Origin of the sequence: Pseudomonas sp. NPDC089428 (genome assembly GCF_044749325.1) — a bacterium.
In the GTDB taxonomy this organism is placed as follows: domain Bacteria; phylum Pseudomonadota; class Gammaproteobacteria; order Pseudomonadales; family Pseudomonadaceae; genus Aquipseudomonas.
The window spans coordinates 63,034-120,390 of sequence record NZ_JBIVHT010000017.1 but is presented as its reverse complement, the minus strand read 5'-3'; the positions used below and the strand labels follow the sequence as shown (position 1 = coordinate 120,390).

Here is a 57,357-nt window from a genome sequence, read left to right as displayed (position 1 = left end):
CCATGGCCTCACAGGCATGGCCACGTTGCAACAAATGTAGGAGCGGATTTATCCGCGATGCGCCGCGCGGGCGGCGCTCGATCTCATAGGCGCTGCAAATCCATCGCCATACGACCCCAGCCCCCACTCACTTCCCGCGAATCAGCTTGCGCAGCATGAACCGGTTCGGATGGCAGGCCTCCGCCACCGCCCGCGGCAACGGCAACGGCTCACCACTGGCCCAGGCGGCTATCAGCTCGCCACTCAACGGTGCCGTGATCAACCCCCGCGAGCCATGCCCACTGTTCACATACAACCCGTCCAGCCACGGGCACGCCACCTCCGGCACCTGCCGCGCATCCTTGCCGAGCATGGCATAAGCCTCGGCAAACATCGCAGGGTCGGCCAGCGGCCCGACAATCGGCAGGTAGTCGGGGCTGGTGCATCGAAACGCCGCACGGCCCTGCAACAGCGAGGCGTCGAGTGCCTCTGCACCCAGGCGCGAGGCCAGGTCGGTGGAGATCTCGTCCAGCAACGCCAGGTTGCCCTGGTGCTCGGCTACTGTCGGGCTCAGGTCGTCATTGTGGAAGTCGAAGCTGGCCCCCAAGGTATGTTCACCTTGTCGAGGCGGTGCGACGTAGCCATCGGCGCAGACCACGGTGCGCAATGCGCGGCTGGCGTCGGTGGCCGGCAGGCGGGTGATCTGCCCGCGAATGCGCTTGAGCGGCAGCTGGGCGCAGGGTTCGAAACGGCGCACATCGGCAGCCCCGGCCAGCACCACCAGCGGCGCACTGGCCAGCAGACGCTCGCCATCCCATGCCTGCCACAGGTCGTCGGTCTTGCGCAGCTCGACCACGTTCTGATGGAGCTGAACGGCAATACCCGGATGTTGCAGCTGCGCCTGGCACAAGGCGGGAGGGTGCACCCAGCCACCTTCCGGGTAGTACAGGCCGCCCGCAGGCAGCGCCACCCCGGCAATCGCCTCGGCTTCAGCCTGTTCCAGTGCACGCAGCAGGCTGCTGTCGAAGGCTTCGGCCAGCTTGGCCTGGCGTTCGCCTTCCTTGCCGTCGAAGGCCAACTGCAGCACGCCGCACGCGTCCCAGTCCTGGCCACGCTGCAACTGCTCCAGCTGGCGCCGGGTGTAGCCGAAGCCAGCCAGGATCATCTGCGACAGGGCGGTGCCATGGGCGGACAGTTTCAGGTACAGCACGCCCTGCGGGTTGCCCGAAGCCTCCTGCGCGGGTGCCGCGTGGCGCTCCAGCACCGTCACCTGCCAGCCGCGTGCGGCCAGGCTCGCGGCGCTGGCGCTGCCCGCCAGGCCGGCACCGATCACCAATGCCTTGCGCGGGCCCGCCACAGGGGCAGGGCGGGCGTACCAGGGCGCGGCGACGGCTGCGCAGGCATGCCCGGTGTATTCGCCACTCATCACCTCCCACTTCTTGCCGATGCCCGGGATCTTCTTCATGGTGAAACCGGCATCGATCAGCCCACGGCGTACCCAGCCGGTGGTGGTGAAGGTACCCAGCACGGTACCGGCATGAGCCAGTCGCGCCAGTTGCGCGAACAGCTCAGGGGTCCACATGTCGGGGTTCTTCGCGGGCGCGAAGCCGTCGAGGAACCACACGTCGATGCTGGCGTCGAGCTGCGGCAGTTGTTCCAGTACGTCACCGATCAGCAGGGTCAGGGTGACCCGGCCATGGTCGAAGCTGAACTGCTGGAAGCCGGGGTGTACCGCCACGTACTGCGCCAGGAACGGCTCGGTGAAGGCCGCCATCTCGGGCCACAGGCGCATGGCGCGGGCCATGTCGTCATGGCCAAGCGGGTATTTCTCGACACTGATGAAATGCAGGCGCGCATCGGCATGGGCCTGTTCGGCGAACAGCTGCCAGGCGCAGAAAAAGTTCATGCCAGTGCCGAAGCCGGTCTCGCCGATCACCAGGCAGGCGTGCGGCGCCAGGGCTGCGAAGCGTTGGGCCAGACGGGTCTGCTCGAGGAACACGTAGCGGGTTTCGTCGGTGCCTTCGTTTTTCGAAAAGTAGACGTCGTCGTACTGCCGCGAGTGGGGGCGGCCCTGGTCGTCCCAGTCGATCTGGGCGTGCTGAAGAAGGGTGGACATGGTTGGCTCGGTTGCAGCGGATGTGCGGATTTTATGCCATCTGCCGGGTTTGCACAGACACAACGCAAATCCGCTAGTCTTGCTTATCCAATGAAGGAGCCAGTGCATGTTCGAATCCGCGGAAATCGGTCACAGCATCGACAAGGAAACCTACGACGCAGAAGTCCCTGCCTTGCGCGAGGCGCTGCTGGAGGCCCAGTACGAACTCAAGCAGCAGGCGCGCTTCCCGGTGATCGTGTTGATCAACGGCATCGAAGGCGCCGGCAAGGGCGAGACGGTCAAGCTGCTCAACGAGTGGATGGACCCGCGGATGATCGACGTGCTCACCTTCGACCAGCAGACCGACGAAGAACTGGCCCGGCCACCGGCCTGGCGCTACTGGCGGGCGCTGCCACCCAAAGGGCGGATGGGCGTGTTCTTCGGCAACTGGTACAGCCAGATGCTCCAGGGGCGGGTGCATGGCGTATTCAAGGATGCCGTGCTCGACCAGGCCATTAACGGGGCTGAACGGCTCGAAGAGATGCTGTGCGACGAAGGGGCACTGATCATCAAGTTCTGGTTCCATCTGTCCAAGAAGCAGATGAAGGCGCGGCTGAAGTCGCTCAAGGACGATCCGCTGCACAGCTGGAAGATCAGCCCGCTGGACTGGCAGCAGTCGGAAACCTACGACCGCTTCGTGCGCTTTGGCGAGCGCGTGCTGCGCCGCACCAGCCGCGACTATGCGCCGTGGCACATCGTCGAAGGCGTCGACCCGAACTACCGCAGCCTGGCGGTGGGGCGCATCCTGCTGGAGAGCCTGCAGACAGCGCTGGCCCACAACCCCAAGGGCAAGCACCAAGGCAACGTTGCCCCGCTGGGCCAGAGCATCGACCAGCGCAGCCTGCTCGGCGCGCTGGACCTGACCGTGCGCCTGGACAAGTCTGACTATCAGGAGCAGCTGGTCACCGAGCAAGCCCGCCTGGCCGGCCTGCTGCGTGACAAGCGCATGCGCCGGCACGCCCTGGTGGCGGTATTCGAAGGCAACGATGCCGCCGGCAAGGGCGGTGCCATCCGCCGCGTGGCGGCCGCGCTGGACCCACGCCAGTACCGCATCGTGCCGATTGCCGCGCCCACGGAAGAAGAGCGGGCGCAGCCTTACCTGTGGCGGTTCTGGCGGCACATCCCGGCGCGCGGCAAATTCACCATCTTCGACCGCTCCTGGTACGGCCGGGTGCTGGTGGAACGGGTGGAAGGCTTCTGCAGCCCGGCCGACTGGATGCGCGCCTACAGCGAAATCAACGATTTCGAAGAGCAGCTGGTGAATGCCGGCGTGGTGGTGGTCAAGTTCTGGCTGGCGATCGACCAGCAGACTCAGCTGGAGCGCTTTGAGGAACGTGAGCAGATTCCGTTCAAACGCTACAAGATCACCGAAGACGACTGGCGCAACCGTGAAAAGTGGGATGATTACGCCCAGGCCGTGGGTGACATGGTCGACCGTACCAGCAGCGAGATCGCACCCTGGACGCTGGTCGAAGCCAACGACAAGCGCTGGGCACGGGTGAAGGTGCTGCGCACGATCAACGAAGCCCTGGAAGCCGCGTTCGCCAAGCACAAGAAATGACCAGGCATGCCGGCAGGGAATGACACGATGAATTTATTTCCCGGCATTTTCCTCCGGCTCGGTGCTCCAAGCCCTTAGAATTCGGATACCCCCACCAAGGGCTCATTCGAGGACTGTATGCACACAACTTCCGGCCGTTGGGGCTACGGCCTGTTCCTGGCACTTCTGACCGCGCTGCTCTGGGGCATCCTGCCGATCAAGCTCAAGCAGGTATTGCAGGTGGTCGACCCGCTGACCGTTACCTGGTACCGCCTGATGGTTTCCGGCGGCTTGCTGTTCGCCTGGCTGGCGACCCAGCGGCGTCTGCCTTCGCTGCGCAAGCTGGCGCCCAAGGGCAAAGGCCTGATAGCAGTGGCTGTGGTCGGCCTGATGGGCAACTACGTGTTGTACCTGATCGGCCTGAAGCTACTGAGCCCTGGTACCGCCCAACTGGTGGTGCAGATCGGCCCGGTGCTGTTGCTGGTGGCCAGTGTGTTCGTGTTCAAGGAGCGCTTCAGCCTGGGGCAGGGCATCGGCCTGCTGGTGCTGCTGAGTGGTTTCGGCCTGTTCTTCAACCAGCGCCTCGAAGAGCTGCTGACCTCGCTGGGCACCTACACCACGGGGGTCTTGACCGTAATCCTGGCCACCAGCATCTGGGTGTTCTATGCCTTGAGCCAGAAGCAGCTGCTGACGGTGTGGCATTCGCAGCAGGTGATGATGGTCATCTACCTGAGCTGCGCGGCACTGCTGACGCCTTGGGTGCACCCGCTGGAGGCGCTGCAACTGACCCCGGTGCAGGGTTGGTTGCTGCTGGCCTGCTGCCTGAACACCCTGGTGGCCTATGGCGCGTTTGCCGAGGCGCTGGCGCATTGGGAGGCATCGCGGGTGAGTGCCACGCTGGCGTTGACGCCTTTGGTGACCTTTGTCGCGGTGGCGCTGGCGGCCGTGCTGTGGCCTGAGTATGTGCAGGCCGAAGACATCAATGCCCTGGGCTATGTAGGGGCGGTGACGGTAGTGGCAGGGTCGACCCTGGTGGCCCTGGGGCCATCGCTGGTGGCCGGGTGGAAGGCCAGAAGGGCGCGATTGGCGTAGGATTATCACCAGCCTCCAGGCGTGCGCTGGACTTGTGGGAGCCGCGCTTGTCGTGGCGACGAACCGCGTCGATGGGCCGCAAAGCGGCCCCACGATTTCAAGGTTGCTGCACAAGTTGCCGGGGCCGCTTTGCGGCCCATCGACGCGGTTCGTCGCCACGACAAGCGCGGCTCCCACAAGGAATCGCGCCAGCTTTAAGAAAGCGAATCAGCCCTTGCCACCGGGCGCCAGCATGTTCTCTGGCCTTACCCACTGGTCGAACTGCTCATTGGTCAGGTACTTCAACTCCAGCGCCGCTTCGCGCAAGGTCTTGCCTTCGCCGTAGGCCTTCTTGGCAATCTCCGCCGCCTTGTCATAGCCAATGTGCGGGTTCAGCGCCGTCACCAGCATCAGGCCGCGTTCCAGGTGCGCCGCCATCTGTTCGGCATCCGGTTCGATCCCGGCCACGCAGTGCTGCTGGAAGTTGTGGCAACCATCGGCCAGCAGTTCGATCGATTGCAGCAGGTTGTGGATGATCACCGGCTTGAACACGTTCAGTTGCAGGTGCCCCTGGCTGGCGGCAAAGCCGATCGCCGCGTCATTGCCCAGTACCTGGCAGGCCAGCATCGACAGCGCTTCGCACTGGGTCGGGTTGACCTTGCCCGGCATGATCGAGCTGCCCGGCTCGTTGGCCGGCAGGCGGACTTCGGCCAGCCCCGCACGCGGGCCGGAGCCGAGCAGGCGCAGGTCGTTGGCGATTTTCATCAGCGCCACCGCCAGGGTCTTCAAGGCACCGGCCAGGCTGGTCAGCGGCTCATGGCCGGCGAGGGCAGCGAACTTGTTGGGGGCGGTGACGAAGGGCAGGCCGGAGAGGGCGGCCAGCTCGGCGGCCACGGCTTCGGCAAAGCCATGCGGGGCGTTCAGCCCGGTACCCACGGCGGTACCGCCCTGGGCCAGCTCGCACACCGCTGGCAAGGTGGCGCGGATGGCGCGCTGGGCGTAGTCGAGCTGGGCGACGAAGGCCGAGACTTCCTGGCCGAAGGTGATCGGCGTGGCGTCCATCATGTGCGTACGGCCGGTCTTGACCAGCTTGTTGTGGCGCGCCGACAGCTCGGCCAGCCCCGACGACAGCTCGGCTATCGCCGGCAGCAGTTTTTCATGCACGGCCTGGGCGGCGGCGATGTGCATGGCGGTGGGGAAGCAGTCGTTGGAGCTCTGCGAGCGGTTGACGTGGTCGTTAGGGTGCACCGGCGCCTTGCCACCGCGGCCCTTGCCGGCCAGCTCGTTGGCGCGCCCGGCGATCACTTCGTTGACGTTCATGTTGCTCTGGGTGCCGCTGCCGGTCTGCCACACCACCAGCGGGAACTGGTCGTCGTGTTCACCGTCGAGCACTTCGTCGGCGGCCTGTTCGATCAGCCGGGCAATGTCGGCGGGCAAATCGCCGTTGCGGTCGTTGACCCGCGCGGCGGCTTTCTTGATGAGTGCCAGGGCGTGCAGCACCGCGAGCGGCATGCGTTCCTTGCCAATGGCAAAGTTGATCAGCGAGCGCTGGGTCTGCGCGCCCCAGTAGGCGTCCTCAGGAACTTCGACCGGGCCCAGGCTGTCTGTCTCGATACGGCTCATGCTGCGTTCACTCCTTTGTCAGTCAGAATCAGCAGTTTAGGCCCTCATGCGTGCGAGCGGTTCATTCGCTCGTCGTGCCACTTGAGCGCTGCGCCCCTGCGGGAGCAGAATGCTCTACTCTGAGGTACCGCCTCCCCCTCCTTGAAGGAAATGCAATGACCCGTCTTCGTGTCCTCTGTGCTGCAGTCGCCCTGGCTTGTGCCAGCGGCCAGGTACTCGCTGCCACCGCCAGCCACAACGCTGCCGCCGAGAAATTCCTGACCCTGGCCAATGCCGACAAGCTGGGCACGCCGGTGTACATGCAGGTCCAGCAGATGTTCGCCCAGCGTTTCGCCCAGACCAAGGCCCCGGCCTCCAAGCAGCCGGTGCTCGAGAGCTACCAGGCCAAGGCCAACGCAGCGCTGGACAACGCCATCGGCTGGAACAAGCTGAAGCCGAAGATGGTCGACCTGTACACCCAGACCTTCACCGAGCAGGAGCTCAAGGACCTGGTCAAGTTCTACGAGTCGCCGCTGGGCAAGAAAGTCCTGCGTGAAATGCCCAAGGTCACCCAGCAGTCGGCCCAGCTGACCCAGACCAGCCTGGAACCGGCCGTGCCGGTGGTCAACAAGCTGCTCGACGACATGACCAAGGAGCTGGACCCGAACGCTGGCAAGGCCGCCGCCCCGGCCAAGAAGTGAGTCATAGCCGATGAGCATGCAGCAACGCATCGAGCAGCAACTGGCCGCGCTGGCCCCGCAACACCTTGAAGTGCTCAACGAAAGCCACATGCACAGCCGTGGCCAGGAAACCCACTACAAGGCGGTGATCGTCAGCGAGCAGTTCGCCGGGCTCAACAGCGTCAAGCGCCACCAGAAGGTCTACGCCACCATGGGTGAACTGATGGGCGAGATCCACGCCCTGGCGATTCACACCTACACCGCCGAGGAATGGGCCAAGGTAGGCGTGGCACCGGCCTCGCCGGTGTGTGCCGGTGGCGGGCACTGAATCCTTTCTGTCGTTCTGGTACAATCCGCAACATCCCAAGGGGCCGCTGCGCGGCCCATCGCAGGCAAGCCAGCTCCCACAGGTACAGCGCATTCCTTGAATGTTGTGCTGACCCTGTGGTAGCTGGCTTGCCTGCGATGGGCTGTGCGGCTGCCCCTGTTTTTTGTCAAACCCGGTCCGCCCCTTACGAGGGCAACCACCTGGAGATCCACCTGTATGTCCCAAGCTATCGTCGTGGCGGCGCTGTACAAGTTCGTCACCCTGGAAGACTACGTCGAACTGCGTGAGCCGCTGCTCAAGGCCATGCTCGACAACGGCGTCAAAGGCACCTTGCTGCTGGCCCACGAAGGCATCAACGGCACCGTTTCGGCCACCCGCGAAGGCATCGACGGCCTGCTCGCCTGGCTGCGCAACGACCCGCGCCTGGTGGATATCGACCACAAGGAATCCTACTGCGACGAGCAGCCGTTCTACCGCACCAAGGTCAAGCTCAAGAAAGAGATCGTCACCCTCGGCGTGCCGGGCGTCGACCCTAACCAGGCCGTTGGCACCTATGTCGAGCCCAAGGACTGGAACGCCCTGATCAGCGACCCTGAAGTGCTGCTGATCGACACCCGCAACGACTACGAAGTGGCCATTGGCACCTTCAAGGGCGCCATCGACCCGAAGACCGAGACCTTCCGCGAGTTCCCCGACTACATCAAGGCCAACTTCGACCCGAGCAAGCACAAGAAGGTGGCGATGTTCTGCACCGGCGGCATCCGTTGCGAAAAAGCTTCCAGCTACATGCTCGGTGAAGGCTTCGAGGCGGTCTATCATCTTAAGGGTGGCATCCTGAAATACTTCGAGGAAGTGCCTCAGGAAGAAAGCCTCTGGGACGGCGACTGCTTCGTCTTCGACAACCGCGTGACGGTGCGCCATGACCTGAGCGAAGGCGAGTACGACCAGTGCCATGCCTGCCGCCACCCGGTCGATGCCAAGGACCGCGAGTCCGAGCACTATTCGCCAGGCGTGAGCTGCCCGCATTGCTGGGACAGCCTGAGCGAAAAGACCCGGCGCAGCGCCATTGACCGGCAGAAGCAGATCGAGCTGGCCAAGGCCCGCAACCAGCCGCACCCGATCGGTTACAACTACAAAGCCGAGGCTTGAGCCATGACTGCCCGCCTGATCTATGTGATGGACCCGATGTGCTCCTGGTGCTGGGGTTTCGCACCAGTGGCCGCGGCCCTGATCGCACAGGCCGCCGAGGCGGGCGTCAGCACCCGGCTGGTGCCGGGCGGCCTGCGCACCGGCGGCAGTGCGCTGGACAGCTCGACCCGCAAGTACATCCTCGAACACTGGCAGGCGGTGGCCGAAGCCACCGGGCAGCCGTTCCGTTTCGAAGGCGCCATGCCCGACGGCTTTGTCTATGACACCGAGCCGGCCTGCCGCGCCCTGGTCACGGCCCGCGAGCTGGACGCCGAACGTGTCTGGCCGCTGCTGGCGCTGATCCAGCGTTCCTTCTACGAGCAGGGCGTGGATGTCACCCGCGCCCCGCAACTGGTCGAGCTGGCCGAGCAGGCCGGCTTCGACCGCGGGCGCTTCGCCGAGCAGTTCGCCAGCCATGACATCCGCGCCGCCACCAGCGCGGACATAAGCTGGGTGCAGGACCTTGGCATTGCCGGCTTCCCGACCCTGCTGGCCGAGCGCAATGGCCAGCTGGCCCTGCTAACCAACGGCTACCAGCCGCTGGACAGCCTGCAACCGCTGCTTGGCCGCTGGCTGCAGCAGGCCGTCTGTGCTTGAGCTGCCAGGGTCGCCAGACCCTGTGCCAGGGAAGCCCGCTGCTGTGCCTGATCGCCTGAGCTGGGCGGAAATCCGCCGCCTTGCCCTGCATCACAAGAAAAACCTCTGGACCGCCAATCTGGTCGCGGTGCTGGCGGCCTGTTGCAGCGTGCCGATCCCGTTGCTGCTGCCGTTGCTGGTCGATGAAGTGCTGCTGGGCCACGGTGATGCAGCACTGAAATGGATGAACCACCTGCTGCCGAGTGGTTGGCAGGTAGCGGCCGGCTACATCGGCCTGATGCTGGCGGCCACGCTGTGCCTGCGCGTGGCGGCGCTGGCCTTCAACGTGGTGCAGGCCAAGTTGTTCGCCGGGCTGGCCAAGGACATCGTCTACCGCCTGCGCATTCGCCTGATCGAGCGCCTCAAGCGCATCTCGCTCAAGGAATACGAAAGCCTCGGCAGCGGCACCGTGACCACTCACCTGGTCACCGACCTGGATACCCTCGACAAGTTCGTCGGCGAGACCCTCAGCCGCTTCCTGGTGGCCATGCTGACCCTTACCGGCACGGCGGCGATCCTGATCTGGATGCACTGGAAGCTGGCGTTGCTGATCCTGTTGTTCAACCCGCTGGTGATCTACTTCACCGTGCAGTTGGGCAAGCGCGTCAAGCACCTGAAGAAACTCGAGAACGACAGCACCTCGCGCTTTACCCAGGCGCTCTCGGAAACACTGGATGCCATCCAGGAAATCCGCGCCGGCAACCGCCAGGGCTACTTCCTCGGGCGCCTCGGCCTGCGTGCCCGTGAGGTGCGCGACTATGCCGTGGAGTCGCAATGGAAGAGCGATGCCAGTGGGCGTGCCAGCGGCCTGCTGTTCCAGTTCGGCATCGATATCTTCCGTGCCGCGGCGATGCTGACCGTGCTGTTCTCCGACCTGTCGATCGGCCAGATGCTGGCAGTGTTCAGCTACCTGTGGTTCATGATCGGCCCGGTGGAACAGCTGCTCAACCTGCAATATGCCTACTACGCTGCTGGCGGCGCGCTGAGCCGGCTCAACGAGCTGCTGTCGCGGGCTGACGAGCCACAGTACCCGGCCGCCAGCGACCCGTTCGCCGGCCGCGAGACAGTGGGCATCGAGGTGCGCGACCTGCGCTTCGCCTATGCCGACGAGCCAGTGCTCGACCAGTTGAACCTGGCCATCGCCCCCGGTGAAAAGGTGGCCATCGTCGGTGCCAGTGGTGGCGGCAAGAGCACCCTGGTCCAGCTGCTGCTGGGGCTGTACAGCGCCCAGGCCGGGACCATCCGCTTTGGCGGTGCCAGCCTGCAGGAAATTGGCCTTGAGACGCTGCGCGAGAACGTCGCGGTGGTGCTGCAGCACCCGTCGCTGTTCAACGACAGCGTGCGCGCCAACCTGACCATGGGCCGTGAGTGCAGCGACGAGGCCTGCTGGCAGGCACTGCGCATCGCCCAGCTGGACGCCACCATCGCCGCCTTGCCGCAAGGGCTCGACAGCGTGGTCGGCCGTTCGGGGGTGCGCCTGTCGGGTGGCCAGCGCCAGCGCCTGGCAATTGCCCGCATGGTCCTGGCTGAGCCCAAGGTGGTGATTCTTGATGAGGCCACCTCGGCGCTGGATGCTGCCACCGAGTACAACCTGCACCAGGCATTGGCGCGTTTTCTCAGTGGCCGGACCACGCTGATCATTGCCCACCGCTTGTCGGCGGTGAAGCAGGCCGACCGCGTGCTGGTGTTCGACGGCGGGCATGTGGCCGAGGATGGCGACCATCAGCAGCTGATTGCCGAAGGTGGCTTGTATGCCAAGTTGTATGGGCATTTGCAGCAGACCTGACAGTTTCATGTTGCCTGTACTGGCCCCTTCGCAGGCAAGTCGGATCGCCGCACCGCTGCCCCCACAGGCCACCCGCTGCTCTCAAGCACGGTGCAGTACCTGTGGGGGCGGCGGTGCGGCCCCGCGAAGAATCCAGCGCCGCACTTGTGGAATAAAATTCCCCTCCATGTAGATGGCAAATGGCCTACGCTGAGCTTGTCTGGGTTGATTCAAAGTCTTATCTGCTCTGCGACAGGGACTAAATGAAGGGAAATCGCACTCAAGAAGCGCCAAGACTGGTAGGTATCATCTGGCCCTTCATCGCCGTTGTCGTGTTCCAGGTATTGCTGGGTAGCCTCAGCCTTTATGCATTGTCGGCGGTGCGTGCCTACGTGGCCGGTGAAAGCCTTTGGTCCAAGGCGCAGAAAGATGCCATCTATTACCTCAACCTGTATGCCGATGACCGCGACGAGCGTACTTACCAACGCTATCGCCAGGTCATGGCCGTGCCCCAGGGCGACCACGAGCTGCGCGAGCTCCTCGACCAGGCCAGCCCGGACCTGGAGGGCGCCCGCCTGGCCGTGCTGCAGGGCGGCAATCACCCGGACGATGTCGACCGGATCATCTGGTTCTACCGCAACTTCCGCCAGATCAGCTACATGCAGACGGCGATCGAGTACTGGAACATCGGCGATGACTACCTGACCAAGCTCGATGTGCTGGCCAGCGAGATGCACGATGGTTTCGCCCGCGGGCAGGTCGGCCCGACCCAGCTCAGTGAGTGGAAGGGCCGTATCGTGGCGATCAACGAAGGTGTCACGCCGGCCGCCAAGGCCTTCAGTGATGCCCTGGGTGAAGGCTCGCGGATGCTGCTGCGGGTGCTGCTGGTCACCAATCTGCTGACTGCACTGTTCCTCATCACCATTGCCTGGCGCCGTTCGAGCAAGCTGCTGGCCCAGCGCCAAGCCTTTGCCAATGCCCTGCGCGAGGAAAAGGAGCGGGCCCAGATCACCCTCGAAGCGATTGGCGATGCGGTGATCACCGCCGATGTCGAGGGCAACATCGGCTACATGAACCCTGCGGCCGAGCAGCTGACCCACTGGCAGTCCGGCCAGGCCCTGGGCCTGCCGCTGGGGGCGCTGTTCAGTCTGCTCGACGAGCAGGAGGGGGGCGAAGGCTGCACGCTGGTCGAACAGGTGCTCAGTGGCAGCCTCAAGGGCGGCGCCGAGCATGCCCGGCTGATCCAGCGCCTGGATGGCAGCACGGTGTCGGTCAACCTGGTCGGCTCGCCGATCATCAACAACGACCAGGTGGCCGGTATCGTGCTGGTGCTGCACGATATGACCCAGGAGCGCCAGTACATCGCCAACCTGTCGTGGCAGGCTACCCATGACGCCTTGACCGGCCTGGCCAACCGCCGCGAATTCGAATACCGCCTGGAGCAGGCGCTCAATGGCCTGGTACGCCAGGCCGGGCGGCATTCGCTGATGTTCCTCGACCTCGATCAGTTCAAGCTGGTCAACGACACCTGCGGCCATGCGGCTGGCGACGAACTGCTCAGGCACATCTGTGCGGTGCTGCAGTCGGGGCTGCGCGAAGGCGACACCCTGGCCCGCCTGGGCGGCGACGAGTTTGGTGTGCTGCTGGAAAATTGCCCGGCCGAACAGGCCGAGCGCATCGGCGAAAACCTGCGCCAGGCCGTGCAGAGCCTGCACTTCGTGTGGAAGGGCAGGCCGTTCGTGACCACCGTCAGTATTGGCCTGGTGCATATGGCGCAGGCACCGGGTTCGCTGGAGGCTTCGCTGCGGGCTGCCGACATGGCGTGCTACATGGCCAAGGAAAAGGGCCGCAACCGGGTGCAGGTGTACCACGCCGACGACAGCGAACTGTCCATGCGCTTTGGTGAAATGGCCTGGATCCAGCGCCTGCATGTGGCCCTGGAGGAAAATCGCTTCTGTCTGTATTGCCAGGAAATCGCCGCGTTGAAGGCCATCGAAGGCCCAGGCCATATCGAGATTCTCCTGCGCCTGCACGACGAAAGTGGCCGCACCATCCTCCCCGACAGTTTCATTCCGGCCGCCGAGCGCTATGGCCTGATGACGGCGTTGGACCGTTGGGTGGTGCGCAACGTGTTCCAGGTCATCCGCCAATGCCTGGACGAAGAGCGGGGCGGGCCGCTGGCAATGTGCGCAATCAACCTGTCCGGGACGAGCATCGGCGACGACAACTTCCTCGAGTACCTGCAGCGGTTGTTCGTCGAGTACGCCATTCCGCCGCGCATGATCTGCTTCGAGATCACCGAGACCAGTGCCATTGCCAACCTTGGCAGTGCCATCCGCTTCATCAACGAATTGAAGGGGCTAGGTTGCAAGTTCTCCCTGGACGACTTCTGTGCCGGAATGTCGTCATTTGCCTATTTGAAACATTTACCCGTCGACTTCTTGAAGATCGACGGAAGTTTTGTCAAAGATATGCTCGACGACCCGGTCAATCGTGCCATGGTCGAGGTGATCAATCACATCGGGCATGTCATGGGCAAGCGGACCATCGCCGAGTTCGTCGAAACACCGTTGATCGAGCAGGCCTTGCAGGAGATCGGCGTGGATTACGCCCAGGGCTATCTGATTGAACGGCCACAGGTGTTCACCTGTGACAGTCTGCAGCGCCAACGGATTGCTGCGCGGCCCTTGCTGCATCGGGCGCCCGGTACTTTTCGCTGAATACACGTCCGCAAAATCACAAGGATCAAGGAGCTGAAAGTGATTGATGCATTCGTACGTATCGGGCCCTTGATGGACCCGGCCAGTTACCCCCAGTGGGCCCAGCAGCTGATCGAGGACTGCCGTGAGAGCAAGCGCCGGGTGGTCGAACACGAGTTCTACCAGCGCCTGCGTGATGGCCAGCTGCGCCAGTCGACCATTCGCCAGTACCTGATCGGTGGCTGGCCGGTGGTCGAGCAGTTCTCCCTGTACATGGCCCATAACCTGACCAAGACCCGCTATGCCCGCCACCCTGGCGAGGACATGGCGCGGCGTTGGCTGATGCGCAACATTCGCGTCGAGCTCAACCATGCCGACTACTGGGTCAACTGGTGCCAGGCCCATGGCGTGCACCTGCATCAGCTTCAGGCCCAGGATGTCCCGCCGGAACTGAACGGCCTCAACGACTGGTGCTGGCGCGTGTGCACCACCGAGTCACTGGCGATTGCCATGGCGGCGACCAACTACGCGATCGAGGGGGCGACCGGCGAATGGTCGGCGGTGGTGTGCGCCGAGGATACCTATGCCATGGGCTTCCCGGAGGACCAGCGCAAGCGGGCGATGAAATGGCTGAAGATGCATGCGCAGTATGACGACGCACACCCATGGGAGGCGCTGGAGATCATCTGCACGCTGGCGGGTGAGAACCCGACCCTGGGGCTGCGCAACGAGTTGCGCAAGGCGATCTGCAAGAGCTACGACTGCATGTACCTGTTCCTGGAGCGGTGCATGCAGCTGGAAGGGCGCCAGCAAGGGCGCATGCGCCCGGCCTTGGCCGCCGGCTGAAGCCTGCACTGGCCCCTTCGCGGGCAAGTCGGGGCGCCGAACCGCCGCTCCCACAGGTACTTCACCGGCCTTGCGGTTTGTGCAATCCCTGTGGGAGCTGGCTTGCCTGCGAAAGGGCTGCGAAGCAGCCCCGGCAATCTCAAGCCTTACTGGGCGTTGAAGGCCTGCCCGTTCACTTCTTTGCTGTCCGGCCCCATCAGGTACAGATAGACGGGCATGATTTCTTCCGGCAGCGGGTTGTTCTGCGGGTTCTCGCTAGGGTACGCCTGGGCGCGCATGGCCGTGCGCGTGGCGCCCGGGTTGATGCTGTTGGAGCGCACCGGCGCCACGCCTTCCAGTTCATCGGCCAGGGTCTGCATCAGCCCTTCGGTGGCGAACTTCGACACGCCGTAGGCGCCCCAGTAGGCCCGGCCCTTGCGCCCGACGCTGCTGGAGGTGAACACCACCGAGGCGTCCTCGGACAGCTTGAGCAGCGGCAGCAGGGTGCTGGTGAGCATGAAGGTGGCGTTGACGTTGATGTGCATCACACGCATGAAGTTGTCGCCCGACAGCTGCTCCAGCGGTGTGCGCGGGCCAATGATCGAGGCATTGTTGAGCAGCCCGTCGAGGCGGCCGAACTGCTCTTCGATCATCACTGCCAGCTCGTCGTACTGGTGCGGCAGGGCGGTTTCCAGGTTGAACGGGATGACCACCGGCTGCGGGTGGCCGGCAGCCTCGATCTGGTCGTAGACCTCGTTGAGGTTGGCCTCGGTCTTGCCCAGCAGCAGCACGGTGGCGCCCAGGGCGGCGTAGGCCTTGGCGGCAGCGGCGCCGATGCCGCGACCGGCACCGGTGACCAGGATGACGCGGCCGGCGAGCAGGCCGGGGCGGGCGGTGTAGTCGAACATGGTTCTGTCCTTTGAGTTCGTAAGCGCGACACCGGCCCCTGTGGGAGCGGGTTTACCCGCGAATGCGTACGATCAGGCGGCGGTGTTGTCCGGTCTGGCGCTTTCGCGGGTGAACCCGCTCCCACAGGGGGGCCGGGGCATCAATCGGTGTTCAGCAGCCGCACAGGGCGCTGTCGATCACCTTGCGCAGTTCCAGCGGGTGGTCCACCACCACATCGGCGCCCCAGTTGTTCGGGTTGTCCTCTGGATGAATATAGCCGTAGCGCACGGCTGCCGTGCGGGTGCCAGCGTCGCGGCCGGACTCGATGTCGCGCAGGTCGTCGCCGACGAACAGCACGCTGGCAGGGTCCAGGTCCAGGGTCTTGCAAGCGAGAATCAGCGGCTCCGGGTCGGGCTTGCTGTTTTTCACGTGGTCCGGGCAGATCAGCAGTGCCGAACGCTCGGCCAGGCCCAGTTGCTGCATGATCGGCTCGGCGAAGCGCACCGGCTTGTTGGTCACCACGCCCCACAGCAGGTTGCCCTTTTCGATGTCGGCCAGCAGCTCGCCCATGCCATCGAACAACTTGCTGTGCACGGCGCAGTCACGCTGGTAGCGTTCGAGGAATTCCAGGCGCAGGGCCTCGAAGCCTTCGGCCTCGGGGTCCATGGCGAAAGTTGCCGCAACCATGGCGCGGGCGCCGCCCGAGATCACGTCGCGGATCAGCTGGTCATCGATGGCCGGCAGGCCACGCTCGGCGAGCATGGCCTGGCAGATGGCGATGAAGTCCGGCGCCGTGTCGAGCAGGGTGCCGTCCATGTCGAAGAGTACTGCTCGCAAACGCATGCTCATTCCTCGCGCAGGGTCTGGATCATGTAGTTGACGTCAACGTCGCTGCTCAGCTTGTAGTGCTTGGTCAGCGGGTTGTAGGTCAGGCCGATGATGTCCTTGACCTCGAGGCCGGCGACACGGCTCCAGGCACCGAGCTCGGACGGGCGGATGAACTTCTTGAAGTCGTGGGTGCCGCGCGGCAGCATCTTGAGGATGTACTCGGCGCCGACGATGGCCAGCAGGTAGGCCTTGGGGTTGCGGTTGATGGTCGAGAAGAACACCTGGCCGCCAGGCTTGACCATGCGGTAGCAGGCACGGATGACCGAGGACGGGTCGGGCACGTGTTCGAGCATCTCCAGGCAGGTGACCACGTCGAACTGCTCGGGCATCTCTTCGGCCAGGGCTTCGGCGGTGATCTGCCGGTACTCGACCTCGACGCCCGACTCCAGCTGGTGCAGTTGGGCAACGGCCAGTGGTGCCTCGCCCATGTCGATGCCGGTGACGGTCGCGCCGCGCAAGGCCATGGCCTCGCTGAGGATGCCGCCGCCGCAGCCGACGTCCAGCACTTTCTTGCCAGCCAGGCCGACGCGCTCGTCAATCCAGTTGACGCGCAGCGGGTTGATGTCGTGCAGCGGCTTGAACTCGCTTTCGCGGTCCCACCAGCGGTGGGCCAAGGCTTCGAACTTGGCGATTTCGGCGTGGTCGACGTTGCTCATTGAACAATCCTCTGGAACTTGCACTTCAAATGGGGCGCAGTATACCCGAGCGTCTGCGGCCGAGGGTCGCTATAATCGCCGGCTTTTGATATCCAAACGACGGGGAGAGGCAATGCGCGAGCGACTTTTGGCGGCAGAGAAGGTGACCGGGATGCGCTGGCAAGGCGGCGCCCTGCACCTGCTCGACCAGCGCCTGCTGCCGTCGGAAGAACGCTGGCTGACCTGCGACAATGTCGCGCAGGTGGTGGCGGCGATCCGCGACATGGCCGTGCGCGGTGCCGCAGCCATTGGCATTGCTGCGGCCTACGGGCTGGTCCTGGCCCTGGAAGAGCGCCTGGCCCAGGGTGGCGACTGGGAGATGGACCTGGAAGAGGACTTCCTCAGCCTGGCCGAAGCCCGGCCCACCGCGGCCAACCTGTTCTGGGCGCTGAACCGCATGCGTGAGCGCCTGCTGCGTGTGCGCGGTGATGATGACGTGCTGGCTGCGCTGGAAGCCGAAGCGATTGCCATCCATGAAAGCGACCGCGAAGCCAACCTGACCATGGCTCAGCACGGCATCGAGCTGATTCGTCGTCACCAGGGCAACGAGCAGACCTTGCTGACCTACGGCAACGCCGGTGCCCTGGCCAGTGGTGGTATCGGCACGGCCCTTGGGGTGATACGCGCCGGTTATCTGGAAGGCATGGTCGAGCGGGTCTATGCCGGCGAGACCCGCCCTTGGCTGCAAGGCTCGCGGCTGACGGCCTGGGAGCTGACCAAAGAAGGCATCCCGGTGACCCTGTGCGCCGATTCGGCGCTGGCCCACCTGATGAAGACCAAGGGGATCACCTGGGTGGTGGTCGGCGCCGACTGCATCGCCGCCAACGGCGATGTGGCCGGCAAGATCGGCACCTACCAGCTGGCCGTCAGCGCCATGCACCATGGCGTGCGCTTCATGGTGGTGGCGCCGAGCACCAGTATCGACCTCAACCTGGCCACCGGTGAGGACATTCCGCTGGAAGAGCGTGAGGCCGATGAGTTGCTGGACTATGCCGGGACCCGTGTGGCGCCGCAGGTCGAGGCCTTCAACCCGGTTTTCGATGTGACGCCGGCCGACCTGATCGACGTGATCGTCACCGAGCGTGGCATCGTCGAGCGGCCGGATGCTGCCAAGCTGGCGCAGTTGATGTGCCGCAAGCGGTTGCATTGATTGCCGCCTGTGCCGGCCTCTTCGCGGGTAAACCCGCTCCCACAGGTGCATCACGGCACTCAGGCCCTGCAATCTCCCTGTGGGAGCGGGTTTACCCGCGAAGAGGCCGGCACAGGCCATGGAAATCCCGAGATTTGCTCCGGCTTGAGGCCACCTGCCACATCTCCCCACCTTCTCGCCTTTGTGATAACATCCGGCAGTTTCCAAGACCGCCCACGAAGGCGGCCTTCATTGCGCAGATCCATGCAACAACTCATTGATTTGTCGTAAGTCGTCGCACCCCTATGCGCTGCGGCGGCGAGCTTCGTTCGGCCCTTGATGGAGCTGCGAAGTTTCACCAGAAAAAGGAATCAGGCTTCTCATGGGCGAACTGGCCAAAGAAATCCTCCCGGTCAATATCGAAGACGAACTGAGACAGTCTTACCTCGATTACGCGATGAGCGTGATTGTCGGGCGAGCGCTGCCCGATGCGCGTGACGGCTTGAAGCCCGTGCATCGCCGTGTCCTCTATGCAATGAGCGAACTGGGCAACGACTGGAACAAGCCGTACAAGAAATCCGCCCGTGTGGTCGGTGACGTGATCGGTAAGTACCACCCACACGGCGACACTGCGGTCTACTACACCATCGTGCGTATGGCCCAGCCGTTCTCGCTGCGCTACCTGCTGGTCGACGGCCAGGGCAACTTCGGTTCGGTCGACGGCGACAACGCCGCGGCCATGCGATACACCGAAGTGCGCATGACCAAGCTGGCCCACGAGCTGCTGGCCGACCTGCACAAGGAAACCGTCGACTGGGTGCCCAACTACGACGGCACCGAGCAGATCCCGGCGGTCATGCCGACCCGTATCCCCAACCTGCTGGTCAACGGTTCCAGCGGTATTGCCGTGGGCATGGCGACCAACATCCCGCCGCACAACCTCGGTGAGGTCATCGACGGTTGCCTGGCGCTGATCGACAACCCGGACGTCACCATCGATGAGCTGATGCAGTTCATCCCGGGTCCGGACTTCCCGACGGCCGGTATCATCAACGGCCGCCAGGGCATCATCGAGGCCTACCGTACCGGCCGTGGCCGCATCTACATGCGCGCCCGCTCCGAGATCGAGGACATCGACAAGGTCGGTGGCCGCCAGCAGATCGTCATCACCGAGCTGCCGTACCAGCTGAACAAGGCCCGACTGATCGAGAAGATCGCCGAGCTGGTCAAAGAGAAGAAGATCGAAGGCATCACCGAGCTGCGCGACGAGTCCGACAAGGACGGCATGCGCATCGTCATCGAGCTGCGCCGCGGCGAGGTGCCGGAGGTGGTGCTCAACAACCTCTACCAGCAGACCCAGCTGCAGAGCGTGTTCGGCATCAACGTGGTTGCTCTGGTTGACGGTCGTCCGCGCCTGCTCAACCTCAAGGACCTGCTCGAAGCGTTCGTCCGTCACCGCCGTGAAGTGGTGACCCGCCGTACCGTGTTCGAGCTGCGCAAGGCCCGTGAGCGTGGCCACATCCTTGAAGGCCAGGCAGTCGCGCTGTCCAACATCGACCCGGTCATCGCCCTGATCAAGGCCTCGCCGACGCCGTCCGAAGCCAAGGAAGCCCTGGTTTCCACGCCGTGGGAATCCAGTGCCGTGCAGGTCATGGTCGAGCGCGCCGGTGCCGATTCCTGCCGCCCTGAAGACCTGCCGGAGCAATACGGCCTGCGTGAAGGCAAGTATTACCTGTCGCCGGAACAAGCCCAGGCCATCCTCGACCTGCGCCTGCACCGTCTGACTGGCCTGGAGCACGAGAAGCTGCTGGCCGAGTACCAGGAGATCCTGGAGCAGATCGGCGAGCTGATCCGCATCCTCAGCAGCGCCCAGCGCCTGATGGAAGTGATCCGCGAAGAGCTGGAAGCCATCCGTGCCGAGTACGGCGATGCCCGCCGCACTGAAATCCTCGATGCCCGTCACGACCTCAACTACGGCGACATGATCCCGGAAGAAGAGCGCGTGGTGACCATCTCCCACGGCGGCTATGCCAAGACTCAGCCGTTGTCCGCCTACCAGGCCCAGCGCCGCGGCGGCAAGGGCAAGTCGGCTACCGGCGTGAAGGACGAGGACTACATCGAGCACCTGCTGGTCGCCAACAGCCATGCCACCCTGTTGCTGTTCTCCAGCAAGGGCAAGGTGTACTGGCTGAAGACCTACGACATCCCTGAAGCGTCGCGCGCCGCCCGTGGTCGCCCGCTGGTCAACCTGCTGCCACTGGAGGAGGGTGAGCGCATCACCGCCATGCTGCAGATCGACCTCGAGGCCCTGCAGCAGAACGCCGACCCTGAAGAAGAGCTGGAAGACGGCGATGACGGTGTCATCGAAGGTGAAATCGTCGAAGCGGAAGAAATCGACGAGGAAGACGGCGACACCCCTGAGTGGGTGGCCGAGCCGACCGGCGCCTATATCTTCATGGCGACTGCTTCCGGTACCGTCAAGAAAACCCCGCTGGCACAGTTTGCCCGCCCACGCTCCAGCGGCCTGATCGCCCTGAAGCTGAAGGAAGGCGACACCCTGATCGCTGCGGCGATCACCGACGGTGCCAAGGAAGTCATGATGTTCTCCGACGCCGGCAAGGTGATCCGCTTCGCCGAAAGCGTGGTTCGCGAAATGGGCCGTACCGCCCGGGGCGTGCGTGGCATGAAGCTGGGCAAGGGCCAGCGGATCATTTCGATGCTGATCCCGGAGTCTGGCGCGCAGATCCTCACTGCCTCCGAGCGTGGCTTCGGCAAGCGCACCCCGCTGTCCAAGTTCCCGCGTCGCGGCCGTGGCGGCCAGGGCGTGATCGCCATGGGCACCAAAGGGCGCAACGGCCTGCTGATCGGCGCCATTCAGGTGCAGGAAGGCGAGGAAATCATGCTGATTTCCGACCAGGGTACCCTGGTGCGCACGCGGGTCGGTGAAGTGTCGAGCCTGGGCCGTAACACTCAGGGTGTGACCCTGATCAAGCTGGCCACCGACGAAACGCTGGTGGGCCTGGAGCGTATCCAGGAGCCATCCGAGGACGAACTCGATGATGTGATCGAGGCGGACGAGGAGGGCGTCGAGGCCGAAGCGCCGGATGATGAAGCTGCAGGCGCCGAAGAGGCGACCCAGGAATAAGCAAGCGTGAAACCCGAGCGGGGCGACCAAGGTCGCCCCGTTTGACTGATAAAGCCAGGCCATTGGGGCCGCTGCGCGGCCCATCGCCGGCAAGCGCGGCTCCCACAGGGATCGCGTAGACCCCAAGGCTGACGCTGTACCTGTGGGAGCCGCGCTTGCCGGCGATGGGCTGCAAGGCAGCCCCAAGGCAGGCGACACAGCTTTGACTGGTCAGCACCGAATTACGATTTTGTTCTATTTGGCAGAGCGAGAGTGGATGTGAGCAAACGAGCCTTTAACTTCTGCGCAGGCCCTGCCGCGCTTCCTGACGCTGTGTTGCAGCGTGCCCAGGCCGAGATGCTGGACTGGAACGGCAAGGGCTTGTCGGTGATGGAGATGAGCCATCGCAGCGACGACTACGTGGCCATCGCCGAAAAGGCCGAGCAGGACCTGCGTGACCTGCTGTCCGTCCCCTCCAACTACAAGGTCCTGTTCCTGCAGGGCGGTGCCAGCCAGCAGTTCGCCGAAATTCCGCTGAACCTGCTGCCGGAAAACGGCACTGCCGACTACGTCGAAACCGGCATCTGGTCGAAGAAAGCCATCGAGGAAGCGCGCCGCTTCGGCACCGTCAACGTCGCCGCCAGCGCCAAGCCTTACGATTATCTGGCCATCCCTGGCCAGAACGAGTGGAAGCTGACCAAGAATGCTGCCTACGTTCACTATGCGTCCAACGAGACCATCGGTGGCCTGCAGTTCGACTGGGTTCCAGAAACCGGCGACGTACCGCTGGTGGTTGACATGTCTTCCGACATCCTCTCGCGCCCGATCGACGTCTCGCAGTACGGCATGATCTACGCCGGCGCGCAGAAGAACATCGGCCCGAGCGGCCTGGTGGTGGTGATTGTCCGTGAAGACCTGATCGGCCGCGCCCGCAGCAGCTGCCCGACCATGCTCGACTACAAGGTCGCGGCCGACAATGGCTCGATGTACAACACCCCGGCCACTTACTCCTGGTATCTCTCGGGCCTTGTGTTCGAGTGGCTCAAGGAGCAGGGTGGCGTCGAGGCCATGGAGCAGCGCAACCGCGCCAAGAAGGACCGCCTGTACGGTTTCATCGACGCCAGCGAGTTCTACACCAACCCGATCAGCCACAACGCCCGTTCGTGGATGAACGTGCCGTTCCGCCTGGCTGACGAGCGCTTGGACAAGGCCTTCCTGGCCGGCGCCGACGCCCGTGGCCTGCTCAACCTCAAGGGCCACCGCTCGGTCGGCGGCATGCGCGCCTCGATCTATAACGCCCTGGGCCTGGAAGCGGTGGAAGGCCTGGTGGCCTACATGGCCGAATTCGAGAAGGAGCACGGCTGATGTCCGAACAGGAACTCAAAGCCCTGCGTGTGCGCATCGACAGCCTCGACGAGAAGATCCTCGAGCTGATCAGCGAGCGTGCCCGCTGCGCCGAAGAAGTGGCGAGGGTCAAGACCGCCTCGCTGGCCGAAGGCGAAAAGCCGGTGTTCTACCGGCCTGAGCGTGAAGCTGCCGTGCTCAAGCGCGTGATGGAGCGCAACAAGGGACCGCTGGGCAACGAAGAGATGGCGCGGCTGTTCCGCGAAATCATGTCGTCCTGCCTGGCCCTGGAAGAGCCGCTCAAGGTCGCCTACCTCGGCCCGGAAGGCACCTTCACCCAGGCTGCAGCCATGAAGCACTTCGGCCACGCCGTGGTCAGTCGCCCGATGGCAGCCATCGACGAAGTGTTCCGCGAAGTGGCGGCCGGTGCCGTCAATTTCGGCGTGGTGCCGGTGGAAAACTCCACCGAGGGTGCGGTCAGTCACACCCTGGACAGCTTCCTTGAGCACGACATGGTGATCTGCGGCGAAGTCGAACTGCGCATCCACCATCACCTGCTGGTGGGCGAGAACACCAAGACCAACAGCATCACCCGTATCTACTCCCACGCCCAGTCGCTGGCCCAGTGCCGCAAGTGGCTGGACGCGCACTACCCGAACGTAGAGCGTGTGGCTGTTTCGAGCAACGCCGAGGCGGCCAAGCGAGTCAAGGGCGAGTGGAACTCGGCGGCGATCGCCGGCGACATGGCGGCCAACCTGTATGGCCTGACCCGTCTGGCTGAAAAGATCGAAGACCGTCCGGACAACTCCACGCGCTTCCTGATGATTGGTCAGCAGGAAGTGCCGCCGACCGGCGACGACAAGACCTCGATCATCGTCTCGATGAGCAACAAGCCAGGTGCGCTGCACGAGCTGCTGGTGCCGTTCCACGAAAACGGCATCGACCTGACCCGTATCGAGACCCGTCCGTCGCGCAGCGGCAAGTGGACCTACGTGTTCTTCATCGACTTCGTCGGCCACCACCGCGACCCGCTGATCAAGGCGGTGCTGGAGAAGATCAGCCAGGAGGCCGTGGCGCTCAAGGTGCTGGGGTCCTATCCGAAGGCGGTGCTTTGATTTGATGTCGTTGGGGCCGCTCCGCGCCCCATCGCGGCTGAAGCCGCTCCCACAGGACAGCGCGGTACTTGTAGGAGCGGCTTCAGCCGCGATGGGCTGCAAAGCAGCCCCAATGGGCCTAACAGACTGCCAAGATTTCTGAACAGGGTTCGCACCAGTGGTAAATGCAGCAACAACCAAACCCGCGCCAATCATCGATCGCCTGGTCGTGGTCGGCCTCGGGCTGATCGGCGGCTCCTTCGCCAAGGGCCTGCGTGAAAGCGGCCTGTGCCGCGAAGTGGTCGGCGTCGACCTCGATGCCCCATCGCGCAAGTTGGCCGTGGACCTGGGCGTGGTCGACCGCTGCGAAGCCGACCTCGCCGCTGCCTGTGTCGGCGCCGATGTCATCCAGCTTGCCGTGCCGATCCTGGCCATGGAAAAGGTCCTGGCCCGCCTGGCCCAGCTCGACCTCGGCGACGCCGTCATTACCGACGTCGGTAGCGCCAAGGGCAATGTCGTGCGTGAAGCGCGTGCCGTGTTCGGTGAGCGCCTGCCGCGCTTCGTTCCCGGTCACCCGATCGCCGGCTCCGAGCAGAGTGGGGTAGAAGCCGCCAACGCCACCCTGTTCCGCCGACACAAGGTCATCCTCACGCCGCTGGAAGAAACCGACCCGGCCGCCCTGGCTCTGGTAGATCGCCTGTGGCGCGCGCTGGAGGCCGATGTCGAGCACATGCCAGTGGAACGCCATGACGAAGTGCTGGCCGCCACCAGCCACCTGCCGCACCTGCTGGCCTTCGGCCTGGTCGATTCGTTGGCCAAGCGCAATGAAAACCTCGACATCTTCCGGTACGCTGCGGGAGGTTTCCGCGATTTCACACGAATCGCCGGCAGCGACCCGACCATGTGGCACGACATCTTCCTCGCCAACCGCGAGGCCGTCCTGCGCACCCTGGACACATTTCGCAGCGACCTCGACGCCTTGCGCGACGCGGTCGATGCTGGGGACGGGCACCAGCTGCTGGGTGTATTCACCCGTGCACGCGTTGCCCGCGAGCATTTCAGTAAAATCCTGGCCCGCCGGGCCTATGTGGACGCTATGAACGCCAACGATCTGATTTTCCTGGCCCAACCGGGTGGCCGCCTGACCGGGCGAATCCGCGTACCGGGCGACAAGTCGATTTCCCACCGTTCGATCATGCTCGGCTCGCTGGCCGAAGGCACGACCGAAGTCGAAGGTTTCCTTGAAGGCGAGGACGCCCTGGCGACCCTGCAGGCATTCCGTGACATGGGTGTGGTCATCGAGGGCCCGAACCACGGCCGCGTGACCATTCACGGCGTTGGCCTGCATGGCCTCAAGCCGCCGCCAGGTCCGCTGTACGTCGGCAACTCCGGTACTTCGATGCGCCTGCTCTCCGGCCTGCTGGCCGGCCAGCCGTTCGATGTCACCATGACCGGCGACGCCTCGCTGTCCAAGCGCCCGATGAATCGCGTGGCCAACCCGCTGCGCGAAATGGGTGCCGTGGTCGAGACCGGCCCGGACGGCCGTCCGCCGCTGACCATCCGCGGTGGCAGCAAGCTCAAGGCGCTGACCTACACGCTGCCGATGGCCAGTGCCCAGGTCAAATCCTGCCTGCTGCTGGCGGGCCTGTACGCCGAGGGCAAGACCACCGTCACCGAGCCGGCGCCGACCCGTGACCACACCGAGCGCATGCTGCGCGGCTTTGGCTACTCGGTCGAAAGCAACGGTCCGGTCGCCTCGCTGCAGTCCGGCGGCAAGCTGACCGCGACCCGTATCGAAGTGCCGGCAGACATCTCGTCCGCAGCGTTCTTCCTGGTGGCTGCATCGATCGCCGAAGGCTCCGAGCTGGTGCTCGAGCACGTCGGCATCAACCCGACCCGCACTGGCGTGATCGACATCCTGCGCCTGATGGGTGGCGACATCAGCCTGGAGAACCAGCGCGAAGTCGGCGGTGAGCCAGTGGCCGACCTGCGCGTGCGTGGCGCCAAGCTCAAGGGGATCGACATCCCGGAAGCGCTGGTGCCGCTGGCGATCGATGAATTCCCGGTGCTGTTCGTTGCTGCTGCCTGCGCCGAAGGGCGTACCGTGCTGCGTGGTGCCGAAGAGCTGCGGGTGAAGGAGTCCGACCGCATCCAGGTCATGGCCGATGGCCTGATCACCCTGGGCATCAAATGCGAGCCGACCCCGGATGGCATCATCATCGAGGGTGGCCAGCTCGGCGGAGGCGAAGTGCACGGTCACGGTGACCACCGTATCGCCATGGCCTTCAGCGTCGCTTCGCTGCGTGCCAGCGCGCCGATCCGCATCCATGATTGCGCCAACGTCGCCACCTCGTTCCCGAACTTCCTCAAACTGTGCGCCGATGTCGGTATCCGCGTCGCCGAAGAGGGCAAGTCGTGAATTCGCAAGCACCGGTCATCACCATCGACGGCCCAAGCGGCTCGGGCAAGGGTACCGTTGCCGGCATCCTTGCGCGTGAGCTGGGCTGGAAGCTGCTCGATTCCGGCGCGCTATACCGCTTGCTCGCGTTCAACGCCAGCAACCACGGCGTCGACCTGACCAACGAAGAGCTGCTCAAGGCGCTGGCCGCCCATCTGGATGTGCAATTCATCGCTGCCGAGCCGGGTAAGCTTCAACAAATCATCCTCGAGGGCGAGGACGTCAGTAACGTCATCCGTACCGAAACGGTCGGTGCCGGCGCCTCGATGGTCGCCTCGCTGCCGGCGGTGCGTGAAGCGCTGCTGCAGCGCCAGCGCGCCTTCCGCGAAGCGCCAGGGCTGATCGCCGATGGTCGCGACATGGGCACCGTGGTGTTCCCGGACGCGCCGCTGAAGGTCTTCCTCACCGCCAGCGCCGAGGAACGTGCCCGTCGCCGCTACCTGCAGTTGAAGGGCAAGGGTGAAGATGTTAGTCTGTCGAGTCTGCTAGATGAGATTCGTGCGCGTGATGAACGTGACACCCAGCGTGCAGTGGCCCCGCTGAAACCAGCGGTCGATGCCATTCAGCTGGACTCTACCGAGTTGTCCATCGAGCAGGTGTTGCAACGTATCAGGAGCGAGCTCGCCCAGCGCGACTTGGTCTGATAGCCAGGAGAGCAGGCAGGGGCACCAGTCAACGTCCTGCCGGCTTTCCTTTACTTAAAACAAACCCACATTGTCTGGAATGTGGCGATGGGCGTCTGTTTCGCCCGAATCTACAGGAATTAAAATGAGCGAAAGCTTTGCAGAACTCTTTGAAGAAAGCCTGAAAACCCTCAATCTTCAGCCGGGTGCCATCATCTCCGGTATCGTTGTCGACATCGACGGCGACTGGGTTACCGTACACGCTGGCCTGAAGTCCGAGGGCGTCATCCCGCTCGAGCAGTTCTACAACGAAGCTGGCGAGCTGACCATCAAGGTCGGTGACGAAGTTCACGTTGCGCTGGACGCGGTCGAAGACGGCTTTGGCGAAACCAAACTGTCCCGTGAAAAAGCCAAGCGCGCCGAGTGCTGGATTGTTCTGGAAGCAGCTTTCGCCGCCGAAGAAGTGGTCAAGGGCGTTATCAACGGTAAGGTTAAGGGCGGCTTCACTGTCGACGTTAACGGCATCCGTGCGTTCCTGCCGGGCTCCCTGGTTGATGTCCGCCCAGTGCGCGACACCACCCACCTGGAAGGCAAAGAGCTGGAATTCAAGGTCATCAAGCTGGACCAGAAGCGCAACAACGTTGTCGTTTCCCGTCGCAGCGTGCTGGAAGCCGAGAACTCCGCCGAGCGCGAAGCCCTGCTGGAAACCCTGCAGGAAGGCCAGCAAGTCAAAGGTATCGTCAAGAACCTCACCGACTACGGCGCATTCGTGGACCTGGGCGGTATCGACGGCCTGCTGCACATCACCGACATGGCTTGGAAGCGCATCAAGCACCCATCGGAAATCGTTAACGTTGGCGACGAAGTCGACGTACGCGTTCTGAAGTTCGACCGTGAGCGCAACCGCGTTTCGCTGGGTCTGAAGCAGATGGGCGAAGATCCGTGGGTCGCTATCACTGCACGTTACCCAGAAGGTACTCGTGTACAGGCTCGCGTTACCAACCTGACCGACTACGGCTGCTTCGCTGAGCTGGAAGAAGGCGTTGAAGGTCTGGTACACGTTTCCGAAATGGACTGGACCAACAAGAACATCCACCCGTCGAAAGTCGTTCAGGTTGGCGACGAAGTGGAAGTCATGGTTCTGGACATCGACGAAGAGCGTCGTCGTATCTCCCTGGGCATCAAACAGTGCAAGTCCAACCCATGGGAAGACTTCTCCGGCCAGTTCAACAAGGGTGACAAGATCACCGGTACCATCAAGTCGATCACCGACTTCGGTATCTTCATCGGCCTGGACGGCGGCATCGACGGCCTGGTTCACCTGTCCGACATCTCCTGGAACGAAACCGGCGAAGAAGCCGTGCGTCGTTTCAAGAAGGGCGACGAGCTGGAAACCGTCATCCTGTCGGTTGACCCAGAGCGCGAGCGCATCTCCCTGGGCATCAAGCAGCTGGAAGACGATCCGTTCTCCAACTTCGTTGCTGTCAACGACAAGGGCGCTATCGTCAAGGGCATCGTGAAAGAAGTTGACGCCAAAGGCGCCATCATCACCCTGGCCGACGACATCGAAGCCACTCTGAAAGCTTCCGAAATCAGCCGTGACCGCGTTGAAGACGCGCGTAACGTCCTGAAGGAAGGCGAAGAGATCGAAGCCAAGATCATCAGCGTTGACCGCAAATCGCGCGTCATCAGCCTGTCGATCAAGTCGAAAGACGACGCTGAAGAGCGTGAAGCCATCCAGAGCCTGAAAAACGCTCCGGAAGCTGCTGCCGACACCACCATGGCTGCGCTGCTGCGCGAAGCTATGGCCAAGCAGAACTGAGTTCTGTTTGATCGGTAAAAAGGGTGGCCTTCGGGCCACCCTTTTTTTTGCGTGTTGGAAATGTGTTTGGGTTGCGGCGTGTTCGCCGTGGTAGGTTTTGCGATCGCTCTCAAAACCATCACACCCCTTAAGCCGTGCGCTTCCAAGCCCCAATGCGGCATATTTCTTTTCTTTTCAATCTTGAATTTTTTTATTAAGTCAAGAACCACCCTGTTCAAATCCCTCCGAGCGTGCTACAACCTGATTAAGCAATGATCTAGCTGCTTGATAACGAAGGGAAAAATATGACGAAGTCGGAGCTGATCGAACGTATTGTCACCCATCAAGGGCTGCTCTCGTCGAAGGACGTGGAGTTGGCCATCAAGACCATGCTTGAGCAGATGTCCCAATGCCTGGCCACTGGCGATCGCATCGAGATTCGTGGCTTCGGCAGTTTTTCCTTGCACTATCGCGCACCGCGGGTTGGCCGCAATCCCAAGACTGGCCAGTCGGTGGAGCTCGAAGGCAAGTTTGTACCCCACTTCAAGCCAGGCAAAGAGCTGCGTGACCGTGTCAATGAAGAAGAGCACGAGCACCCTTGAGTTGTAAAAGGAGCCATTCTGATGCGTAACCTCAAGCGCGCCCTGGCGGCGTTGTTCGTGCTGCTGCTGGCGGCTGTGGTGCTGTTCTTCGTGTTGGAGAACCAGCAGGCGGTGGCGCTGATGCTGTTTGGCTGGTCGGCGCCGGCGATGCCAGTGGCAGTGCCTGTGCTGGCTGCTTTGGTCATCGGCTTGGCGATTGGTCCGCTGCTTGGCGCCTACGGTGTGCAGCGCAGCAAGCGCAAGATTCGCGCATCGGCACGTCAGGCGGTACTGAACGGCAGCTGATGAAAATTCCTACGCCTATGTAGGAAAGTTTCACCTATGCGTGCGCCCGTCGAAATGGAGTAATAGGCACCTCATTTCCGGCCTTGGCGAGCGTGCAGCAGTATGGAGTTTCCTGCCCTTTCCCATCATGGTGGTACCCGAAGCGTCACCGGTTCCTGCCATCAGCTTCATCTCGACCCGACAACCAGCCTGTTGATCGATTGTGGCCTCGAGCAAGGTGCCGAGGCCTCGCCTGGTGCGCAGTTCGCCCCTATCGGTTTCGATGTCGAAGGTATCCGGGCGCTCGTCATTACCCATGTCCATATAGATCATGTAGGTCGCATCCCTGCGCTGCTGGCCGCTGGTTTCCGTGGGCCCATCCTGTGCAGCGAGCCTTCGGCCAGGTTGTTGCCGCTGGTGCTCGAGGATGCCTACAAACTAGGTATCAGTGCCGATCCGGTTCAGGTCGACCGCTACCTGGCGCTGTTGCAGCGCCTCATCGTTCCACTTCCATTCGGGCAGTGGCATTGCGCAGTCGAGCAGGCTCATGTTGCCTGTTCCATTCGACTCCAGCGTGCCGGCCACCTGCTCGGGTCGGCCTATGTGGAGTGCGATGTGCGCGTAAGGGGCGGCGAAGCCAGTTCACGCATCGTATTTTCCGGCGACCTTGGGGCGCCCGGCAATCCGTTATTGCGCCCCGTTCAGCCACCAGAACGGGCTGATATCCTGGTACTGGAAAGCACATACGGTGACCGGCTGCACGCGGACCGCAGTGACCGACAGCATCAGCTAGAGGCAGTGATCGAGCGGGCGCTGGCTGATAACGGTACCATCCTGATACCGGCTTTTAGCCTGGGGCGTACACAGGAGTTGCTGTACGAGATCGAAGACATTCTTTATCGCAAATCGCTGCTCAACGCACCTGGTCAGCCCTCTGACGATGATCCGCTGCAGGTCATCGACTGGTCGAGTTTGCCGATCATCCTCGACTCTCCCCTGGCGCAGCGCATCACGCAGGCCTACTGCGAACTCCATGAATATTGGAATCACGAGGCTCGGCAGCGGTTGGGCGAGGGCAGAGCCCCGCTGGGGTTCGCCCAGCTGGTGTGCGTGGACACCCATGCCAAGCATCAGAAGGTGGTCAATTATCTAAGGAGTACCGGGCGGCCGGCGATCGTCATCGCAGGCAACGGCATGTGCTCTGGTGGGCGCATCGTCAATTACCTCAAGGCCATGCTCGGTGATCCCCGGCATGAAGTGATGTTCGTCGGCTATCAGGCCAAGGGCACGCCGGGTGCGGTTATTCAGGCGAGTGAGGGGGCGGAGGGGTTTGTGCAGATTGATCTGGATGGGCAAATGTATGAAATCAGGGCCAAGGTGGTGACACTGGACGGCTACTCCGGCCATCTTGACCGTCAAGGCCTGGTGAAATTTGCCTGTGAAATCGGCTCACCCATACAGCGAGTGGTGCTGGTGCATGGTGATCGGCGTGCGAAAAATGCCCTGCAGGCGGCCCTGATGTCGCAGTACCAGCAAGCAAATGTCGCAACCGAGGTGTGTATCGGGGTTGATTAAAGGCATCCGAGAATCAGAAAAAGCTGGCTTTTCAAGGCCCCTGTTCGGTACCTTGGTGGCCAGCAGTCAATGCGATGAGAGCTCGCTTTTTCGGCATGTGGAAGTTACAACCCGGTCTTTGAACCGGTCAGTTCATACACTATTCAGAAGCGTCAGATGTATGTGTCAGACTGGCCTTGGCCCATCTGAAATCCGGGTTGGCATCACCCAGCCCAAACCTTCAATCAGGGCACCTTGATCGGCACGGTAATCTGCGGTAGACATGTCAAGTTGGCTTGAACTGAATTTAACCCGCAGCCAGCGTTCCGCGCACGTTCCAGCATTGCACAGCATTGAATACGTGCACGCACTCAAACAATACCGAGTCAACTAAATGTTTAAGCGTTTTATCGATATCTGCGCGTCATTATGCGCTCTGATACTCCTATCTCCGGTAATGGCTGTAGTTGCCTGGAATATTCGCAAAAAACTCGGTTCGCCTGTGCTGTTTCGTCAGGTGCGTCCAGGCCTTAACGGCAAACCCTTTGAAATGATCAAGTTCCGAACCATGCGCGACGCAGTGGATGCGGAGGGTAATCCGCTTGCCGATGCAGAGCGGATGACGCCCTTCGGCAGCTTCTTGCGCGCCAGCAGCCTGGATGAGTTGCCGGAGTTGTGGAACGTTCTGAAGGGTGACATGAGCCTGGTGGGGCCGCGCCCTTTGCTGATGGAATACTTACCACTCTATAGCCAGGAACAGCGCCGTCGTCATGAGGTGCGCCCCGGAGTGACGGGGTGGGCACAGGTAAACGGCCGCAATGCATTGAGTTGGGAAGACAAGTTCAAGCTTGATGTTTGGTATGTCGATAACCAAAGTTTACTGCTCGACGTCAAGATCCTGTTCATGACCGTAAAAAAGGTGCTTGTCAAAGAGGGCATCAGTGCCGAAGGCAACGTCACCATGTCCAAATTTACCGGGGACAAGCAGTGAAGCGGCTGGCTGTACTAGGTGCCAGTGGGCATGGAAAGGTCGTGGCCGACACTGCTCAGAGTTGTGGATGGGAGCACGTCGACTTCTTTGACGATGCCTGGCCCGGCCGAACGCACAATGGGCACTGGCCAGTGGTGGGCGATTCTGCAGCATTGCACGCACGTCTTCAGGACTACGAAGGCGTCATTGTTGCGATCGGCAACAATGGCATTCGCCATGCCAAGCTTGAAGCGCTTTCAAGTGCCGGTGCGCCGCTGGTTTCGTTACTGCACCCTATGGCTTTTGTCAGTCAGTACGCGTCCGTCGGCCCTGGATCCGTGATCTTCGCAGGGGTTGTGGTCAATGCCGATGCGCGCGTGGGATACGGCGCGATCCTGAATACCGGCTGTAGCGTTGACCATGATTGTGTGCTGGGAAATGCTGTGCACGTAAGCCCGGGTGCCAGGCTTGCCGGCGCTGTCAGCGTGGGTGACCGTAGCTGGGTGGGGATTGGCGCCTGTGTCAGGCAACTGATCAGGCTGGGTTGCGATGTGACCGTGGGTGCAGGCGCTAGCGTGGTCAGCGATGTAGCAGATGGCAAGGTCGTCGTGGGTGTGCCAGCGAAAGCCGTCGTAACACGGTGAGTTGAAATCAACTATCCTGAGTGAATGGTTGCAGGTTTTGTAAACGTTTGATTTTCTGAATTTTCATTTTGCAATTTGTGGGTGTGAATTGTGCTGAATTCTCCTTTTTCCCCTTGGCCGTCTTTTTCCGAAGAAGAAGCCAATGCAGTACGCGATGTCATCCTCTCCAACAAAGTCAATTACTGGACAGGGCAGGAATGCCGTGAGTTCGAGAAAGAGTTTGCTGCCTGGAGTGGTTGCGCTTATGCGGTCGCACTGACCAACGGTACTGTCGCGCTTGATTTGGCGTTCCAGGCATTAGGCATTGGTGCAGGGGATGAGGTGATTGTCACTTCCAGAACCTTCCTGGCTTCGGTTTCCAGCATTGTGAATGCCGGCGCCACACCGGTGTTTGCCGATGTCGATGCCGATTCGCAGAACATCACGGCACAGACCATCGAAGCCGTGCTTACTTCGCGTACCCGAGCGGTTGTCTGTGTGCACCTGGCTGGCTGGCCTTGCGACATGGACCCGATCATGGCGCTGGCCGAACAGCACGGCCTTAAGGTCATTGAAGATTGTGCACAGGCCCACGGTGCCAAATACAAAGGGCGTCCGGTTGGTTCCATCGGGCATGTGGGTGCATGGTCGTTCTGCCAGGACAAGATCATGACCACCGGTGGCGAGGGTGGCATGGTTACCACCAATGACCGTAGCCTGTGGTCGGCCATGTGGTCTTACAAAGACCATGGCAAAAGCTGGGAAGCCGTTTACGAACGCCAGCACGCCCCGGGTTTCCGTTGGCTGCATGAAAGCTTTGGTACGAACTGGCGCATGATGGAAGTGCAGGGCGTGCTGGGGCGCATTCAGCTGCAGCGAATGGCGCAGTGGCAAGAGACCCGCCTCGCCAATGCCCGCAAGATCTGGGACACCGCCAGCCAGTTGGCCGGCCTGCGTGTTCCCGTCGTTCCGCAAGATATCTTGCATGCCGCCTACAAGTGCTATGTGTTCGTTGAACCGCAGTCATTAAAGCAAGGCTGGACACGTGATAGGATCCTCAACGAAATCGCCGCTCGCGGTGTTCCGTGTTTTTCAGGGTCTTGCTCCGAGGTCTATCTGGAAAAGGCATTCGACGGTACGCCCTGGCGTCCGGCCGAGCGCCTGTCGGAAGCGGCACAACTGGGTGAGACCAGCTTGATGTTCATGGTCCACCCGACTTTGACGCCTGCCGAAATCGACAAGACTTGCCAGGTTCTGCACGACGTGATGCGCGAGGCGCAGGTCGTTTGAACTTCTGATTGCGCTTTCAGTTCTAACGCCATCGACCAATGCCGGGTCGCGTTGAATTGAGAGCGTGTCATGGCTTTACCAGGCCGCAATGGCTGACCATGAACGTCACATATTAGAGGCCGAACCGTACTTTCAGGCGGTTCGTGAGGTCCAGGGTTTAGAGGGATTTATGGATAGAGCACGGGCATTGTTGCTAGGGCTATCGCGTAGGAAAAAGCGGCTGATTCAGGTTGTTACCGACGTTCTGCTGATTTGGTTGGCTCTGTGGATGGCATTCGTCGTGCGTCTGGGGATTGAGGACGCCATCAATCCCCTGGAAGAGCACCGCTGGCTGTTCGTCTGTGCCCCCGTTGTGGCAATCCCCCTGTTTGTTCGCTGCGGGTTATACCGTGCGGTCATGCGCTATTTCGGCAACGATGCGCTAATCGCCATCATCAAGGCCGTCAGCCTTTCGGCATTGGTGTTGACGGTTATCGTCTATGCCTTCGGTAACCATCAGGCAGTGGTGCCGCGTTCGGTCATTTTCAATTACTGGTGGCTGAGCCTGATCATGGTCGGCGGGCTGCGACTGGCGATGCGTCAGTTCTTCCTCGGTGACTGGTACGCTGCTGTGCAGCATGTGCCATTTGGCAATCGCAGCAGTGGTTTGCCCAAAGTGGCCATTTATGGCGCCGGGTCGGCGGGCAACCAGCTGGTCGTTGCGCTAAGAATGGGGCGGCAGATGCGCCCGGTGGCGTTCATTGACGACGACCGCAGCCTTGCCGGGCGGGTGATTGCCGGCTTGCAGGTGTATACCCCCAAGCATATCCAGCAGCTTATCGATGCAACGGGCGCGCAGGAGATCCTGCTGGCGGTGCCTTCTGCAAGCCGGGGCCGACGCCGTGAAATCCTGAACTTCCTGGAAACATTCCCGTTGCATGTACGTACCGTGCCAGGCTTTATGGACCTGGCCAGTGGCCGAGTCAAGGTTGACGATATTCAGGAAGTAGACATCGCCGACTTGCTGGGGCGTGACCCCGTGCCTGCGCAAAAAGGCCTGTTCTCGCGTTGCATCGAGGGCCAATGTGTCATGGTGACGGGCGCGGGGGGCTCCATCGGCTCGGAATTGTGCCGGCAGATTCTGGGGGCTCAACCCAAGACACTGCTGCTGTTCGAACACAGTGAATTCAATCTGTACAGTATTCAAACCGAACTGGAGCAACGTGTCAGCCGCGAATCGCTGTCGGTGAATGTGCTACCGATACTAGGGTCGATACGCAACGAAGCAAAACTGCTGGATGTGATGAAGGCCTGGAAGGTCGACACGGTCTACCATGCCGCTGCCTACAAGCATGTGCCAATGGTCGAGCACAATATTGCCGAGGGCGTGCTGAACAACGTCATCGGCACGTTGAATACGGCCCAGGCCGCCCTGCAGGCGAGGGTATCCAACTTCGTCCTGATCTCGACGGACAAAGCCGTGCGCCCGACCAATGTCATGGGCAGTACCAAGCGCTTGGCCGAGATGACCTTGCAGGCACTCAGCCGAGAAGCAGCGCCGGTTCTTTTTGGTGATGTGGATAACGTCTCCCAGGTGAATAAGACGCGCTTTACGATGGTTCGCTTCGGTAATGTGCTGGGTTCATCGGGTTCGGTCATCCCTCTGTTCCACAAACAGATCAAGTCGGGTGGGCCGCTGACGGTCACGCATCCGAACATCACGCGCTACTTCATGACCATTCCAGAAGCCGCGCAACTGGTCATTCAGGCCGGTTCCATGGGGCAGGGCGGCGACGTGTTCGTGCTCGATATGGGCGAGCCGGTAAAAATTGCCGAGCTGGCGGAAAAAATGATTCATCTGTCCGGGTTAAGTGTGCGTTCCGAGCGCAACCCGCATGGTGATGTGGCGATCAAGTACACGGGCTTGCGCCCCGGTGAAAAGCTCTACGAAGAGTTGTTGATCGGCGATGGTGTGATTGCCACTTCGCACCCCATGATCATGAGTGCCCATGAAGACTTCCTGCCCTGGGATGTTCTCAAGCCACGAATTGCTGAACTGGTCACTGCGGTTGGCCAGGACGACTATGCGCGCGTGCGCCAGCTGCTACGTGATTCTGTCAGTGGTTATACGCCGGATGGCGAGATTGTGGATTGGTTCTACCAGCAGCATCGGCTTGACCCTTGAGGCTACCCCGGAAAAGGCCATTGAGGATGCTGCGCAGCCCTTGATGGCCCTGGCGGTTCAAGGCAAAACCGGCCGCGAAGGTATTTCCTTAATATTGTTATTTGAAACGGAACTGAATAACCCCTCTGTGGCCTATGGCATACTCGGGTGTGCCGAACCTCGCGCAACCGCCCCCTCCAGATAGCTGCCCGCTTCGCTTGTCGCTGATGAAAGGATCCGGTTCCCAATGCATAAGAGTAGTGTTGTCCCCGTAATTGCGGCGCTGGTCGCTTTCCTGTCGGTTTCAACCATGCTGCGGTTTCCAGGGTTGCCGGTGGGGATAGGTGAAATCATTGTGGTGTTGGCGGCCTGTATATTCATACGGCGCGGGAATTTTCTGCAGAACCTCAAGCATCCGTTGATGTTGTTCTGGCTTGCCTTCATTGCCACAGCCATCGTTGGTTACTTCGTCAGGAAGGTGCAGGGCGAGGGTACGATCCATACGGCCATTGCTTACGTCTATGCGGCCGGCTTTACCTTGATCGTGCTGGCCTATGTCGGCGATTTGAACAAAGTGGCTTTCCAGCGATTCATTCGGGCAATGGGCACGATCCCAATACTGTTGCTGGCCATTCCGCTGCTCATCTTCCTGATCGGTAGCGTCTGGCTCTCCGATATGCTGGAGATCAACACGACGTTTTACCCATCACGTGTTTCGGCGTGGTCAACCAACCCCAATCAGCTAGCGCTGTTCTTGTTGCCCGTACCAATCTGGATGGCAGCTATTTATCAGAACACCCAATGGCAAGGCTTGCGGCTGTTCAAAAAGTTCATTTTCTTGTGGTTCTTCTTTTTCCTGGGTTTTTGCGTACGCAGTGACGCCCTGCTGTTGGCATGGTGCATTGGTTTGCCATTGTTGACCGGGATGGCCTGGTGGTGGCTGGGGCGTTTGAACTGGAAGTTCTTTGCCGTCATGCTTACGGCGTTTGTACTGGCATTCGGTTCATTCAAGTATTTCTTCGATGGCCCTGGCCAGCAGTTGTTCCAGAGCATGCGAGCAGAGATTGCCGAGCGCCTTGCGGCACAAGAGCGAGAGGTTGCGGCCAACGAAAGCAAAGGTGTCGAGGCTGTCAAGGATGAAAAACCTTCGGTGTTTGCCGCGATTCTGAAGAGTGCCCAAGTACTTGCGCCGCAAGCCAATGACGACACCGGGCATCAGGCCATACCTGGCCAGCCTTCATTCGGGCGATCGGACTCGGCGATTGGCATAGGCATGGACCCGAACAAGGCCGGTGTGCGCAAGACGCTCTGGATTCATGCCTTGGAGGTCTGGAAACTATCGCCAATCGTGGGGCATGGGCCGGGTGCATTTTCCTACCTTGATTCGCCGGAGCAAAGGCAAGAGGCGCATAACCTTCTGCTGGACATGCTGACTCAGGTGGGGGTTGTAGGGGTTGTTCTATTTGCCGCCTTATATCTCTGGCTGTTGGCTGGCGCGATCAAGGCGCGCGACCCGTATTCGATTACCCTGCTGGTGATCCTGATGGTGTTTTCTGGCGCACATTTCATGCTTCGCCAGCCGGTATTCACGCTGTACATGGTCATGTGTGCGGTGATGATCAAGAATCGGCTGTTCGGCCTTGAAAGCAATGAAGCTGAAAAACCTGCATGAATGACCGACTCTAGAGCATCGGGAGCTGGCTTGTCCTGATGCCAGTCAGTTAACCAATTTGGGGCCGCAACGCGGCCCCGTCAGTCTTGACTGACGGGTATTTGAGCTCGTCCATCCCATGCATCGCGTAATTTCCTTCGCGGGTAAACCCGCTCCTGCACCGTCCTGTATTACCAGCCTTGCCAATCGCTGCCCGTTGTAGGAGCGGGTTCACCCGCGAACACCGGTGTGGCCGGTGTCATTGGACAGGATGTCCAGCTTCAGATCTGGCCCGGCCTGCGCCGCCACAGGCGACTGCCGACATAACAGGCGACCACGATTGCCGCATACACCAGCAGGAAGGGAATGACGCTGTAAAGTCCCGTACGTGGCAGCAGCATCAGCTTCACGAAAATCATCACATGGGCGCCAAACACCAGCGAGTGGGTAGCATTGACCAACCTCGCCAGCAACGCTCCGAATGCGGCGGCTGCGATCAGGTAGGCACCCGGCACCCACAGGGTGAAAGCATAAAAGTCCGCGAACAGCGACCAGCCCATGCCAAAGCCTTTCTGGTAGGCATCACCCGCCAACACGGCTTTCGACAGGTACTGCCCGAAATACAGTTGATCCAACGGGATACTGGTGCCGTTGAGGGCCGCCAGCGCAGGGGTGATCGGCAGTATGCCATGCACGTAGGCAAGGGCAGGATAGTGATCGATCTGCAAGGCGGAATGAATATACAGCGCAGTCAGCCCCTGGTTATCAATGAACCAGGGCAGCAGCAGCGCCTTGCTCGCTCCGAAGTCGATGCCGCGCGTACCCATTGCCGCCATCAATACGATGCCGCCCAGCAATACCGGAATGGCCAACAAGGCAATGCGGTCGATACGCCGTATTTTCGTATGAAACAGCCAGGCGCAAAGTAGGACAAAACCCATGATCCCGCCGCGAACACCTAATTGAAGATTGGCGGTGTAGTAGATGGCCAATAGCCCCAATACACACCAGCCCAGCCACTTGCTTCGCGAAGCGAAGGCCAGGCCCAGCGCCAGCAGCAGCCCATATTGTGCAGCCGTGCTACCGCGCGTGGTGAAGTCTGCTGATGCAGACCCATACAACGCCACGTAGCCGTTGTTGTGAACAGCTCGGTAGGCATCCGGGAAGCTGATCATGAACGCCAATGTGGAAACACTGGCCAACGCAATGGCCGGGATGAGCAGGGATGAGGTCCATTGCAGGTCTTGCCCGGTGGCGATGCTTGCCGGCTTTTTCCACAGGCTGAACATATACCCGGCGTGCATGGCATGCAGGCAAGTCACCAGGTAGAGCGTCAGCCGCAAGCCTTCGCGCGCGGTCAGCTCGATGGAGACGAAATCCGGCCGGTGCACCGAGAAGATATTGCTTTCCATCTTCAGCATTGCCACGTCAAAGCCCATGGCATAGGCGATGAAGCGACCACCAATGAACAAAGCCGTGCAGCCGAGGAAAAAGAAGTAGCTATGTACAAGCGTGCGATGCACCAGCGCGCTGGATACGAGCATGAAGGCCAACGACCCCACCATGCTTATCGTCGCCCAAGCCTGCGCCTGTTGCAGCGTCGCAGACTCGGGGGCAATCAGCCAGAGGCAGAAGAATATCGGTATGAGGGCAACAGAAGCCAGTGCGACATTACGCGGGTTGCAAGCTGAATCGAATACACCGTATTTGCTGAACATGCGAATCACGATCCCTCATCAGTGGTGGTTCCCTGCGAGCCCATCACATCAGCTGAACCCTGTACTAGCGGCCCAGCTTCATTGATTCGAGCATTGCCGCATTTACGCGGTGAACATCATATTTTTCCTCGGCTAGTGCCCGGCTGGTCCGCCCCATCTGCTCGCGCAGCTCGCCCGAGCCGGCCAGGCGGGCCATGGCCGTCGCCAGTTCGCCTGCGCTGCCTGGCGCGACCAGGAAGCCATTGACTCCATCCTGAACCGTCTCGCGGCACCCGGGTGCATCGGTGGTGATCACTGCCCGCCCACTGGACATGGCTTCCAGTACCGAACGTGGCGTGCCTTCGCGATACGATGGCAGCACGAATACGCTGCAGTTGGCGAGGTAGGGTTTCACATCGCTTACCGCGCCGTGATAGTGGACGATGCCCTCTCGTACCCAACCGTCCACAACCTCAGCGTTGATGCCTGACGGGTTCGAGTCCAAGGGGCCGACCAAATGTACCTCGGCGTCCGGGTGTTGCGCCTTGAGCGTGCGGGCCGCATCGATGTACTCGAGTACGCCTTTGTCCTTCAGTAACCGGCCCACGAACAAGAAGCGCGGCAGAGGCGGTAGCGGTGCCACCGGGTAGCGTTGGGTGTCGACGCCCGATCCATTGACCACCCAGGTCGGCAGTGCAGCCTTCACCAGCCGCTGTTCCTTGAACAACTGCTGGTCATCAGGGTTCTGGAAAAACAGGCCATGGGCGAAGCGCAGGCCGAACCGGTACAACCCGGAGGCGATACGGTTGATCAGCTTGCGCTTGAAGCTCGACTCGACATCGGTGAAGGCATAACCCAGCCCGGTGATCAGTGCATAACGATGCCTGACACCGGCGAGGGCAGCGGCAGGCAAGCCATAAACCACCGGTTTGATGGTGTAGGCGAGGACCACATCCGCTTTGACTGCTCGCAGGCACTGACTGACCTGCAGCAAGTACCTCAGGTCGGCGAACGGGTTCAACCCCGCCCGGGACATGGGGACTACATGGTACCCGACGCCCTTGTCGGCCAGCCGTTGGCGAACAGAGTCATCATCTTCAGGAGCAATGGCCACGACTTCATGGCCATTGGCGCGCAGCGCATCCAGAAGGTCCCCGCGAAACCGGATCAGCGACTCGGCATGCCCGGCGATGACGGCGATTCTAGACATGCTTGCCTACATGGGTAATGTAATACGCTGCGCAATCCTGCAAGCCGGCTGCAATGCGATGGGTTGGCGAGTAACCCAGCAAAGACTGGGCCTTGGTGATATCTGCCTGCGAGTGGCGCACGTCTGCCGCCCTGAAATCGCGGTAAACGGGGGTCGCGTCCTTGAGTTGCGGTTTGCTGGTGGCAGCCAGGTCGCGAACATGACCAAACAGCTCGTTCAGAGTCGTACGGTCGCCCACGGCCACGTTGTAGACCTGATTGAACGCATCGGCATTCTGGGTCGTGGCAGCCAGCAGGTTGGCCTGTACGGCGTTGGCAACAAAGCAGAAGTCACGGCTGGTTTCACCGTCGCCATTGATGTAGATGGGCTCGTCGCGCAGCAGGGCGCCAAACCATTTTGGAATGACCGCCGCATAGGCGCCGTCAGGGTCCTGCCTTGGGCCGAACACGTTGAAGTAGCGCAGCCCGATGGTTTGCAAGCCATAGCAGCGGGCGAACACATCGGCGTACAGTTCGTTGACGTACTTGGTAACGGCATACGGAGACAACGGCTTGCCGATGCGGTCTTCAACCTTCGGCAGGCCAGGGTGGTCGCCGTAAGTCGAGCTGGACGCGGCATAGACAAAGCGCTTGACGCCAGCATCGCGGCTGGCGACCAGCATGTTGAGGAAGCCATCGATGTTGGTGCTGTTGGTGCGGATCGGGTCTTCCAGAGAGCGTGGAACGCTGCCCAGTGCTGCCTGGTGCAGCACGTAGTCGACACCCTCTGCCAAGGCCAGCTGGCAGTCTTCCAGCTTGCGGATGTCACCCTGTACGAATTTGAAATTTGCCCAGGCAGACGGTTCAACGGCCTGCTGTACAAGGTCCAGGTTTTTCTGGTGGCCGGTTTCGAAGTTGTCCAGGCCGATGACGCGCTGGTTCAGGCCCAGCAAGGTTTCGAGCAGGTTCGAACCGATGAAGCCGGCAACGCCGGTGACCAGCCAGGTACGCGGCGCAGTGGCCAGTTCACCAAGCAGTGTTTGGTAGGTGTTCATGCCATTCTCCATTACAGCCGCCAGAAGCGCGCGCCCGCTTGTTCCAGGGCTGGGCCGTCGCAGACACCTTTTACGTCAATGACGACAGGGGCGGTGTGCATCAGTTTCAGGTATTGCTCGGGTGCCCAGCGTGCATAGGCATCGTGTGCAACCGCTACTACCACGGCCGCGGCCGGCTTGAGCTGGTCCAGGGCCAGCAGAGTTACGCCATACTCGTGCTCGGCTTCCTCGGCGGCGGCTTCTGGGTCGAACACCTGTACAGTGACGCCAAAGTCCTCGAGCTCTTTGATGATGTCGATGACGCGCGAGTTGCGCAGGTCCGGGCAGTTTTCCTTGAAGGTCAGGCCGAGCAGGGTGACAACAGCACCAGCAATCGGGTGGCCGGCATGGATCATCTGCTTGATGGTCTGTTGGGCAATAAAGGCACCCATGCTGTCGTTGATGCGGCGCCCGGCCAGGATCACCTGAGGGATGTAGCCAAGCTTTTCGGCCTTGTGTGTCAGGTAATACGGGTCGACACCAATGCAGTGACCCCCGACCAGTCCCGGTTTGAACTTCAGGAAGTTCCACTTGGTGCCGGCAGCTTCCAGCACGTCAAGGGTATCGATACCCATGCGATCGAAGATCAGTGCCAGTTCATTCATCAATGCGATGTTCAGGTCGCGTTGGGTGTTTTCGATGACCTTGGCGGCCTCGGCCACCTTGATGGAGGCGGCTTTGTGCACCCCGGCAGTAACGACCGAGGCGTAGACGTCGGCGACGATTTCGAGGGTGGCTGCGTCCTGCCCGGAAACCACCTTCTTGATCTTGGTGAACGTGTGTTCCTTGTCGCCCGGATTGATACGCTCCGGGCTATAGCCCACGGTAAAGTCCACGCCGCATTTCAGGCCGGAAATGCGCTCCAGGATGGGCACGCAGATTTCTTCGGTTACCCCAGGGTAAACGGTGGATTCATAGACGACGATGTCGCCCTTTTTCAGCGCCTTGCCTACGGTTTCCGAAGCCTTGACCACGGGGGTGAGGTCGGGCTGGTGAGCATCGTCAATCGGCGTGGGAACAGCGACAATATGGAAGTCCGCCTTGGCCAGTACATCCGTCTGGCTGGTGAATTCGATTTGCCCCTGCGCGAGCTCTTCCTGGCTGACTTCATTGGTGCGGTCGTGGCCAGTGCGAAGTTCCTGCAGGCGAGCTTCGTTGATATCGAAGCCGATTACCGGCCCGTGTTTGCCAAATGCGACGGCCACGGGCAAGCCTACATAACCCAGCCCGACCACTGATACCTTTCTTGGATACATCGACATACCTCAAAGTAATGAAAGCTGCTGTTCAGAGGGTGCTTTTACGATCAAGCCAGGCCTGGAACATCAACACGGGCCAAAGCTGTTGCTGGTAGTTGCCATGGCCGCGAAGGTGCTTTTCCCAGACACTGCGAATCGGCCCAGGTACGAAATAACCTTCTTTCGCCAGCCGTTGCGGGTTGAGCAAAGACTCTGCCCAATCCCGCAACGGGCCGCGCAACCAATCGTGAAGTGGAATACCAAAGCCCATTTTCGGGCGTTCGATAAGTTCACGCGGAACATAGCGATAGAGTAGCTCGCGAAGTATCCACTTGGTGTTGCCATTACGGATTTTCAACGACATTGGCAATGTGGAGGCAAACTCCACGATGCGATGGTCCAGGAACGGTACGCGGGTCTCCAGGCTGACGGCCATGGCCGCGCGATCGACCTTGGCCAATATATCGTCTGGCAGATAAGTCAACGTGTCCTGGCGCATCATCCATGCAGCGAAGTCACTGTCGCCTACCGATGCCAGGCCTGGCAAGCGGGCACCGATGACCACGTCTGCGGCATTCTGCCATTGCGATACCACATGGTCGTACATGTGGCTGGCGCTTGCGTGGCGCATCACGCCAGCGAGTTTGTGCAGTTTTTCGCCTGGCAGGCGGACCCGCAGTGACGCCGGAGTAATGGGGCCCAAACCGTTGGCGATGGCATCCCAGCGGCCTGGTGGGGCAGCTTCGATCATGCGTGCGGCAAGCCTGCGTGCCGGGGCTGGCAAGCGGCCCAGTTTGTGCCACACCTTGGGCAGATACTGGTACCGGTTGTAGCCGCCAAACAACTCGTCCCCGGCATCGCCAGACAAGCTGACGGTGACGTGTTCGCGTGCCATCCGGGAAACCAGGTAGGTCGGAATCTGCGACGAGTCGGCGAAGGGTTCGCCATAGATGTCCGGCAGTTTCGGTACGATGCTCAATGCGTCGTCACCCGATACATAGAGCTCGGTGTGCTGTGTGCCCAGGTGCCGGGCCACTGCCTTGGCGTGCTCGGCCTCGTTGTAGCCGGGATTGTCGAAGCCAATGGTGAAGGTTTTGACCTTTTGCGCCGACAGCGACTGCATCAGGCTGACAATCAGTGTGGAGTCGATGCCGCCAGACAGGAATGCGCCCAGCGGCACGTCTGCGACCATCTGGTCGCTGATTGTACTGCGCAGCAGGTCGTGGAGCTTGTCGATAGCTTCGTTATCGGCGTATTGCGCCTGAGCGTCGGCGGCTACCTTCGGCACTTCCCAGTAACGCTGTGGGGCGCCGGTGGTACCGCTGTCCAGCGCGGCGCGGTCGAGCTCCAGCCAGGTGCCGGGCGGCAACTTGTGAATGCCCTGGTAGATGGAGTGGGGCGCCGGGACGTAGGCGTACTTCAGCAGCAGAGCCAGGCTGTCGCGGCAGATGTCTGCGTGGAAGCCGGGGTGTGCCTCGATGGCCTGCAATTCGGATGCGAATAGCAGCGCGCCGTTCTGGTAGCCATAATACAGCGGCTTTTCGCCGATCCGGTCGCGGGCAAGGGTGAGGGTTTCACGGTCCCGGTCCCATACCGCCAGGGCAAACATACCGACCAGCTTGCACAGGGTTTGTTCTATACCCCAAAACTCGAAGGCAGCCAGCATGACTTCGGTGTCTGAATGGCCGCGCCAGGGTATTGACCCTTGGGCGGCAGCTTCGAGGGTTTTGCGCAATGCCTGGAAGTTGTATATCTCACCATTGAAGACCATGACATAGCGGCCATTGGCCGATGCCATTGGCTGGTGGCCTGCGGCGCTCAAGTCGACAATAGCCAGCCGGCGGTGGCCAAGGAACAGTCCTGCACCGTTGTCCCAGGCGCCGGCATCGTCCGGGCCGCGGTGAACAATGGCGTCGGTCATGCGGGTCAACGCGCTGGGCGCGTCGTACCTGCCTTGGCTGTTGGGGTGCCAGAACCCTGCAATACCACACATAGCACAATCCCTTGATAATCAATTGGGTTGAGGTTTCTCGCGCAAGGCAGTGAAGATGCCATGTTTGACCGCAAGGGCACAGATGATCATGTAGAGGCTGAAGACCGGCTGTCGGAGCATGAAGTGAGCGCCGGAAAAAATCATCAGCACCACCAGTACTGCCAGCGAGTACGAGTCGCGGGCCTGGCAAGCCTTTACCAGCAGCCACAGGTACAAGGCTGCAAACAGTAGCACGCCGATGATGCCCACCTGGGTCAGCATGTCGAAGCCAAGGTTATGGGCCTCTTCTTTTTTAGCCGGGTCTTCAAGATACGAGAATGCCCCTGGGCCATGCCCGATGAACGGGGCCTGCAGCCAGGCCTCGTACGCATGAATCCACAGCGTCTTGCGCACACCGCTTTTGTTCTGGTCGAAGCCCACGCCGATGAGCGAGTCGGACTTGCCGGGCGCGAATGCCGGGCTGCTGCCCTTTGCAGGCGCTGTGCCGAAGATCGAGGCCACGGCGCCGGAAACAGCAGTCTCGGCCTTGACTAGTTGTTCGCGGCCCGGCCCGTCGACCATGACCTTGAAACTGGCGAAAGCCAGCACGAACGCGGCCAGTGTGGTGCCGAACAGCCTCCAGTTGAACGGCTTGGCCCAAACCAGCGCCACGCCGGTCAGCAATGGCAAGCCGATGAACCAGGCCAGCAGCAAGGCATCGCTGCGTACACAGATACCCAAAACGAAGAACGCCCAGATCAGTCCGAAGTTTCGCAGCCAGCGCTTGCCTTGCCATTTGGTATCGCGGTAGACCGCCAACAGCCAGAACGGTATGGGCAGCAAAAGCAGACCAAGCTGGTTCGGGTTGGTAGACCAGGCAGACAGGCGCGACGGGAAGTCGGTGTTGATACCCAGCAAGCCTGCCAACTCGGTCGCATCGGTAGCGAAGCACAGGAATGGTATGAGCAACATCAGGCCGGGGACGAGCACCAGTGCCTTGATGAAGTGTTCGAACTGCTGCTTCGAAGCCTGTTCCAGGCAAGCGATGGCCATGAGCGAGAAGCAGCCTGAATACAAGTAGGCGGCAGCGGTATGCATGGAGCTGGCGCCCTTGACCGTACCGAGCAGCATGGCCACTGCCGCGATGGCAATGAAACCCATCCAGAACAGCATGACTGGATGCTTGAGATATCGTATGGCCTGCCTGTAGCGCAGCGCCCAGAGAAACAGCAGCATGACCATGACTTCGCCGATACCTATCGGCATGCTGCCAAAGCGCAGCTCTGTCGCAACCGACGCGAAAACGACCAGCGCAGCGCCGATCGCAATGGAGTTCACCTTGCTCATCACACCTACCTGATAACACGCAACTGCTTCGCCAGAAGGGCGAGCCAACACACTGATACGGCTAGCAGAAGCAGGGGGACCACTACTGACATGCCGTGAATGAGGGGGACAGCGAATACGCCTATGGCGACGCCCGCCCAGGGCAGCAAGCCCACAATCGAGCTGCCCCAGGGTGACGCCAGCAGGGCGCCGTTGCGGCAGTCGACAATGACCACGGCAAGCATCTGGGAGGCGAACCAGGCCCAGCCGATTTCCCGCGTACCCTCGCCTTGGAAGGCATACAGGGTGGCAGCGCCGGCTACCAGCGACAGCAGGTTGATCAGCAGAGCGGTGCCTGCATCTTTCTGAGCCTGAAGGAACTCATAACCCAGGCGAACATGGCCAGACATGCAGATGCCTGCCAGCAGCCCTGCGGCAAACGGCGCGGCCGCCTGCAGTGGCGGGAACCTCTGTGCCAGCAGCGGGAACACCGCCAGCCCGGCCAATGTGAGTGTGGCGTAAACCAAGGCGCTGCCCAGGTTTATCTGACTGATCATGCCTTGTAGCCACGTGCGTTTTTTGGCGTCGGCCAGCCACTGGCATATTCTTGGATAAACCAGCACCGGGTACAGGGTGGCGACGAACCATACCTTGTTGAGTACGTCATACACCGACCTGTACTTGCCCAGTGTTTCGGCGCCGTACGCGTGGCTGATATAGATAGAGATGAACTCGGTGGCAAGCACCTGCAGCAGCGCGACACCGACGATGGGGGCGGCCTGGCGATAGAGTGCGCCGACGAAGCCCCAGGCGACCTGGCCGCCTGCTTCGCTGGCCTTGCCGCGCCAGAACAGCCAGAGGATCAGGTAGTCGGGGACCTTGCGCAGGACGATGGCCGCCAGCACCCATTCGATTTGCTGGGTGCTGGCAGCAACGATGGCGACGGTAAAGAAGCGGCTCAACTGAATGCACAGTTGATATTGCGCATAGGTGAAGTGCCGGCCGTGCAGCACATTGAGCATCTGGAAGTACTGGCCAGGCAGCGCCATTACATATTCGACCAGCGCTGCGGCACCAATCCAGTAGGCAAGGTCCAGGCGTTCGGTGCGCAGCGGGAACAACTGTGAGACACCTTCGGCAACCAGGGGCGTGCTGATCAGCAGTACCAGGCCGGTGATGATGTACGTTGCCCGCGATGAGCGGATCAGTTGGCTGCGCTGTTGGTCGTTGGCCGAGTAAGCGCTGCTGACCACCGACTTGGACAGGGCCGAGTCGAGAAACAGCAGGGTGCTGGAGAGAATGATATAGATGGAATAGAAGCCATAGCCATCGAACCCGATGAAGTACACAACAATCGGGATAATCAAGATATTGAGTAGGAAATTCAGGCCGTTGGCAGAATAGAGTGCCAAGGATTTTTTCAACCAGCTATTCAACCTCATCTCCCTATGCCGAGTTTAATAGATTTCGGCATTCCGGTTGCCTACGCGGGTGGTTTGGGGCGTGAGGCCCATTATTATGGTGCGGCGCAAGCAGCTCCCAGCTGGCCTTCCAGCAGCAAGGGGCCGGTAATGATACTGGATAGGGCGACTCTGGCAAGGGGCTTGAATAGAGCACGGGAGGGGGGATTTTCACGAGTAAGCAGTGGGAAGGATTTTGCTGGTAGATAATTCGAGATTGGCTGTAGGACTTTTCCGTTTGTTGCCTTAATTTTAGGAAAGTCCGGCGCGGGGCCGCCAGGCAGGCCTTGGTTGCCCGGAAGAATAAACGTGGCCGTCGAGTGAAGTCTGGCAACGTAAAATGGGCAGAGTTCCCTATAGGCGCAATGGTTGGCAATAGTTCTCGCCGAGGCTCGGCGGCTCAAGTGGTGATTTCCGGCGCTGCGGAAAATCTATATGCCGCCTGCCAAGCCCTGAATCCTGGGAGGCTGATGCTACGGCAACCCTGGATCGCAGCAGTCCAGGGTTTTCCCCACCCCCCCAACCCGCGTATCATCCCCTCACACAAATCTGAAATTCCCCACGCCAGCTCCCGACCACAAGTCTTGCTTCCCCCGCGTGCACAGCAGCTTCAGATAACCAGACAATCATCAGTGATACAGGATGACCAGCCACACACGTGGCTAGGCCAGGCATGCCGGCTGTCCGCAGGATGGGACGGTGCCCGATGAGTTTTGAAGGAATAGGTTTTGATCAAGCGTAGACAGGTTGCAATCGTTGGTTGTTCGTATCGTTTCCCCGGCTCCACGTCTGCCAGCTTCTGGCAGAACCTGATGGCGGGGCGTGACCTGGTCACCCAGGTTGACGCCTCCCGTTGGGAAAAAGCCGAGTTCCTGCACCCGGACAAGGCCAATCCTGCTACCAGCTACACCTTTGCCTCCGGTACCCTCGGCGACATCAGTGCCTTCGATGCGGGCTTCTTCAATATATCGCCGCGCGAAGCGGCGATGATGGACCCGCAACAGCGCATCCTGCTGGAACTGTGCTGGGAAACCTTCGAAAACGCCGGGGTCAAGCCATCCAGCCTGCGTGGCAGCAACTGCGGCGTGTACCTGGGTATTGCCAGCGTCGAGCAGGCCTACCGTCTGGTCGATGACATGGCCTCGATCGACGGCGCCACCGCCACCGGCAATACCATGAGCATCGCCGCCAACCGGCTGTCGTTCTTCTACGACCTGCGCGGCCCGAGCATGGCCATCGATACCGCCTGTTCCTCGTCGCTGGTGGCGTTCCACCAGGCTTGCCAGGCAATCCTCAGCGGTGATGTCGACCAGGCCGTGACCGGTGGCATCAGCCTGCACATGCACCCGTTCGGCTTCATGATCTTCTCCAAGGCCACCATGCTCTCGCGCACTGGCCGTTGCCAGTCGTTCGACGAGAACGGTGACGGCTATGCCCGTTCCGAAGGCGGTGGCCTGTTCCTGCTCAAGGACTACGATCAGGCCGTGGCCGATGGCAACACCATCCTCGCGGTGGTGGCGGCCAGTGCGGTGAACACCGATGGTCGCAAGTCCAGCCTGACCCTGCCCAATGCCGAGGCCCAGGCGGCGCTGCTGCGCCAGGCCTACGCCAAGGCGGGCATCGCCCCTGAACAACTCGACTACCTGGAAGCCCATGGTACCGGGACTTCGGTGGGTGACCCGATCGAGACCCGCGCTATCGGCGAGGCCCTGGGCCAGGCGCGTGGCGCCGGCAATCCGCTGCCGATCGGCTCGGTCAAGAGCAACCTCGGCCACCTCGAAGCCGCCTCTGGCGTGGCCGGCCTGATGAAGGCGCTCAACTGCATGGCCGAGCGCACGGTGCCCGCGACCATCGGGGTCAAGGCACTCAACCCGAATATCCCGTTCGGCGACCTCAACCTGCAGGTGGTCACCGAGCCGCTGCCGCTCAAGCGCGAAGGCCAGTTGACCGTTGGCGTCAACTCGTTCGGCTTTGGTGGGGCCAATGCCCACGTCATCCTGCAGAGCGCCGAGCCGCAGCACCCTGCAGCGCCACAGGTCGGCAAGCGCAGTGTACCGCTGCTGCTCAGTGCCAAGACCGAACAGGGCCTGCGAGCCACTGCCGAGCGTTTTGCCGCCTACCTGGCCGAGCATGCCGACGCCGATTACTACGATGTGGCCTACCAGGCCATGTTCCGCCGCGATGCCCACGCCCACCGCCTGCTGCTGATCAGCGACAACGCCGCTGAAGCTGCCCAGGCACTTGACGACTATGCCCAAGACCCGAGCCTCAGCGAGCTCAGCGCCGTGCTCGAAGCCGGCCAGGCGCTGGATGCCGCCAGTGGCCCGGTGTTCGTCTACTCCGGCAATGGCTCGCAGTGGCAAGGCATGGGCCGGGCGATGCTCGGCCAGCCGCTGTTCGCCGCCGCCATCGACGAAGTGGACGCGCTGTTCCAGCCGTTGGCGGGCTATTCGCTGCGTGCCGAGCTGCTGGGCGACAATGGCGAAGGCCGCTACGCCCGTACCGAAATCGCCCAGCCGGCGCTGTTTGCCCTGCAGGTGGCGGTTACCCGCGTACTGGCCGCCGAAGGCATTCGCCCGGTGGCCGTGATCGGTCACAGCGTGGGTGAAGTGGCCGCCGCCTGGGCCAGCGGTGCGCTGAGCCTGGAAGATGCGACGCAAGTCATTTTCCACCGCAGCCGCCTGCAAGGCTTGACCCGTGGCACCGGCCAGATGACCGCCGTTGGCCTCTCGGGCGAGGCGACCGCAGCACTGATTACCGAGCTGAGCCTTGAGGGCCGCGTGGTCGTCGCTGGCGAAAACAGCGCCCGTGGCGCTACCGTGGCGGGTGAGGTCGACGCCCTGGCCGTGCTCGAAGAAGCCCTGGCCGAGCGCCAGGTCTTCGCTCGCCGCCTGGACCTGGATTACGCCTTCCACTCGCCAGCGATGAACCCGATCGAGCAGGCAGTGGTCGCGGATCTCGCGCACATCCGTCCGCAAGCGACGCAGATCCCGTTCTACTCAACCGTGGTCGGAGGCGAGCTGGCCGGCGAGCGCCTGGGCAGCGATTACTGGTGGCAGAACATCCGCTTCCCGGTGCTGTTCCAGGGGGGCCTCGACGCGCTGGTGCGCAACGGCCTGAACCTGTTCGTCGAAGTCGGCCCGCACCCGATCCTGCGCAGCTACGTGACCGATGTGCTGGCCCAGTGCGAGCAAGCGGGCCAGGTGGTGGTCACGCTCAAGCGCAACGACCACAGCTCGCAGTTGCTGGAGCGCAGCGTGGCGCGCCTGCTGATCGCCGGCGTCGAGCCACAGTGGCCGGAGCGCTTCCCGGTCGCCGGCCGCCCGGTCAGCCTGCCCAACTACAGCTGGCAGCGTGATCACTTCCAGCTGCCGGTCAGCGCCGAGTCGCTCAACACCCTCAACCGCGAGCGTGTGCACCCGTTGCTGGGTTACCCGCTGGTCGATCAGGCGCTGACCTGGGAAAACCGCCTGGACACGCAACAGTTCCCCACCCTGGGTGACCACAAGGTGGGTGAGTCGGTGCTGTTCCCGGGTGCTGGCTTCACCGAGCTGGCACTGGCCGTGGCGCAACTGCACCAGCCTGGCGAGTTCGTCGACATTGAAGAGCTGGAAATCCACAACCCGTTGCTGCTGAGCAGCGAGGGCAGCAAGAAGGTGCGCGTGCAGGTCGAGGAGGCCGATGGCACCCTGCGCATCAAATCGCGCTCCCTGGCCCAGCGCGAAGACTGGGTGCAGCATGTGGTCGCACGCCTGCCGGGCGAAGCCCGTGGTGTGCTGCTTGGCGGCCGCGCGCCAGCCTTGCCACAGCGCCCGGCGGACTTCACTGCCGAGCAGCACCTGGCGCTGACCTGCGCGGTCGGCCTCAACTACGGCCCGGCCTACCAGACTGTAGCGGCAGCCTGGGTCGAGGCGGAGCGGGTGCTGGCCCAGCTGGCCGTACCGGCCGTGATCGAACACGAACTGGCCGGCTTGCACCTGCACCCGGCCTTGCTCGACGGTGCCTTCCAGCTGATCACCGAGCTGTTGGCCAGCCGCCCGGGCCGCAACCACGGCCTGGCGTTCATCCCGGTCAAGCTGGGCCGTATCGCCTTCAGCAAGGCCGGCGGCGTGCCGGTGCTGGCCGAAGTGCGCCAGCTCAAGCGCACCGAACATTCGTTGCTGGTCGACTTCACCCTGTTCGATGCCAACGGCGACGCCGTGTTGGCGATCAAGGATGCGCGCATGCGTGCCGTGCGCCTGCAATACGACCGCAGTGGCGAGATCAAGCGCCTGGGCCACGTAGGCCTGGCCGCCCCAGGCAAGGTACTGCCGGTGCAGCGCCAGGCGCTGGCCGCGACACCGCTGGCAGGCCTGCTGCAAAGCCTGGCCGACGAGCCGGCGCAGGTGCGTTACCTGAATGAAGTCGAGCCGTTGCTCGACGTGCTCTGCGCAAGCTTCATGCTCGACCTGGTCGAACAGGCCGGTGGCCGCCTGAGCGCCGAGCAGGTGGCGCTGTGGTCCCAGGGCCAGGGTGAGTTCCTGGCCAGCTTGCTGCGCAACGCCGAGCAGGACGGCAGCCTGGTGCGCGGCGCCGATGGCAGCTGGCAGTTGGCCGACACCGGCGAGCGCCCGTCGTCCGAGGCCATCTGGCAGGAGCTGTTCCAGAGCTACCCGGAGTACTTCCAGATCATCCATTCGGTGGGCCGCATTGGCCGCCACCTGCAGGCCTTGCTCGATGCCAGCCAGGCGCTCGACACCTTGCTGCCGCGGGAAACCAGCGGCGCCAGCCTGGCGCGCCTGGTGCTGGGTGCAACCGGCCAGCAACGCGTACTCGCTGGCATCGGCCAGACCCTCGACGCCCGCCTGGCGCAGTTGCCGGCCGGGCAGCGTCTGCGGGTGCTGGAGTTCGGCCTCGGCGGGCCGTCGTTTGCCGAGCTGCTGTATGCCGGGCTGGATTTCGACCGCATCGACGTGGTTTACGCTGTGGCCGAGCCAGAGCTGCAGCAACACCTGCGCGACAACTGCCCGGCACTGAGCGTGGTCGGGCTTGAACAACTGGCCGAGGCCGGCAGTTTCGACTGGGTGCTGGTACCGAGCGACCTCGGTGCCTTGGGCACCGTGGGTGACGCCGTGCGCCAGGCCGCTGCGCAGCTCAACCCGCATGGTCAGTTGGCGTTGCTGGGGCAGTACCCGGCACGCTGGGCCGACTTTGTCTTCGGTGCCCACGCCGACTGGTGGTTGGCCGGCCCGCAGCACGCGCTGTCGCGTCAGCAAGGCCCGGCTTTCTGGGGCCATGAACTGCAACGCCATGGCCTGACCACGCTGCGTACGCTCGATGCTCTGCCAGGCAGTGCCTGCGGCAGTTACCTGCTGCTGGCCGACAAGCCTGCCGGCGGGGCAGCTGCTGCGGTCGAGTTGGCCGTGCAACGCTGGGCCGTGCTGGCCGAAGCGGGGCAGGGCGCCGCACAGTGCCTGGCCGCGCAATTGCGCGAGCAAGGCCAGCAGGTCAGCCTGTTGCTGCCTGGTGATGCCGAGGCCCTGGCCACGCAGCTTGGCGCCCTGGATCAGGCGCCGGAGCACGTAGTGCACCTGGCCGGTTTCGACAGCGCGGCCGGCCTGGATGGCCAGGCCGAACGCTGCATGCAGGCGGCCGCCCTGGTGCAGGCCTGCGAGGCGTTGAACATCGCGCCGCAGTGCTGGCTGTTCAGCCGCGGTGCTGCCGAGCACCTGTATGCCAGCGACAGCGCCGCCAATGTCGATGCCATCGCCGATGCCGCCTTCTGGGGCTTTGGCCGCACCCTGGCCAACGAATCGCCAAGCTGCCGCATCCGCTTGCTCGACCTGGCCCACGGCGCCTCGCCGTCGCTGGCGCTGCCTGCGCTGCTGAACGCCGACAGCGAAACCGAACTGGCACTCGATGGCGAGGGGCGCCGCTACGTGCCGCGCCTGCGGGTGCTGGCCAATGCCGCGCCAGCCGAGCAAGCCCGTGAGCAGTGGGTGTGCCTGGGCTTCGACCTGCCCGGCCAGTTGCGTAATCTGCGCTGGGAAGTGCGCGAGCCGCGCCAGCCAGCGGCCGACGAGCTGGACATCGCCGTGCGCGCCACCGGCCTGAACTTCCGTGACGTGATGTTCGCCCTCGGCCTGCTGTCTGACGAAGCCATCGAAAACGGCTTCTCTGGCCCGACCCTGGGCTTCGAATTTGCCGGCGTCGTGCAGGGCAAGGGCGCCGATGTGCTGGGCGATTTTGCCCCGGGTGATCGCGTGGTCGGTTTCGGCCCTTGCAGCTTCGCCAACCGCCTGGTGACAAACGCCAACGCCGTGGCCCGCATCCCTGAAGGCATGTCGTTCGAAGCGGCGGCGACCATCCCGAGCACCTTCTTCACCGTGTACTACGCGCTGCATCACCTGGCGCGCCTGGAGCCGGGCGAGAAGGTGCTGATCCACGGCGCCGCCGGTGGTGTCGGCATTGCCGCGATCCAGATCGCCAAATGGCTGGGCGCCGAGATCCACGCCACCGCTGGCAGCGACGAGAAGCGCGACTTCCTGCGCCTGCTGGGTGTCGACAACGTCTACGATTCACGTTCGCTGGCCTATGCCGACCAGGTACTGGCGGCCACGGGCGGGCGTGGCGTGGATGTGGTGCTCAACTCCCTGGCTGGCGAGGCGATCAACCGCAATTTCCGCGTGCTCAAGCCGTTCGGCCGCTTCCTCGAACTGGGCAAGCGCGACTTCTACCAGAACACCCGCATCGGCCTGCGCCCGTTCCGCAACAACATCAGCTATTTCGGCATCGACGCCGACCAGTTGATGAGCGAACGCCCGCAGCTCACCCGGCGCTTGTTCGCCGACATGATGGCGCTGTTCGAACAGGGCATCCTGCACCCGCTGCCGTTCCGCGAGTTCGACGCCAACCAGGTGGTCGAGGCCTACCGCTACATGCAGCAGGCGCGGCAGATCGGCAAGGTCGTGGTGACCTACGGCAACCCCATCGAACACACCGTCGAGACCCGTGAACAGCCGCAACGCGCGCTGCAGCTGGCCGCCGATGCCAGCTACCTGGTCACCGGAGGCCTGGGTGGCTTCGGCCTGCGAACCGCGCAGTGGCTGATCGACAAGGGTGCCCGCCACCTGGTACTGCTCGGCCGCCGCGGCCCGGCCAGCACCGAGGCACAACCGCAGCTGGCGCTGTGGCAGGCCCAGGGCATCGATGTGCAGGCGGTGGCCTGCGACATCACCGACCGTGCCCAACTGCAAGGTGTGGTCGAGCGCATCGCCACCAGCCCGTGGCCACTGCGTGGTCTGGTGCACGCCGCGACGGTGATCGACGACAGCCTGATCCGCAACCTCGATGGCGAGCAGCTGCAGCGCGTACTGGAGCCCAAAGCCAAGGGCGCGCAGTACCTGCATGAGTTGACCCAGGGCCTGGCGCTGGACTTCTTCGTGATGTTCTCGTCTGCCACCACCCTGTTCGGCAACCCGGGCCAGGCCAACTACGTGGCCGCCAACCATTGGCTCGAAGCCCTGGCGCGGCATCGCCGGGCCCAGGGCCTGGCCGCCACTGCCGTGCTCTGGGGGGCGATCGACGATGTCGGCTTCCTGGCCCGCAACAGTCAGATCAAGGACGCCCTGCAAAGCCGCATGGGCGGTGCTGCGCTGCGTGCCGAGGCGGCCTTGGCGCAGCTCGAAACCATGCTGCTCGACGGCGACAACGGCCATGGCGTGCTGGAGCTGGACTTCAAGGCGCTGTCGCGCTTCCTGCCCACCGCCAGCACCCCGCGCTTCATCGAACTGGCTCGTACCCACGGTGGCGACCAGGACGATGACAACGACGGTGAAGACATCCAGCGCATGCTTGCCGAACTGGATGACGCCGAGTTGCTGGAGCGCTTTGCCGAAATGCTCAAGCATGAGGTGTGCGAGATCCTGCGTCTGCCGCCAGCGCGCCTGGACAGCCAGCGCCCGTTGCAGGAGCTGGGCCTGGACTCGCTGATGAGCGTGGAGCTGGTGGTTGCCCTGGAAGAGCGCTTCGGCATCCGCTTGCCGGTGATGGAACTGAGTGAAAGCTCCAGCATCGACAAGCTCAGCGTGCGCCTGCTCGAGCTGCTGCGTGGCGAAGCTGGTGGCGGTGAAGTGCAGCTGGCGCAGAACGTGCTTGCCCGTCACGGCAGCGAACTCAGCGCCGAGCAGGTGGCTGAACTGAATGCGGAGCTGGCCGATGCCAGCGTGGCACCTAACCGTCTGATTGATTAAGAGCCCTAGATGACAGCCAGAACCCCCACCGGCCTCGGTGGCGACACCAAGCAACGCCTGATCCAGCAAGCGCTTGCGCGCCGGCGCAGCGAGGCCGGTGCAAGCGCCGAAGGCGCGACCCTGGAGCAGGCGCAGCAGGCCGCGCTGAAAGTGCCCGAAGCGTTTTACCGCTTTGACCAGCACCCGGGTTACCAGCAGTTGCGGGTGATGCAGCAGGGGGCCGTGCGGTTGGGTTTGAGCAACCCGTTCTTCCGCCTGCACGAAGGCACTGCCGGTGCCGAGACGCGCATTGGCGAACGCGAGTACCTCAACTTCGCCAGTTACAACTACCTGGGTTATTCCGGCCACCCCGTTGTGGCCGAAGCGGCCAAGGCAGCCATCGATCGCTACGGCACCTCGGTGTCGGCCAGCCGCCCGGTATCGGGCGACCGCCCGCTGCACCGCGAGCTCGAGCGTGAGCTGGCCAGTTTGTACGAGGTGGATGATGCCGTGGTCATGGTCAGCGGCCATGCCACCAACGTCACCACCATCGGTTACCTGTTCGGCCCGCGCGACCTGGTGGTGCATGACGAGCTGATCCACAACAGCGTGCTGCAGGGCATTCAGTTGTCTGGTGCGCGCCGCCTGAGTTTCCCGCACAACGACTGGCAGGCGCTCGACCGCCTGCTGGGCGAGCAGCGCCAGCATTTCGAGCGGGTGCTGGTGGTGGTGGAGGGCATCTACAGCATGGATGGCGACTACCCGGAGCTGCCGCGCTTCGTCGAGCTCAAGCGCAAGCACAAAGTGTTCCTGATGGTCGACGAAGCCCACTCGCTGGGTGTGATGGGGGCAACGGGCAAGGGCATTCGCGAGCACTTTGGCCTGGCGGGTGATGATGTCGATATCTGGATGGGGACGCTGAGCAAGACCTTGTCCAGTTGCGGCGGTTACATTTGTGGCAGCACGGCGCTGGTCGAGCACCTGAAGTTCCTGGCGCCGGGGTTCCTGTACAGCGTGGGCATGCCGCCAGCGGTCACGGCCTCGGCCCTGGCGGCGCTGAAGTTGCTGGCGGGCGACCGCGAACGAGTCGCCCGGGTGCAGGCGCGTGGTGAGCTGTTCCTGCGCCTGGCGCGCGAGGCCGGGTTGGACACCGCGACCAGTACGGGGCTGGCGGTCATTCCGGTGATTACCGGCAGTTCATTCAAGGCCGGGCGGTTGTCCAGCGCCCTGTTCGAGCGCGGGATCAATGCTCAGCCGATCCTCTACCCGGCAGTGCCCGAGCAATCCGCGCGGGTGCGGTTCTTTGTGTCGTGCGAGCATACCGAGGAACAGATTCGTCATACCGTGGCGGCGGTGGCCGAGGAGATGGCCAGGCTCGGCTAAGGCAGGCCCGGCCCCTTCGCGGGGCAAGCCCGCTCCCACAGGATTGTCAGTGCCTGAAAGCCAGTGGAGAGGCCTGTCAGTGCCTGAAAGCCAGTGGAGAGGCCTGTCAGTGCCTGAAAGCCAGTGGAGAGGCCTGTCAGTGCCTGAAAGCCAGTGGAGAGGCCTGTCAGTGCCTGAACG

At 62.3% G+C, this 57,357-nt stretch carries 39 protein-coding genes; 26 read left to right on the top strand and 13 right to left on the bottom strand.

Annotation, left to right across the window (positions count from 1 at the left end):
- Positions 1-127: 127 nt before the first annotated feature.
- Positions 128-2,095 (bottom strand): bifunctional tRNA (5-methylaminomethyl-2-thiouridine)(34)-methyltransferase MnmD/FAD-dependent 5-carboxymethylaminomethyl-2-thiouridine(34) oxidoreductase MnmC, encoded by a 1,968-nt coding sequence (mnmC, locus tag ACIPZ5_RS23775; RefSeq protein ID WP_400810901.1) that lies wholly within the window; start codon positions 2,093-2,095, stop codon positions 128-130.
- A 106-nt stretch (positions 2,096-2,201) separates the two neighbouring features.
- Here mnmC and pap point away from each other — a divergent pair, with 106 nt between their 5' ends.
- Together pap and ACIPZ5_RS23765 are read left to right on the top strand one after the other, a co-directional pair.
- On the top strand, positions 2,202-3,695 hold the full coding sequence (gene pap / locus ACIPZ5_RS23770; RefSeq protein WP_261941157.1) for a polyphosphate:AMP phosphotransferase: 1,494 nt from the start codon (positions 2,202-2,204) through the stop codon (positions 3,693-3,695).
- Positions 3,696-3,812: 117 nt separating this feature from the next.
- The gene (locus tag ACIPZ5_RS23765; RefSeq protein WP_261941156.1) at positions 3,813-4,766 is read left to right on the top strand and encodes a DMT family transporter; all 954 of its coding nucleotides are present in this window, start codon (positions 3,813-3,815) and stop codon (positions 4,764-4,766) included.
- A gap of 207 nt (positions 4,767-4,973) precedes the next feature.
- Here ACIPZ5_RS23765 and ACIPZ5_RS23760 read toward each other — a convergent pair whose 3' ends face one another.
- The gene (locus ACIPZ5_RS23760; protein WP_343598967.1) at positions 4,974-6,368 is read right to left on the bottom strand and encodes a class II fumarate hydratase; all 1,395 of its coding nucleotides are present in this window, start codon (positions 6,366-6,368) and stop codon (positions 4,974-4,976) included.
- Between the two features lie 155 nt (positions 6,369-6,523).
- On the opposite strand from ACIPZ5_RS23760, the gene ACIPZ5_RS23755 reads away from it, so the two are divergent.
- The 7 genes from ACIPZ5_RS23755 (at position 6,524) to ACIPZ5_RS23725 (ending at position 14,489) form a co-directional block, all read left to right on the top strand.
- On the top strand, positions 6,524-7,048 hold the full coding sequence (locus ACIPZ5_RS23755; RefSeq protein ID WP_027918170.1) for a DUF2059 domain-containing protein: 525 nt from the start codon (positions 6,524-6,526) through the stop codon (positions 7,046-7,048).
- 10 nt (positions 7,049-7,058) lie between these two features.
- Positions 7,059-7,355, top strand: a complete 297-nt coding sequence (locus tag ACIPZ5_RS23750; RefSeq protein WP_027918171.1) for a BolA family transcriptional regulator — start codon at positions 7,059-7,061, stop codon at positions 7,353-7,355.
- Positions 7,356-7,571: 216 nt separating this feature from the next.
- A complete protein-coding gene (locus tag ACIPZ5_RS23745; RefSeq protein ID WP_343598971.1) occupies positions 7,572-8,504 on the top strand; it encodes a rhodanese-related sulfurtransferase in 933 nt (310 codons plus the stop codon).
- A 3-nt stretch (positions 8,505-8,507) separates the two neighbouring features.
- Positions 8,508-9,140, top strand: coding sequence for a DsbA family protein (locus tag ACIPZ5_RS23740; RefSeq protein ID WP_400810897.1), 633 nt, complete (start codon positions 8,508-8,510; stop codon positions 9,138-9,140).
- On the top strand, positions 9,133-10,965 hold the full coding sequence (locus ACIPZ5_RS23735; protein ID WP_313711463.1) for an ABC transporter ATP-binding protein: 1,833 nt from the start codon (positions 9,133-9,135) through the stop codon (positions 10,963-10,965). The genes ACIPZ5_RS23740 and ACIPZ5_RS23735 overlap by 8 nt, the downstream gene beginning before the upstream one ends.
- A 242-nt stretch (positions 10,966-11,207) precedes the next feature.
- On the top strand, positions 11,208-13,664 hold the full coding sequence (locus ACIPZ5_RS23730) for an EAL domain-containing protein (protein ID WP_400810895.1): 2,457 nt from the start codon (positions 11,208-11,210) through the stop codon (positions 13,662-13,664).
- A gap of 39 nt (positions 13,665-13,703) precedes the next feature.
- Positions 13,704-14,489, top strand: a complete 786-nt coding sequence (locus ACIPZ5_RS23725) for a TenA family transcriptional regulator (RefSeq protein WP_261941150.1) — start codon at positions 13,704-13,706, stop codon at positions 14,487-14,489.
- A 146-nt stretch (positions 14,490-14,635) separates the two neighbouring features.
- Here ACIPZ5_RS23725 and ACIPZ5_RS23720 read toward each other — a convergent pair whose 3' ends face one another.
- The 3 genes from ACIPZ5_RS23720 to ubiG all read right to left on the bottom strand — a co-directional run bounded on the left by ACIPZ5_RS23720 (position 14,636) and on the right by ubiG (position 16,900).
- Complete coding sequence (locus ACIPZ5_RS23720) at positions 14,636-15,376, bottom strand: YciK family oxidoreductase (RefSeq protein WP_313711466.1); 741 nt, start codon at positions 15,374-15,376, stop codon at positions 14,636-14,638.
- 151 nt (positions 15,377-15,527) lie between these two features.
- A complete protein-coding gene (gene mupP / locus ACIPZ5_RS23715) occupies positions 15,528-16,199 on the bottom strand; it encodes an N-acetylmuramic acid 6-phosphate phosphatase MupP (RefSeq protein WP_110639598.1) in 672 nt (223 codons plus the stop codon).
- 2 nt (positions 16,200-16,201) lie between these two features.
- Positions 16,202-16,900: a bifunctional 2-polyprenyl-6-hydroxyphenol methylase/3-demethylubiquinol 3-O-methyltransferase UbiG gene (ubiG, locus tag ACIPZ5_RS23710; RefSeq protein ID WP_027918179.1), complete on the bottom strand. Its 699-nt coding sequence runs from the start codon at positions 16,898-16,900 to the stop codon at positions 16,202-16,204.
- 112 nt (positions 16,901-17,012) lie between these two features.
- Between ubiG and mtnA the strand changes: the two genes are divergently transcribed.
- From mtnA to ACIPZ5_RS23635, 15 genes are all read left to right on the top strand, one after another.
- The gene (gene mtnA, locus ACIPZ5_RS23705) at positions 17,013-18,089 is read left to right on the top strand and encodes an S-methyl-5-thioribose-1-phosphate isomerase (RefSeq protein WP_343598982.1); all 1,077 of its coding nucleotides are present in this window, start codon (positions 17,013-17,015) and stop codon (positions 18,087-18,089) included.
- A gap of 361 nt (positions 18,090-18,450) precedes the next feature.
- On the top strand, positions 18,451-21,213 hold the full coding sequence (gyrA, locus tag ACIPZ5_RS23700; protein WP_400810891.1) for a DNA gyrase subunit A: 2,763 nt from the start codon (positions 18,451-18,453) through the stop codon (positions 21,211-21,213).
- 258 nt (positions 21,214-21,471) lie between these two features.
- A complete protein-coding gene (gene serC / locus ACIPZ5_RS23695; RefSeq protein WP_054887178.1) occupies positions 21,472-22,557 on the top strand; it encodes a 3-phosphoserine/phosphohydroxythreonine transaminase in 1,086 nt (361 codons plus the stop codon).
- Positions 22,557-23,651 (top strand): prephenate dehydratase, encoded by a 1,095-nt coding sequence (gene pheA, locus ACIPZ5_RS23690; protein ID WP_261941146.1) that lies wholly within the window; start codon positions 22,557-22,559, stop codon positions 23,649-23,651. The genes serC and pheA overlap by 1 nt, the downstream gene beginning before the upstream one ends.
- Positions 23,652-23,841: 190 nt before the next feature.
- Positions 23,842-26,049, top strand: coding sequence for a bifunctional prephenate dehydrogenase/3-phosphoshikimate 1-carboxyvinyltransferase (locus tag ACIPZ5_RS23685; protein ID WP_400810909.1), 2,208 nt, complete (start codon positions 23,842-23,844; stop codon positions 26,047-26,049).
- Entirely contained in the window at positions 26,046-26,732 is a 687-nt protein-coding gene (gene cmk, locus ACIPZ5_RS23680) for a (d)CMP kinase (RefSeq protein WP_343598987.1), read from the top strand. Before ACIPZ5_RS23685 ends, cmk begins: the two co-directional genes overlap by 4 nt.
- A 124-nt stretch (positions 26,733-26,856) precedes the next feature.
- Positions 26,857-28,533 (top strand): 30S ribosomal protein S1, encoded by a 1,677-nt coding sequence (gene rpsA / locus ACIPZ5_RS23675; RefSeq protein ID WP_027918186.1) that lies wholly within the window; start codon positions 26,857-26,859, stop codon positions 28,531-28,533.
- Between the two features lie 284 nt (positions 28,534-28,817).
- A complete protein-coding gene (gene ihfB / locus ACIPZ5_RS23670) occupies positions 28,818-29,114 on the top strand; it encodes an integration host factor subunit beta (RefSeq protein ID WP_012313292.1) in 297 nt (98 codons plus the stop codon).
- Positions 29,115-29,135: 21 nt separating this feature from the next.
- On the top strand, positions 29,136-29,399 hold the full coding sequence (locus ACIPZ5_RS23665) for a LapA family protein (protein WP_343598992.1): 264 nt from the start codon (positions 29,136-29,138) through the stop codon (positions 29,397-29,399).
- A gap of 102 nt (positions 29,400-29,501) precedes the next feature.
- Positions 29,502-30,953 (top strand): MBL fold metallo-hydrolase, encoded by a 1,452-nt coding sequence (locus ACIPZ5_RS23660; protein WP_343598994.1) that lies wholly within the window; start codon positions 29,502-29,504, stop codon positions 30,951-30,953.
- A 373-nt stretch (positions 30,954-31,326) separates the two neighbouring features.
- Complete coding sequence (locus ACIPZ5_RS23655; protein ID WP_343598996.1) at positions 31,327-31,923, top strand: sugar transferase; 597 nt, start codon at positions 31,327-31,329, stop codon at positions 31,921-31,923.
- Positions 31,920-32,546, top strand: a complete 627-nt coding sequence (locus ACIPZ5_RS23650) for an acetyltransferase (RefSeq protein WP_343598998.1) — start codon at positions 31,920-31,922, stop codon at positions 32,544-32,546. Before ACIPZ5_RS23655 ends, ACIPZ5_RS23650 begins: the two co-directional genes overlap by 4 nt.
- Positions 32,547-32,636: 90 nt before the next feature.
- Positions 32,637-33,815: a DegT/DnrJ/EryC1/StrS aminotransferase family protein gene (locus ACIPZ5_RS23645; protein WP_343599000.1), complete on the top strand. Its 1,179-nt coding sequence runs from the start codon at positions 32,637-32,639 to the stop codon at positions 33,813-33,815.
- A gap of 169 nt (positions 33,816-33,984) precedes the next feature.
- Positions 33,985-35,979 (top strand): polysaccharide biosynthesis protein, encoded by a 1,995-nt coding sequence (locus ACIPZ5_RS23640; protein ID WP_400810907.1) that lies wholly within the window; start codon positions 33,985-33,987, stop codon positions 35,977-35,979.
- Between the two features lie 226 nt (positions 35,980-36,205).
- A complete protein-coding gene (locus ACIPZ5_RS23635; RefSeq protein ID WP_400810887.1) occupies positions 36,206-37,630 on the top strand; it encodes an O-antigen ligase family protein in 1,425 nt (474 codons plus the stop codon).
- A gap of 260 nt (positions 37,631-37,890) precedes the next feature.
- Here the strand turns inward: ACIPZ5_RS23635 and wzy are convergent, their stop codons facing one another.
- The 7 genes from wzy to ACIPZ5_RS23600 form a co-directional block, all read right to left on the bottom strand.
- Positions 37,891-39,327 carry an O-antigen polysaccharide polymerase Wzy gene (gene wzy, locus ACIPZ5_RS23630; RefSeq protein WP_400810885.1) on the bottom strand — a complete coding sequence of 479 codons (1,437 nt, stop codon included), beginning with the start codon at positions 39,325-39,327 and terminating at the stop codon, positions 37,891-37,893.
- A 64-nt stretch (positions 39,328-39,391) separates the two neighbouring features.
- Positions 39,392-40,516, bottom strand: coding sequence for a glycosyltransferase family 4 protein (locus ACIPZ5_RS23625; protein ID WP_343599007.1), 1,125 nt, complete (start codon positions 40,514-40,516; stop codon positions 39,392-39,394).
- Positions 40,509-41,549 (bottom strand): NAD-dependent epimerase/dehydratase family protein, encoded by a 1,041-nt coding sequence (locus tag ACIPZ5_RS23620; protein WP_343599009.1) that lies wholly within the window; start codon positions 41,547-41,549, stop codon positions 40,509-40,511. The genes ACIPZ5_RS23625 and ACIPZ5_RS23620 overlap by 8 nt, the downstream gene beginning before the upstream one ends.
- An 11-nt stretch (positions 41,550-41,560) precedes the next feature.
- Positions 41,561-42,850 (bottom strand): nucleotide sugar dehydrogenase, encoded by a 1,290-nt coding sequence (locus tag ACIPZ5_RS23615; protein WP_400810883.1) that lies wholly within the window; start codon positions 42,848-42,850, stop codon positions 41,561-41,563.
- A gap of 25 nt (positions 42,851-42,875) precedes the next feature.
- The gene (gene asnB / locus ACIPZ5_RS23610; protein WP_400810881.1) at positions 42,876-44,819 is read right to left on the bottom strand and encodes an asparagine synthase (glutamine-hydrolyzing); all 1,944 of its coding nucleotides are present in this window, start codon (positions 44,817-44,819) and stop codon (positions 42,876-42,878) included.
- Positions 44,820-44,837: 18 nt separating this feature from the next.
- Positions 44,838-46,145 carry an O-antigen ligase family protein gene (locus tag ACIPZ5_RS23605; protein WP_400810879.1) on the bottom strand — a complete coding sequence of 436 codons (1,308 nt, stop codon included), beginning with the start codon at positions 46,143-46,145 and terminating at the stop codon, positions 44,838-44,840.
- Between the two features lie 5 nt (positions 46,146-46,150).
- Positions 46,151-47,536, bottom strand: coding sequence for a lipopolysaccharide biosynthesis protein (locus ACIPZ5_RS23600; RefSeq protein ID WP_400810877.1), 1,386 nt, complete (start codon positions 47,534-47,536; stop codon positions 46,151-46,153).
- 776 nt (positions 47,537-48,312) lie between these two features.
- Between ACIPZ5_RS23600 and ACIPZ5_RS23595 the strand changes: the two genes are divergently transcribed.
- A complete protein-coding gene (locus tag ACIPZ5_RS23595; protein ID WP_400810875.1) occupies positions 48,313-55,815 on the top strand; it encodes an SDR family NAD(P)-dependent oxidoreductase in 7,503 nt (2,500 codons plus the stop codon).
- Between the two features lie 9 nt (positions 55,816-55,824).
- Positions 55,825-57,177: an aminotransferase class I/II-fold pyridoxal phosphate-dependent enzyme gene (locus tag ACIPZ5_RS23590; protein ID WP_343599021.1), complete on the top strand. Its 1,353-nt coding sequence runs from the start codon at positions 55,825-55,827 to the stop codon at positions 57,175-57,177.
- Here the strand turns inward: ACIPZ5_RS23590 and ACIPZ5_RS23585 are convergent.
- Positions 57,174-57,357: hypothetical protein (locus ACIPZ5_RS23585; protein ID WP_400810873.1), on the bottom strand; the 184-nt coding region annotated here is incomplete at its 5' end. The two genes, ACIPZ5_RS23590 and ACIPZ5_RS23585, sit on opposite strands and share 4 nt — an antisense overlap.

Bases quoted from the DNA above. Each gene is read 5' to 3' on its own strand.
- mnmC (WP_400810901.1), bottom strand. From the start codon at position 2,095: ATGTCCACCCTTCTTCAGCACGCCCAGATCGACTGGGACGACCAGGGC.
- pap (WP_261941157.1), top strand. From the start codon at position 2,202: ATGTTCGAATCCGCGGAAATCGGTCACAGCATCGACAAGGAAACCTAC.
- ACIPZ5_RS23765 (WP_261941156.1), top strand. From the start codon at position 3,813: ATGCACACAACTTCCGGCCGTTGGGGCTACGGCCTGTTCCTGGCACTT.
- ACIPZ5_RS23760 (WP_343598967.1), bottom strand. From the start codon at position 6,368: ATGAGCCGTATCGAGACAGACAGCCTGGGCCCGGTCGAAGTTCCTGAG.
- ACIPZ5_RS23755 (WP_027918170.1), top strand. From the start codon at position 6,524: ATGACCCGTCTTCGTGTCCTCTGTGCTGCAGTCGCCCTGGCTTGTGCC.
- ACIPZ5_RS23750 (WP_027918171.1), top strand. From the start codon at position 7,059: ATGAGCATGCAGCAACGCATCGAGCAGCAACTGGCCGCGCTGGCCCCG.
- ACIPZ5_RS23745 (WP_343598971.1), top strand. From the start codon at position 7,572: ATGTCCCAAGCTATCGTCGTGGCGGCGCTGTACAAGTTCGTCACCCTG.
- ACIPZ5_RS23740 (WP_400810897.1), top strand. From the start codon at position 8,508: ATGACTGCCCGCCTGATCTATGTGATGGACCCGATGTGCTCCTGGTGC.
- ACIPZ5_RS23730 (WP_400810895.1), top strand. From the start codon at position 11,208: ATGAAGGGAAATCGCACTCAAGAAGCGCCAAGACTGGTAGGTATCATC.
- ACIPZ5_RS23720 (WP_313711466.1), bottom strand. From the start codon at position 15,376: ATGTTCGACTACACCGCCCGCCCCGGCCTGCTCGCCGGCCGCGTCATC.
- mupP (WP_110639598.1), bottom strand. From the start codon at position 16,199: ATGCGTTTGCGAGCAGTACTCTTCGACATGGACGGCACCCTGCTCGAC.
- ubiG (WP_027918179.1), bottom strand. From the start codon at position 16,900: ATGAGCAACGTCGACCACGCCGAAATCGCCAAGTTCGAAGCCTTGGCC.
- mtnA (WP_343598982.1), top strand. From the start codon at position 17,013: ATGCGCGAGCGACTTTTGGCGGCAGAGAAGGTGACCGGGATGCGCTGG.
- gyrA (WP_400810891.1), top strand. From the start codon at position 18,451: ATGGGCGAACTGGCCAAAGAAATCCTCCCGGTCAATATCGAAGACGAA.
- pheA (WP_261941146.1), top strand. From the start codon at position 22,557: ATGTCCGAACAGGAACTCAAAGCCCTGCGTGTGCGCATCGACAGCCTC.
- rpsA (WP_027918186.1), top strand. From the start codon at position 26,857: ATGAGCGAAAGCTTTGCAGAACTCTTTGAAGAAAGCCTGAAAACCCTC.
- ihfB (WP_012313292.1), top strand. From the start codon at position 28,818: ATGACGAAGTCGGAGCTGATCGAACGTATTGTCACCCATCAAGGGCTG.
- ACIPZ5_RS23665 (WP_343598992.1), top strand. From the start codon at position 29,136: ATGCGTAACCTCAAGCGCGCCCTGGCGGCGTTGTTCGTGCTGCTGCTG.
- ACIPZ5_RS23660 (WP_343598994.1), top strand. From the start codon at position 29,502: ATGGAGTTTCCTGCCCTTTCCCATCATGGTGGTACCCGAAGCGTCACC.
- ACIPZ5_RS23655 (WP_343598996.1), top strand. From the start codon at position 31,327: ATGTTTAAGCGTTTTATCGATATCTGCGCGTCATTATGCGCTCTGATA.
- ACIPZ5_RS23640 (WP_400810907.1), top strand. From the start codon at position 33,985: ATGGATAGAGCACGGGCATTGTTGCTAGGGCTATCGCGTAGGAAAAAG.
- ACIPZ5_RS23635 (WP_400810887.1), top strand. From the start codon at position 36,206: ATGCATAAGAGTAGTGTTGTCCCCGTAATTGCGGCGCTGGTCGCTTTC.
- wzy (WP_400810885.1), bottom strand. From the start codon at position 39,327: ATGTTCAGCAAATACGGTGTATTCGATTCAGCTTGCAACCCGCGTAAT.
- ACIPZ5_RS23625 (WP_343599007.1), bottom strand. From the start codon at position 40,516: ATGTCTAGAATCGCCGTCATCGCCGGGCATGCCGAGTCGCTGATCCGG.
- ACIPZ5_RS23620 (WP_343599009.1), bottom strand. From the start codon at position 41,549: ATGAACACCTACCAAACACTGCTTGGTGAACTGGCCACTGCGCCGCGT.
- ACIPZ5_RS23615 (WP_400810883.1), bottom strand. From the start codon at position 42,850: ATGTCGATGTATCCAAGAAAGGTATCAGTGGTCGGGCTGGGTTATGTA.
- asnB (WP_400810881.1), bottom strand. From the start codon at position 44,819: ATGTGTGGTATTGCAGGGTTCTGGCACCCCAACAGCCAAGGCAGGTAC.
- ACIPZ5_RS23605 (WP_400810879.1), bottom strand. From the start codon at position 46,145: ATGAGCAAGGTGAACTCCATTGCGATCGGCGCTGCGCTGGTCGTTTTC.
- ACIPZ5_RS23590 (WP_343599021.1), top strand. From the start codon at position 55,825: ATGACAGCCAGAACCCCCACCGGCCTCGGTGGCGACACCAAGCAACGC.